Below are 57,671 nucleotides of genomic sequence, written 5' to 3'. Positions count from 1 at the left end.
GATGTTGGCTTAGAAGCAGCCACCATTTAAAGAGTGCGTAATAGCTCACTGGTCGAGTGGCGCTGCGCCGAAAATGTACCGGGGCTAAACGGATCACCGAAACTGCGGATTGACACCTTTGGTGTCAGTGGTAGGAGAGCGTTCCAAGGGCGTCGAAGCCAGATCGTAAGGACTGGTGGAGCGCTTGGAAGTGAGAATGCCGGTATGAGTAGCGAAAGAAGGGTGAGAATCCCTTCCACCGAATGCCTAAGGTTTCCTGAGGAAGGCTCGTCCGCTCAGGGTTAGTCGGGACCTAAGTCGAGGCCGAAAGGCGTAGACGATGGATAACAGGTTGATATTCCTGTACCACCTCCCCGCCGTTATCAGCAATGGGGGGACGCAGAAGGATAGGGTGAGCGCGCTGTTGGTCATGCGCGTCTAAGCAGTGAGGTGTGGAACGAGGCAAATCCCGTTCCTATAACATTGAGCTGTGATGGCAAGGGGAATTGTCCCCGGAGTCCCTGATTTCACACTGCCAAGAAAAGCCTCTAGCGAGGCGGGAGGTGCCCGTACCGCAAACCGACACAGGTAGGCGAGGAGAGAATCCTAAGGTGATCGAGAGAACTCTCGTTAAGGAACTCGGCAAAATGACCCCGTAACTTCGGGAGAAGGGGTGCTCTGGTAGGGTGTTAAAGCCCGAGAGAGCCGCAGTGAATAGGCCCAGGCGACTGTTTAGCAAAAACACAGGTCTCTGCAAAACCGTAAGGTGACGTATAGGGGCTGACGCCTGCCCGGTGCTGGAAGGTTAAGAGGAGAGGTCAGCGCAAGCGAAGCTTCGAATTGAAGCCCCAGTAAACGGCGGCCGTAACTATAACGGTCCTAAGGTAGCGAAATTCCTTGTCGGGTAAGTTCCGACCCGCACGAAAGGCGTAACGATCTGGGCACTGTCTCAACGAGAGACTCGGTGAAATTATAATATGCGTGAAGATGCGCATTACCCGCGACAGGACGGAAAGACCCCGTGGAGCTTTACTGTAGCCTGATATTGAATTCCGGTGCAGCCTGTACAGGATAGGTAGGAGCCTTGGAATCCGGAGCGCCAGCTTCGGAGGAGGCAATGGTGGGATACTACCCTGGCTGTATTGGACTTCTAACCCTTGCCCGTGATCCGGGCAGGAGACAGTGTCAGGTGGGCAGTTTGACTGGGGCGGTCGCCTCCTAAAGTGTAACGGAGGCGCCCAAAGGTTCCCTCAGAATGGTTGGACATCATTCGTAGAGTGCAAAGGCATAAGGGAGCTTGACTGCGAGACCTACAAGTCGAGCAGGGTCGAAAGACGGGCTTAGTGATCCGGTGGTTCCGCATGGAAGGGCCATCGCTCAACGGATAAAAGCTACCCCGGGGATAACAGGCTTATCTCCCCCAAGAGTCCACATCGACGGGGAGGTTTGGCACCTCGATGTCGGCTCATCGCATCCTGGGGCTGTAGTCGGTCCCAAGGGTTGGGCTGTTCGCCCATTAAAGCGGTACGCGAGCTGGGTTCAGAACGTCGTGAGACAGTTCGGTCCCTATCCGTCGCGGGCGCAGGAAATTTGAGAGGAGCTGTCCTTAGTACGAGAGGACCGGGATGGACACACCGCTGGTGTACCAGTTGTCTTGCCAAAGGCATCGCTGGGTAGCTATGTGTGGACGGGATAAATGCTGAAAGCATCTAAGCATGAAGCCCCCCTCAAGATGAGATTTCCCATTACATTTGTAAGTAAGATCCCTCAAAGAAGATGAGGTGGATAGGTCCGGGGTGGAAGCGTGGCGACACGTGCAGCTGACGGATACTAATCGATCGAGGACTTAACCTTATCAGTTAAGAAGTACGGTTGGACTTGAAGTTCAGCAACAATGTTGGTTTTATCCGGTTTTGAACGAACAAGCAACGTTCAATAGTCTGGTGACGACGGCGAAGAGGTCACACCCGTTCCCATACCGAACACGGAAGTTAAGCTCTTCAGCGCCGATGGTAGTAGGGGCTTCCCCTGTGTGAGAGGAGGACGTCGCCGGGCAAATGCCATCTCCATTTGGGGATGGTTTTTTTGTGTTTAAAAATTATTTCGTTCCAATTACAAGTTCTTAAAGTGTCAAAGGCATTCGACGCGAGGTGGCTTTCTTTTAGTCATTATGTGTATCCGCGGTAAGGATGATGTATTCCGCGGAAGGATAGTGTTTTTGAGATGAATGGAATTGCTGTGCTTAATTTTTTGTCAACTAAAAAACACGCGTCCAAAGCGAACCTCCGCGCGTCCAAAGCAAGTCTCCACGCGTCCAAAGCGAATCTCCACGCGTCCAAAACAAGTTGCTACGCGTCCAAAGCGAATCTCCACGCGTCCAAAACAAGTCGCTACGCGTCCAAAGCGAATCTCCACGCGTCCAAAACAAGTCGCTACGCGTCCAAAGCGAATCTCCACGCGTCCAAAACAAGTCGCTACGCGTCCAAAGCGAATCTCCACGCGTCCAAAAATCTCCACGCGTCCAAAACAAGTCGCTACGCGTCCAAAGCGAATCTCCACGCGTCCAAAACAAGTCGCGACGCGACCAAAGCGAATCTCCTCGCGTCCAAAACAAGTTGCCGCGCGTCCAAAGCGAATCTCCACGCGTTCAAAACAAGCCCACCGCGCTCAAACCGAGCCATATCGCGCCATATCGCGCTCAAACCGAGCCACTTACCGCTCAAAGCAATCCACTCCACACTCAAAGCAAACTCACCCGCGCCCAAAATCTCATACCTCTATATACCATCCCAAAAATATAAACAGACATCTTGGATCTTCCACTCATCTATAACATCAAATTCTTGTAATCGACAGCATTGCACGATACGATGGAGGTCAACCTAGTCTTGGGAGGTTTGCTGCGGAATGAAAATGGTATTGATCATATTTGTCATTAACATCGTATATGTCTCATTCTTTACGATCCGGATGATTTTAACTTTAAAGGGCTATCGTTATAGTGCCGCCTTCGTCAGTATGGTGGAGATTGTCATTTATATTGTAGGTCTTGGTTTAGTGTTGGATAATTTGAATGAAATACAAAATATTATTGCATATGCATTAGGATACGGCAGCGGGGTTATCGTCGGTACGAAAATTGAAGAGAAGATGGCGCTTGGCTATATTACGGTGAATGTCATTACGGCGGGCGTGGATTATGAGATGCCAAGATTATTGCGAGACAAAGGCTATGGAGTGACGGATTGGTCTGCGCATGGATTGGAAGGGAATCGCTCGGCGATGCAAATATTGACACCCCGAAAAGATGAATTGAAGCTATATGATACGATTAAACAGATTGATCCGAAGGCGTTTATTATTGCGTATGAGGCGAGAACGATCCATGGAGGATTCTGGGTGAAGTCTGTGAGGAGAGGGAAATTGTTTAAATGAGTGCGAAGAAGAAAACGGTATGGTTTGAAGTTGAGGAAGGCGAGTCGATTGAGGACTGTCTAAATCGATTGGCCGCAGCTGGTTATCGTGTGGCTGGCCGAATGGAGGAGCCGGTTTTCACAGAAAAAGATGGCGAATATGTCCCAATCCGCCAGTTGATTAAGTTTAAAGGAATCTTAGATGAATAAATTGACTGTTATACGAACAATGGACACAACTGAATGTCTATTGTTCGTATTTTTTATTGACGTATTCAATTTCAGTTGTTACACTGATTGTAGTTACATAACCCACATATATGCTGAAGGATTGGCTTCAGCGTCTCTACCAGGACACCGTAAATGTCCGGACTATGCGGGAAAGCGATTTTTAGGATTCAGCGAAGGGTGTGCCATGTCTTATGGATACGTTCACTTGCCGCTTATTGAATATCCTTGAATGAACTGCTTTCCATGCATTTGGAAGGCAGCTTATTCAAGGATTTTTTTATTGATTTTTTAAGCATTGTACAAAAGGAGCGGATATGTATGGAACCGAAAGTCGGCGTGATCATGGGAAGTAAAAGTGATTGGGAAACGATGAAGCATACTTGCGACATATTGGACGAGCTTGATGTTGATTATGAGAAGAAGGTCGTTTCAGCACATCGTACACCGGATTTCATGTTTGAATATGCGGAACAAGCTCAAGACCGTGGAATTGAAGTCATCGTTGCCGGTGCAGGCGGCGCCGCTCATCTTCCGGGCATGGTCGCAGCAAAGACGCTTTTGCCCGTCATTGGCGTTCCAGTGCAATCCAAAGCGTTGAATGGAATGGATTCATTGCTTTCTATCGTTCAAATGCCTGGAGGGGTTCCAGTTGCTACGGTATCGATCGGCAAGGCAGGCGCTACGAATGCCGGATTGCTTGCGGCACAGTTTTTAGCCGTGCATGATCAAGCGCTGCGAAGCCGTCTTGAAGAACGTCGAGAGAAAATGCGCGATACGGCACTAGAAAGCAGTGGTGAGTTGCTATGAAGACGATTTTACCTGGACAGACGATTGGCATTATCGGTGGAGGCCAGCTTGGGCGAATGATGGGACTGGCAGCAAAGGAAGCAGGTTTCAAAATAGCCGTACTCGATCCGACGATGGATTCACCATGTGGCCAAATTGCTGATATCCGGATTGTCGCTCCATATGACGATGAAGCGGCACTTGAAGAACTTGGTGAAGTAAGTGATGTTATCACGTATGAATTTGAAAACATCGATTTCGAAGGGCTTGAGCGTCTTAGCCAAATCGCTTATGTCCCACAAGGAGCGGAGCTAGTCCGGATCACTCAAAATCGAATAGCGGAAAAAGCTGAAATCAAAGCATCCGGTGCGCCGGTCGCAAATTATGTCGCAGCCGCTTCATTCAGTGAATTAATCCAGGAAATCGATCAGGTCGGCTTCCCATGCATCGTAAAAACCGCATTCGGCGGCTATGATGGAAAGGGGCAGGTGAAGCTCGATTCGGCAGACGATATCCAACTAGCAGAACCGCTATTTGCCCATTCGGCATGCATCGCGGAAGCATATGTCCCTTTCAAGACGGAAATATCCGTCATCATCCAACGCAACCCAGAAGGGGAGTCGTATTGTCTTCCAACCGCCGAAAATATTCATAAGAATCATATTTTACATGAGTCGATCGTTCCTGCAAGGGTTGCTCCGACTGTCGTTGCGAAAGCGGAAGAGGCGGCGAAAAAAATCGCAGATCACCTACATCTTGTAGGAACGCTTGCGGTCGAAATGTTTGTACTCGAAAATGATGAAATTGTCATCAATGAGCTTGCTCCTCGCCCTCATAATTCAGGACATTATTCAATCGAGGCGTGCAATGTATCACAATTTCACCAACATGTCCGTGCTATATGCGGCTGGCCGTTACGCAAGCCAAAGCTATGGGCTCCATCTATTATGGTGAATGTGCTCGGGGAGCATGTCGTGCCGTTGAAGAAAGTGATTATGAACTATCCTGATTGGTCCGTCCATCTGTACGGGAAGGCCGAAGCGAAAGAAAAACGGAAGATGGGACATGTGACCATCATGACCGATGATATAGAGAAGACATTGGAAGAAATCAATTCAACAGGCATTTGGGCTTGAAATTTCTACACAAATTCGAAACCAAACTTTATCCATTCGGGAGGAAATTGACATGACAAAAGTGAACGTTTACGTAACATTACGCGAAAGTGTTGTTGATCCACAAGGAATTGCTGCTCAGGAGGCGCTTCAATCAATGGGCTTCAATGAAGTCGAAAGCGTTCGTGTCGGAAAACTGATTGAGCTTGAGCTAGCGGGAACTGATAGTGAAATCGAAGCACGTGTGAAAGAAATGTGCGATAAGCTTCTTGTCAATAAAGTGATCGAGAACTATAGCTTTGAAATCGGGGAGGTCGCGGGCAAATGAGGTTCGCTATACTAAGTTTCCCTGGATCCAGCTGTGATGTGGACATGTATCACGCCCTTTTGGATATCGTCGGCGTTGGAGCCGAAATCGTCAACCATCAGGACGCCAATTTGGACAACTTCGATGCTGTTGTCATTCCGACGGGTGCATCCTACGGCGATTATTTACGCCCGGGTGCGCTTGCCCAAAGCTCTAAATCAATTAACAGTTTGAAAGCATTCGTCGCTTCCGGCAAGCCCGTGCTTGGCGTAGGAAACGGTTTTCAAATCCTAGTCGAGGCTGGTATCCTTCCAGGTGCCTTCTTGCGGAATAAAGGATTGAAATTCAGAAGCGGCAATGCACAGCTTACTGTTCAAAATTCGCAATCAACATTCACGAGCATTTATGAACAAGGCCAACGAATTACGCTTCCATTCGCCCATGAGTACGGTAATTACTACATCGATTTGGAAACTGCAACGAAATTGAAAGAGCAAGGTCGCATTGTTTTCACGTACGAAGACAGCAATCTTGATGGCAGTACGGAGAAAATCGCAGGCGTTTTGAATGAAGAGGGGAATGTCCTTGGCATGATGCCGCTTCCGGAACGGGCGGTAGAGGAAATCATCGGCGGAACGGACGGTTTGCCTTTATTCCGTTCAATTTTGAAGAACTGGAGTGAGAAGAATGTCAACCATGCATGAACCAACAGCTCAACAAATCAAAGATGAAAAATTGTATCGCCAAATGGGAATGACCGATGAGGAGTTCGATCGTGCAGTCGATATGATCGGACGTCTACCGAATTACACGGAAACAGGTTTGTTTTCGGCTATGTGGTCTGAACATTGTTCTTATAAAAGCTCAAAGCCGGTATTGCGTAAATTCCCTACGGAAGGTGCGCGCGTGCTGCAAGGTCCTGGGGAAGGAGCAGGAATCGTCGACATCGGGGACAATCAGGCGGCTGTTTTTAAATTGGAATCACATAACTCTCCATCTGCGATCGAGCCTTTCATTGGTGCAGCGACTGGAGCAGGTGGTATTATCCGTGATGTCTTTTCGATGGGAGCACGTCCAGTAGCGCTTGTGAATTCGATGCGTTTCGGTGATTTGACGGATGAGCGTGATCGGTATTTATTCGAAGAGGCGGTTGCAGGGATTGCAAGTTATGGAAATACGATCGGCATCCCAACAGTTGCCGGTGAAGTCCAGTTCGATAATAGCTATTCGAAACGTCCTCTCGTCAATGCGATGGCAGTCGGATTGCTGAATCATGAAGATATTCAGAAAGGCTTGGCATCCGGTGTCGGCAATACGGTATTATACGTCGGGGCGAAAACGGGCCGCGATGGTATTCACGGAGCAACGATGTCTTCTTCTGAAGTCGCGGTTGATAAAGAAGAAGAGCTGCCGGTCATGCAAGCAGGTGATCCGTATCTTGAGAAGCTACTTATGGAAGCGTGCCTTGAATTGGTGAAGTCCGACGCGTTGATCGGCATCCAAGATATGGGCGCAGCAGGGCTCACTTCGTCGTCAGCTGAAATGGCTTCGAAAGCCGGTTATGGTGTGGAGTTGAATTTGAACCTCGTTCCGCAGCGCGAAGAGGGAATGACAGCTTATGAAATGATGCTTTCCGAGTCGCAGGAGCGGATGCTCGTCGTCGTGAAGAAAGGCCGTGAGCAGGAAATCATCGACTTGTGCAAGAAATATGGACTGGAAGCAGTCGCAATCGGGAAAGTGACAGAGGATAAAATGCTTCGACTTATCCATAAAGGCGAGGTTGTTGCAGAAATTTTGGCGGATACACTTGCCGAAGATGCACCTGTTTATTATAAAAAGTCGGAAGAGCCTGCTTACTTCAAAGAATTTCAGGCGATGGACAATGAAGAACCGGCTGTTGGCGATTTGAAGGAGACATTGTCTGCTTTATTGCAACGTCCGACAATCGCGTCGAAAGAGTGGGTGTACAGCCAATTCGATTCGCAAGCAAGAACGAATACAGTCGTGGCGCCTGGTTCATCAGCAGGCGTCATCCGTGTCCGCGGTACGAATAAAGGTCTTGCGATGACAGCGGATTGCAACTCTCGTTATATTTACCTCGACCCGGAAACAGGCGGGAAGATTGCAGTTGCAGAAGCGGCTCGTAACTTAATCTGTTCTGGAGCAGAACCGATTGCGGCAACGGACTGCTTGAACTTCGGAAGTCCAGACAAGCCGGAAGTGTTCTGGCAAATCGAGAAGTCGGCAGATGGCATTGCAGCGGCGTGCCGCACGTTGAATGCACCAATCATCGGTGGAAACGTGTCAATGTCGAATGAAGTGAATGGAGTGCCGGTCTACCCGACTCCGACAATGGGCTTGGTAGGACTCGTTCATGACTTATCTCAAGTGACGACGACTTCATTTAAACAAGCAGGAGACGCAATTTATCTGATCGGAGAAGCGGCGATAGAATTCGGCGGCAGTGAGCTTCAGCAAATGGTTCATGGGAAAATTTTCGGTAAAGCGCCTGCGATTGATTTGGAAGTGGAAGCATCCCGTCAAAACGCTCTATTGAAAGCGATCCAAAGCAAGCTTGTCCAATCGGCGACTGATTTGTCGGAAGGCGGCTTTGCCGTGGCGCTTTGCGAGAAGGCATTCGATGCGAATGGCATTGGCGCAGAAGTGACTGTATCTGGTTCAGCTGTGACGGCTTTATTCAGTGAAACGCAATCGCGTTTCCTTGTAACAGTGAAAGAGGAGCTTATGACTGCTTTTGAAGCGATTGTGAACGATGCTACAAAAATCGGTACGGTTACCGATCAAAATAAAATCGTCATCAAAGGCGATAACGATGCAGTCTTAATTGACGGGACGGTGGAAGAATTCCGTTCTGCTTGGAAAGGGGCAATTCCATGCTTGCTGAACTCAGAGGCCTGAATGAAGAATGCGGAGTGTTCGGCATTTGGGGCCATGAAGATGCGGCGCAAATAAGCTATTACGGCTTGCATGCGCTGCAGCACCGCGGGCAGGAAGGCGCAGGGATTGTCACGAAGAACGGCAAAGGGCTTCATGTCGTCAAAGGCGAAGGCCTTGTGAATGATGTGTTTTCCGGTGATGCGCTGAAAGGCTTGACGGGACGTGCCGCTATCGGACAGGTCCGCTATACGACAGAGGAAGGAAGAGGAGCGGAAAATGTACAGCCGCTCGTCTTCCGTTCCATGACAGGCAGTTTGGCAATTGCGCATAACGGCAACTTAGTCAACGCAAAAGATTTGAAGGAAAGTCTTGAAAAGCAAGGCAGTATTTTTCAAACAACGTCTGATACGGAAGTGCTTGCCCATTTGATTAAACGAAGCAGCAGCGGTTCATTGACACAGCGTGATCGTGTGAAAAAAGCGCTGTCGATGTTGAAAGGGGCATTCGCATTCGTCGTCTTGACGGAGGAAGGCTTGCTCGTCGCCCAAGATCCGAATGGTTTGCGTCCGTTGTCTCTCGGGAAATTGGGAGATGCATGGGTTGTCGCATCTGAAACTTGCGCGTTCGATTTAATCGGCGCGGAAACGATCCGGTCGGTTGAGCCCGGTGAATTGATTGTCATTAATGAAAAAGGATTGCATTCCGATCGTTTCGCGGAACCGGCGGACCGGGCAATATGCTCGATGGAATACGTCTACTTTTCGAGACCGGATTCGGATATCGACGGTATTAATATCCATATGGCAAGGAAACGATGCGGCAAGCAGCTTGCAAGGGAAGTCAACATTGAAGCGGATGTTGTGACAGGGGTTCCGGATTCAAGCATTTCTGCGGCGATCGGATTTTCGGAAGAAAGCGGCATCCCGTATGAATTAGGATTGATTAAAAACAGATATGTCGGCAGGACGTTCATTCAACCGACGCAGGCGATGCGCGAAAGAGGCGTGAAAATGAAGCTTTCTCCGGTGCACCAAGTCGTCGAAGGGAAGCGGGTAGTCATGGTGGATGATTCGATTGTCCGCGGCACGACTTCGAGACGGATCGTCAAAATGCTGAGAGAAGCCGGTGCAAAAGAGGTTCATGTCGTCATCGCTGCGCCTCCGCTCGTCAGCCCTTGCTTCTATGGAGTCGACATTAGCACCGATTCCGAATTGATCGCGACAGGGCGTTCTGTAGATGAAGTGCGGGAATTGATCGGCGCGGATTCACTGACATTCCTATCGGCGGAAGGGATGCTGAAAGCGATCGGCAGACCGTCTGACATGAAAAATTGTGGACAATGTCTTGCTTGCTTCACGGGTGAATATCCGACAGAAATCTATGCGGATACAGTATTGCCGCACGAAAAAGAAATCAGGCGATAAGGAGGACTATCCATGTCAAAGGCGTATGAAAAAGCGGGAGTGAATATCGAGGCGGGCTATGAATCCGTTGAGCGAATGAAGTCTCATGTAGCACGTACTGCGCGCAAAGGTGTAGCAGGCGCATTCGGAGGCTTCGGAGGAATGTTCGATCTTTCCGAGCTGAATTATAAAGAACCTGTGCTCATTTCCGGAACGGACGGTGTCGGCACGAAATTGAAATTGGCGTTTCTTGCAGATAAGCATGATACGATCGGCATCGACTGTGTTGCGATGTGTGTGAATGATATCGTTGCGCAAGGCGCGGAGCCGCTTTATTTCTTGGATTATATCGCACTCGGGAAAGCGGTCCCTGAAAAGGTTGAGGCAATCGTCAAAGGAATTGCGGATGGCTGCGTTCAGTCAGGTGCAGCGTTGATCGGCGGAGAGACGGCTGAAATGCCTGGGCTCTACGATGTCGAGGAATATGATTTGGCCGGATTTGCAGTTGGCGCTTGCGAAAAGAGCAAAGTGGTTACAGGGGAAAAAGTCGCTGAAGGGGACGTTCTCGTCGGCATCGCTTCTAGCGGCATCCACTCGAACGGATTCTCACTCGTCCGTCAGATCGTTCTTGAAGAGCAAGGATATAAACTTGACGAGTATATCGCTGGATTCGAGGAGCTCGGCAAGGTTGGAGCGGCTTTGCTTGAGCCTACGAAAATCTATGCGAAGCCGGTTATGCAAATTCATAAGGAGCTCGACGTCCACTCGATGGGGCATATTACTGGCGGAGGATTTTATGAAAACCTTCCGAGAATGTTCGGAGAAGGATTCGGCGTCGAAATCGACCTTGGCTCATGGCCGGTATTGCCAGTATTCAAAATGCTGAAAGTAAAAGGCGAACTTCAAGATAAAGATCTGTATAGCGTCTTTAATATGGGAATCGGCTTCGTTATCGCACTCCCTGCTGAACAAGCGAAGCGGGCAATTCAAATTGCTGCTGAACACGGCGAAGAAGCATATGAAATTGGTCGTGTCGTAAGCGGATCAGGAGTCGTTTTCAAAGGAAGCCATGATGGGAGCTTGGCGGAATGAAGGAAAAAGCAAAAATCGCGGTATTCGCTTCAGGAAGCGGCAGCAACTTTGCAGCGCTGGAAACTGCATGCCGTGAAGGTGAGTTGGATGCGGAAATCGTCCTTGTGCTAACGGATAAGCCCGCATCGTTCGTCGTGGAGCGCGCAAGGCAGACAGATATCCGAGTCGTTGCGTTGGAGCCGAAAGCTTTTTCGACTAAGCAAGCGTATGAGGAAGCGGTGCTCGATATTTTACGCGAAGAAGGCGTGGAATGGATTGCGCTAGCAGGATATATGCGGCTAATTGGACAGACTTTATTAGCCGCTTATCCTTCACGCATCGTCAATATTCATCCTTCCTTGCTTCCTTCATTCCCTGGCAAGGACGCAATTGGGCAAGCGATCGCTCACGGTGTGAAACTGACAGGCGTCACTGTCCATCTTGTCGATGAAGGGATGGACACAGGACCGATCCTCGCGCAAGTTGCGGTGCCGGTCGTTGAAGGCGATGAGGAATTGACAGCACAAGCGATTCATACGGTTGAGCATGTCATTTATAAAGAAACATTGCAGAAATTAATTTTAACTAACGGAGGGGTTCATTCGTGAAAAAACGGGCATTGCTCAGTGTCTCAGACAAAAACGGAATTTTGGAATTTGCACAGGCGCTTGCAAAATTGGACTACGAAATTCTGTCAACAGGCGGGACAATGAAGCATTTGAAAGAAAACGGCGTCGCAGTGACGGCGGTTGACGAAGTAACGGGATTCCCTGAAATTATGGAAGGACGAGTCAAGACGCTTAATCCAATGATTCATGGAGGATTGCTTGCGAAGCAGGACAATCCAGCACACCAAGCACAAATGGAGGCGCATGGCATACAACCGATTCATATCGTCTGTGTTAACTTGTATCCTTTCAAAGAAACAATTTCAAAGTCTGACGTTACTGTTGAGGATGCGATTGAAAACATCGATATCGGCGGACCGGCAATGCTTCGCGCATCCGCGAAAAACCACGCCTATGTCACAGTTATCGTCGATGCCGCAGATTATGGTCAAGTGCTTGAAGAGTTGCAAATAGAAGGGCAAACGACTCCTGACACGCGCAGACGTCTAGCAGCGAAGGTTTTCCGTCATACTGCAGCATACGATGCACTCATTTCCGGATATTTGACCAATCTAGCAGGTGAAGAATTCCCTGAGCAAGTAACATTTACATACGAATTGAAACAGCCTCTCCGTTATGGAGAAAATCCGCACCAGCAAGCGGCTTTCTATAGCCGACCACTCGGTTCGGACTTTTCAATTGCGAGCGCGGAGCAATTGCACGGCAAAGAGCTTTCTTATAATAATATCCAAGATGCGAATGCGGCGATCCAAATCGTCAAGGAATTCAACCAACCAGCTGCAGTGGCAGTCAAACATATGAATCCGTGCGGTGTTGGTGTCGGCGAAACAATTGCCGAAGCGTTCAATAAAGCATATGAAGCTGACCCGGTTTCCATTTTTGGAGGCATCATTGCGTTGAATCGTGAAGTGGATGCGGAGACGGCGGAAAAACTTTCGGGAATCTTCCTCGAAATCATCATCGCACCTTCATTCACGGATGAAGCAATTGAGCTATTGACAAAGAAGAAAAATATTCGTCTGTTGACGATCCCGTTCGAACAACATACAAAAGATGCTTGGAATACGGTATCAGTTGAAGGCGGACTTCTCATGCAACAGCCGGATACTTTTGGATTTGCCGATGCAGACATCCGAATTGCAACAGACCGTGAGCCAACGGAATCGGAATGGGAAGCACTCAAGCTCGGTTGGGCAGTCGTCAAGCATGTGAAGTCAAACGCAATTGTCGTTTCGGATGCGCAAAGAACGCTCGGCGTCGGAGCTGGCCAAATGAATCGGGTAGGTGCAGCGAATATAGCTTTGACACAAGCAGGGGGCCGTGCGAAAGGTGCAGCGCTTGCTTCTGACGCATTCTTCCCGATGGACGATACAGTGGAAGCAGCTGCAAAAGCGGGCATTACTGCCATTATCCAGCCTGGAGGATCTGTTAAAGATGAAGATTCCATCAAGAAGGCTAATGAATACGGCATTGCGATGGTGTTCACAGGCGTACGTCATTTCAAACATTGATCGAAGGAGAAGATAAAGATGAAAGTACTCGTCATCGGCAGCGGCGGTCGGGAGCACGCGATTGCACGGCAATTCAACAATTCGCCGTCCGTTTCGAAAGTGTATGTTGCGCCTGGCAACGACGGCATGAGAAACGATGCGGAATGTATCGGAATCGATGTGACTGATTTCGATGCGCTTGCTTCATTTGCGATTGAACAACAGATTGATTTGACTTTTGTAGGACCGGAGCAACCGTTGGCGGAAGGCATCGTCGATTTTTTCACAGACAAAGGCTTGCGTATTTTCGGGCCGTCGAAGGATGCTGCTCAAATTGAAGGCAGCAAGTCTTTTGCGAAGGATTTGATGAAAAAATACGGAATTCCTACGGCTGCTTACGGGACGTTCACGGATGCTGAGGAAGCGAAGGCATTCATCCGACAGCAAGGCGCACCAATCGTCGTGAAAGCGGATGGGCTCGCTGCAGGTAAAGGGGTCATCGTCGCAATGACGATGGAGGAAGCGCTCGAAGCAGTTGACGATATGATCGGCAATCAACGATTCGGCGAATCTTCTTCCCGCGTCGTCATCGAGGAATTCCTTGATGGTGAAGAGTTCTCTTACATGTCATTCGTCCATGACGGGCAAATTTATCCGATGGTCATCGCGCAAGACCATAAGCGTGCGTACGACGGTGATAAAGGTCCGAACACGGGTGGAATGGGGGCCTATTCTCCAGTTCCGCATATTCCGGAGCACGTCATTGAAGAGGCATACAAGACAGTTGTCGTTCCGACAGTTCGCGCCATGACGGAGGAAGGGGCTCCATTCACGGGCATCCTTTATGCGGGTCTTATTTTGACGAATGAAGGGCCAAAGGTGATTGAGTTCAATGCTCGCTTCGGCGATCCGGAAACACAAGTTGTTCTCCCAAGAATGGCTTCCGATTTCGGGGAATTCATGATGGCGTTAATGAAGAAAGAGCCATTTGAATTGGAATGGAACGATGATGCTATGCTTGGCGTCGTCATCGCATCCGACGGCTATCCAGGAGATGTTGTGAAAGGGGTACAACTGCCGGATTTTGGGGAGTTGAATGGGCTCGACGTCTTTCATGCCGGTACGAAAGCAAATGGGAATCATTTTATCGGCAATGGCGGACGGGTTCTGCTTGCTGCTGCGAAAGCAAAAACATTGGAAGAAGCACGCGACCAAGTTTACGACCAGTTGAATCAAGTCGAATGGAACGGATTTTTCTACCGCACTGATATCGGTTGGCGGGCATTTCAAAATAAATAAAGAACAGACCACGCATGTAGAAATGTGTGGTCTGTTTTTTAAACAAGTAAGCAAACGCTTTCCGCTTTTGTATTATTCAACCGCCCCTGTACTTTTCAATTCAACACTCATGGTCACATTAAATTCAATCTCGGGATAGATGCGCTCCCATTCTTCCATAAGATTCTCACGTGACAATCTTGTTGCCCGATAACGCAGACCGAAACCGAAAGGATCGACATTGTTTTCTTGTAGCTTTTTCAATAAATCCTCTAATTTCTTTTTAATATCGTTTTCCGCAATTTTGTCGTACTTTTGTAAATGTGCGTTGTTCAGGAGCTTATTAGATTCGCCTATGACGCCAACTTTTGTTACCTTCATATCAATCCGCGGGGTACCTTCATCAAGGATGATATTATATCTCATCTTCACTTGATCGATATTCAATACCATGATTAATCCATCTTCCTCAATTTTATAGCTAAACCCCGATGCCTTGTTCACAATCGAATTGAAGTACTTCGTCTCGGTAGGTGTCAATTCGACTGGCTGTCCTGCTTTTTTAAGGATGATTGATTTATTAATGGCATATTCAGTGTTCTCTTTGTCGATTCCGATGATCGGCATAATTGTATTTATTCCTTTTCCTAACACTTCTCTTCTAAATTCAAATAAAAAAGTTGTCACGACGTATGGGCTTTCTGTGCCAGTTTCATCGAAATAGTTAAACAAAGGGGTTGAAGCTGGTGTTTCGGAATTCGGCTCGAAGGTAATCACTTCTTCTGCAGTTTTATCGGCTACGGCCATATATGCAATCATTTGAATATCGGCTCGCCTTGTAAAAAAATCCATGAATGTATCTAGATCTTTAGATAGTAATTCCTTATTCAGAATAATGATTCTGGCATGGCCAAAATCCAACGTTTTATCAACATGTGTTGCTAGAGCACGCACCGCTTCGGCAACTGACTCAGAGTCATGAGACAGATAGACATAGCCTGGCTCAGTGGCTTGTTTGATATTACCAACAGGCTTTGCCAATGTTAATGTCACTCTGAAACCATTATTCACTTTTTCAGAAGGATCGATGCCGACTCCTAAGACGAATATTCGCTTGTCGATGTCCTTGAAAGCACATCCGGTCTGTATCAATAAGGAGACTAAAAGGATGGCAGCAAGGCATACTTTACTAATTTTTTTGTTTCCCGCCATTTTGCTGCCTCCTATTCGCCAATAATAGACTACAGATCAGGGTAGCTAATACGATTGGCAGAATGTACTTATCAAATAATTTGACCGATTGAAAAAGCCCTTCCGTTGTAATCCGTTTAGTTGTCACTGTAGCAACGATCCAATAGATGATAATGAATAATGGGCGAGTTAAGTTCACTGATTTCCATTTGAAACGTTTGAAATGAATAACACTTGAAAGCAACTGCAGCGAAACATGCCAATGCATCACCATACTGACGACGCCAAGCGCCAAAAAGGCACCGGTGAAGAAAAAGAGGATCCTTTCAACAATCCCAAACTTCATACGTATCGAATCACTCGTCATAATCCACGGATAGAGCACATTATCGAGAGAGTCAAATCCGCCAAATCCAATTGGTAGGAAATAAGTTGTCGCGAGAATGTACGTACATAGAAAAGACAGTAGAGCCATCCCTTTACGAGTAGGATTTTTCAATTTCTTGAAAAATCGATTGAAAATGACTAAATTAGCTGCCCCTACGACGATGAAAAGTGAAGAAGCAAAAGATGTATATTGAGGTAGATGATTAATTTCCATAATAGCAACTCGGATATAATCCCAATTCAGATTAGAACTAAAATACCCTTTCATTTGGACAAAAAAGATAATAGGAACAGCAAGGATAAAAACCACTTCACCAAAATACATAATATTTCTGGTCGTCATAACCATTCCGTATGTGACGACGGTGACAAATGTTAAAATGACGATATAAATTGACATTTCAGGCGTCAGAAACCGGAGGATGATAAATGTGTAGATGGTTAAAGTTGTAAGACCGGCGAAAAACCATGTCATCGAGAAAAATAGAAGTACAGGTGATGCCACCCATTTCGAAATATTTGTTTGTAAAATTTCAGGCAAGCCTTGCCCCGGGAATTTACTGAACAACGAAATGATGATATAAGTCAAAGTCATGCCGATAATAAGTGCCGTAATCATGCCTGTAATTGTGCCGCGATCACTACCGGTGATGAGGATTCTTGGTGTGGTGGAAACCATATTAGTTAGCATATTTATCAATATTAAATAGACAAGGAAACGGTTCATTTATTGTCCATCTCCATCTCATCATTTTTACCCACCCATGGAATGCGCAAATAAGGAACGCCTAAGCTTTCTTTACTTACCAATAGCATGAGTAATCCTAAAAAGCCGACTAATAAACCGACTAATCCAAAGATGGAAGTGTACACAAGCAACAAAAGCCGAATCACTCGTATTGCGAAGCTCATTTCAGTAAGTGGAATAATAAAAGTGGAAATTGCGACAGCGGATATAATAATGATCATAATTGTTGAGGTGAGTGCTGCTTCTGTTGCAGCTGTGCCTAAAATGAGTCCGCCAACAGTAGTTGCGGTAGAACTGACAGCTTTCGGTAACCGCATACTCGCCTCGGTTAATAATTCCATGAAAAACAGCATGAAAAATACTTCAATAAATGAAGGATACGGCACACCGATCCTCCCACCCGCAACAGTGAGAGCGAGTTCTACTCTCAGTATTTCCGGGTTATAGGATGTCACCGCCACATACAGACTAGGAAGCAATAAACATGTGAAGAGACCAGCATATCGCAATATAATTGTAAATGTCGTCACACTAAAAACATGGTAATTGTCTTCCATCGATGACATGAAATCCAAAAAAATAACTGGTGCGACAAGTACTTCCGGACTTCCGTCAACTATGATAATTACTTTTCCATTATTTAAATTGTAGACAATGCGGTCTGGTCGTTCCGTTATGATAACGGATGGGAATAAAGTGAGTTTTCTTTTGTTCATGAAATGTTGAAGATCACCCGCTGATTGAATGAGAGGGATAGTGAGCTCGTTAAGCTGCCCCTTCACTTTTTTCACTATATCCGGATCGACTTTATCATTATCATAGAGTAACGTAATTGCTCGATTCGTATGCGTGTCCGTTTGGAGTGCTTCAACTTTTAAAGCAGATGTATGGTATCTTTGCCTAATTAGATTGATATTCGTTTCAATATCTTCGCTTAACCCTTTTTGTGGTCCATGGACAGTCGGTTCCACTAGGGTATCTTGAACTTCACTGTTTTTCACAAGGCGCAAATCTAATAAATATGACTTGTCGTCAACTGCAATCAACACAGTTCCAGCGCTTAATAAAATTAGCAATTTATCTTTAGAAGGAATGTCAATTCTGTTTGGCAAAGATTGAATATAGGATGCAAAGTCTTCTTCGCAGGCCATTTCAAAAAATGGTCGAATAACCGTCTGTTGCAACTTATCACCATCCACGACCGATTTCACATAAAATAGGAATGCAGTGTGGCCTTTAATTTGTAAAGGTGTTTGAACGATGTCTTCCGATGGCTTGAATCGATTTGCCATTTCATTCAATAAAGGAGGGGCTTGTTTTTCAGTCATTTGTAATTCTCCATTCATGGAAAAACGTAGATAACTATTTGTCTTTAGCGTTCCCGGATTAGATGTGAACATACATGAAATATGAGCCCAAGGAAATTGGTCTATTGAAAGTATTGTTTGGACAGTTGTACATGGAGCTTTCAATCTCATAAAGTATTTAAAATGTACTTTTCGTTTCAAACTATGTACCATTTGTTCTACATAAGGACACTTGGTTATAAAAACAGCCACGGTAATATTTCCCCAATTATAATGTGTTTGTATCCCAAATTGATTGCATTTATTTGGTCATATAATTCACATTTGGAGGGTTCATCGTGCGAAATACAGAGCAGCTGAATATAGAAAAGCAGCAGCCGGAAAAGAAAAAGAAGAAGTTTGAAATGCCGCATATTTATGTTATTTTATTTGTCTTTAGTGCGTTTGCGGCTTTGACAACATATTTCATTCCGTCAGGGGAGTTTGAACGTGTGCCAGGACCAGATGGCAGAACGACTATCGATCCAAATTCCTTTAATTATGTCGACCAGACCCCGGTTGGCATTATGGACTTTTTAACGGTTATTCCTCGAGGGTTGATTGATGCAGGAGAAGTTGTATTCTTCACGTTTATCATCGGTGGAATGTTTATGGTGCTTCGTCGCACTGGGATCATTGAAATTGCTGTTGATAAACTTGCAAGGAAATTTGCGCATAATAGTATTATGCTCATCCCTGTATTAACAACAGTATTCGCAGTGATAGCCACATTGATTGGAACGGCTGAATTATCGCTCGTTTATATTCCGGTAATCATGCCGCTCATTATTGCGCTTGGCTACGATTCAATAACAGCAGCAGCCATAGCACTTTGCGGGACTGTCGTCGGGTTTACAGCAGGCGTATTAAATCCGATTAACACAGGACTAGGACAGAAGTTATCGGGTCTTCCGGTTTTCTCTGGACTTGGATTGCGTTTAATAGTATTTATCGTGACTGTGGCGGCAGCAGTTTTATTCATTACCCGTTATGCTAAGAAAGTCAAAAAAAATCCAATGAACAGTCTTGTGTATGAAGATGATACGGAAAAACGTGCATTGTATAACAATGTAGGAAAAGCTGAAGCCATTCCTGCAACAGGACGGCAAAAGTGGGCAGCAATTGTAGCGCTTTTATTCTTCGTCATCCTTGTATACGGTGTTATTTCAAAAGGTTGGTTTATGGTTGAAATGGCGGGGCTCTTTATCATTATGGGAATCGCCGTCGGGATGATTGCCGGTCTTAAAGTCGGAGATATTTGTGAAGCATTCAATCAAGGTTTTAAAGACGTCTTAATGGGGGCATTTATCGTTGGACTCGCTCGAGCGGTGGCGGTTGTACTAGAGGATGGTAACATTATGGATACAATTGTCCATGCACTTGGTGCAGTCGTTGGCGATTTGCCGCCAGCATTGGCAGCAGTCGGTATGTATGTTGTGCAAGTTCTTATTAACTTTGTTATTTCGTCCGGCAGTGGACAAGCACTCGTTACAATGCCAATTATGGCTCCGCTTGCAGATATGGTTGGAGTGACAAGACAAACTGCAGTTCTTGCTTATCAGCTCGGTGATGGGTTTACACATATTTTCTACCCGACAAGCGGGTACTTCATGGCAGCATTAGCAATTGCAGGTGTGAAATGGCAAACGTGGATTCGTTTCTTCTATCCACTATTCCTCATTTGGGCTGCAATTTCTATTGTAGTACTTGTCGTCGCCCAACTCATTGGCTGGTCATAATAAGTGTAAGAAATAGCATCCATGCATATGGGTGCTATTTCTTAATGTCTGCAAGCGAAAGCAAAATTCGCTCATTTAAATCCTAATTTCTGCATCACGTTTTTTGCAAAGGAACGGCTGACGGGCACTTTTGATCCGTCTTTTAAAAATAAATTATATGCCCGGTTAAACCATGGTTCCATGGAAGAAACATGCTTGACATTGACAATGTATCCTCGGTGAACTTGGAGAAAGTCTTCACCAAGTTTTTCTATCAACTGATAAAGCAATAAATCCGACTCATATTTATGATGAGCGGTTTTAATATAAGATTGCCGGTTTTCTGTTCCGATATAGTAAATCTCATCTGCCTGGACAATAATCATTCTATCCCCGTCTTTTGCAGGGATTGTTTTTAATCCTTGCGGTTGTGAACTCATTTGCGTTTGCCGATGACCATGAAACTGAGCTTGTGTTAGCAATTTGTCTACGGTTTTGCGCAATCTTGCTTCATCGATCGGTTTCACAATGTAGTCAACGGCATCGAGATTGAATGCCTCAAGTGCATATTCATCGTAAGCTGTTGCAAATACAATCATTGGCTGCTTTTTCATATGCTTAAATTGTTTCGCCAGCTCCAGTCCATTTCCTTTGGCGAGCTCGATGTCCAGAAACACAACATCCGGTTGAAGATCATTAATATCCCATAGCGCCTCATGCATCGTTTCAGAATCACCGATGATTTCTATATCGCCTGTTTCTGTTAATAAATATTTTAATTCCTCTCGTGCAAATTGTTCGTCTTCTACGATAAAAGCTTGCAGCATATCCATCGATCTCCTATTAAAATTGTATCGGTAATGTTATAAAAATAGTTGTCCCTTGTCCTTCCGTACTCTCCATTTTGAAAGTAGCGTCTTGGCTAAATAATGCAGTTAAACGCTCTTTAATATTGAACAGCGCAGATCCGCTGCCATTTTTCGTTGAATTGACAACACGCTGACCTAAATCAGCTAGTCTTTCCGGCGGCACGCCAATCCCATTATCTGTAACGGTTAATTGCAGTTCCGCTTCATGCTGTTTTATATCGATGTGGATTTTCCCGATTCCTCCCAGGTCTTTTAGTTCTCCATGTGTAATGGCATTTTCAACAAGCGGTTGCAGTACGAACGGTGGTATGAGCGCTTGATTCAGATGTGAATCCATTTTAATAGTAAGTTCAAACCTATCAGGAAAGCGTGCGTTTTCCAATGCGAAATAGGCATGCACATTTTCCAGCTCTTTTTCAACACGTACAAGACGATCTGTAAGTCCCCTTAAATTATTTCTTAAAAAAGTCGATAAGTGAAGCAGCAATCGCCGTGCAAGCAAAGGATCCATACGGCATAGTGCAACAATTGTATTTAAAGCATTGAATAAAAAATGCGGGTGAATCTGGGCGTGAAGTGCTTTTACTTCAGCGTCCTGCAGCAATTGATTATAACGTTCCACCTCACCCAGTTCCAATTGACTGGAAAATAAATTGCTAAGCCCTTCTGCCATTTCCCGATCTACAGATGTTACGTGAAATGGCTGGTTATAGTAAAAAGTTATAGTCCCGATAGTTTTACTTTTTACAATTAACGGGAAAATAATAAACTCATACTCGGGGGAGTGAGCGTTTTCCATTTTTCCGGTTTTGAACACAAGCTCTCTATATTTCTTTTCAGATTGGCTGCTAATTCCGCTGGTATGTGCAAGCTCCCTAATGCCTCGAGCGATTGCCACATCGTCAACGTTTGTTAACTGCTGAATGATCTTTGCAGCTTTTGTCGCAGAAGATTCATTTAACCCTTGGCGAAAAAGTGACAGTGTCTGATTTGCAATCGAGAGCGCCTTTGCTGTTTGGCTGGCCCGTGTATGTTCCTCATCCTGAATGACACTATTAAAAACAATTGCGCAAATCCAGACTCCAATACTATTAATAACGATAATAGGTATCCCGGTATAACTGATTAAATGAAGTGCTGTACTGTGCTGGGAAGCAAACAAAGGGATAAGCAGGATTTGAATGATAAGAATCAAGAGGCCGCTTAAAAACATTGGCAAAGGACGGGTTAAGCCAAAGTCTCGCAATTTACGTCCAAACAGCCCTGCCAATCCTCCTCCGATAAGAGAAGCGATGAAAGTGGCATCGCTAATAAATCCACCCATAATGAAACGATGTCCACCTGCAATCAAAGCCGATCCAAGCCCGACGAATGGTCCGCCGACCAATCCGCCTATGATGATGCCGATATTGCGTGTATCTGCAATCGCATTATCCATTTGAAGGGCAGGATTCCAAAAGTTGGAGATCACATGTGCTTCCGGATCGACGACAATGGCAGTATAATTTCCTATCACCCCAAATAAACCAAAGAGTATAATCATTACAATGCCGTCCTTCAAATTTAGATCTCGATAAATCATCTGTCTAAACGTGCGAAGTCGTGTAATAAGGAAGGCAATTGTAATAATGAGCGTCATTCTTGATAGCATTTGTCCTAGTAAATCCCACACGTCGGAATCCCCCCTTTCTTTAGTCATTTGCAACTCTTAAGTCAAAGGAAAACGCAGTTAATAATTTATCTTTAGCTTTCTCGAATCGGATATGAAAGATACATGAACTATGATTCCAAGGAAATCAGTCTATTAATAGGTTTCTGTAGGCTGTCTTCTTTTCTCTACTTTCCGGGTCCAGCCGTGCAGAAGATGGATACAACATGCAGAGGCTATGCCGGCAGCAGCGCTGATTCCCCAATTAATAATCGGCATATGTTCATACATCCAGCCGCCTGCCCCTTGGCTGATTCCACCTCCCACCGCCATCGCCATCAAAGCAACCCCAAAATAGCTGGCAGAAAATTGCGGAGGTGCAATTTCCGCAGTATATTCATACGAAGTCGGTTCCACTAGCATTATACCTATAGCAAACATACAAAAGCCTGTCCAAAATAAAAGGATGCTCGTGGAGCTTCCAAGCAGTAGGATTCCGATCCCCATAATGGTCATCCCTGATTTAATCACAGTTAATCGATGGAAACGTTTCGTCAATTTCTGCAAAGGATACTGTAGAAACACAACGATCATTCCATATACAATGAATAAACTTGAAATGAATGTCGGGTTGTTGAATACATTGACAGCATGGAGAGGGATCGTTAAATAGAGTTGCATGAACATGAACCAAAATCCGGTCATGCTGATTGTAAAAAAGATAAACCGACGATCCGATTTGACTTTATCCCACGAGTCTGCCAAAGATTGCTTCGGAACTTGAACTCTTTCATTCGGCAAGTATAGAAATGTGACCAACCCGCTAAGAATAAAAATACCGCCGCACACGAAGGAAGCGTAGGAAAAGTCAAATTGAAGCAAGATGCCTCCCATGATTCCAGCAAAAATTATCCCCGAATGACGAACAATTTTGTCCAGTGCAAATATTTCTCCCCTTTTAGCAGGGGAAGTAAAAATGGAAAACGCCGCTTTACTAGTCGGTTCAAATAACGATCCACCAAGCGCAGTGATAATTGCCGCAACGATCAACTCAAGCGGTGTTCTGCAAAAAGCGAATAAGACAAAGCCGACTCCACGCAAAATCATGCCTAAACTAATCATAATCCGATAATCAAATCGATCGGCAAGTATGCCCGATAAAAAAGATGTTCCTTGTTGCACCAATTGCCGAAGCATAAGGACAACACCGGCAATCCCGGCAGAAAGCGCTAAATTCCCTGTAATATGCGCAGACAAAAAAGGAATAAAAGCAAAAAAACTGACATTCATTAAAAATGAGTTTACTAGTAATAATCGAACAGCATTCATCTGGTTCCCACCTTTGGTAAAGTAAAGATATAGAAGTTGAATTTATCTATTTATCATACTCATTATGACTTCTACACTTAGCTATTATATACCAAATTGCTCGCCCTTTCTTTTGCTTTCAGTGTAACTACATTCAGCAATTTCATCTGCACTAAAAGTGAAGCAGCGGCTACTTCTATAAGTGATGGGATGAATATTGTTTAGGAAAAGTCATAAGGGATACCCTCTTTTCTGTTGAAAAGAAACGAGGTACCTATGCCACCGTTGCTTTGCGTTCAAATTATTATTTTTTTAGTTTTCATATAACTCAGGCACTACCTTTCAGTTGTTTGCTATGCTACGATAAAATATATAGAATACTCTTCAAAAGGGGTTTATTGATATGTGGGACGAACGTGAAATTCAGCAGCAACTAGGCATTATCAATGGGAAAATAGCACCCGATCTCATTATTCAACACGCAACGTATCTTCATTCCATCTTTAAAAAATGGGTGACAGGAAATATATGGATTAAAGGAGACCGAATCGTCTATGCGGGTGAAAGAATGCCTGCGATGACAGATGGCGCAGAAATCATTGATGCAACGGGCAAAAAAATTGTTCCCGGCTATATCGAGCCGCATGTCCATCCTTTCCAACTGTACAATCCTGAAACTTTTGCCGACTACGCGGGAAAGCTTGGGACGACGACATTCCTATCAGACAACTTGACATTTTTCTTGCTTCTTGGAAATGAAAGGGCATTCAAATTGATTGACCAATTGAACGAGTTGCCGTTTTCATTTTATTGGTGGGCAAGATTTGATTCCCAAACGGTTTTGCAAGATGAAAAGGGAGTTTTCAATTTAGAGGCGATTCGTGAATGGCTAAAGCGTGACGATGTGTTGATGGGCGGAGAGCTGACAGGCTGGCCGCGTCTTATGAACGGCGATCCGGATATGACGGCGTCTGTTGTCGCAGCAAAAAAAGCTGGGAAAAAGATAGAAGGCCACTTCCCAGGGGCTTCCGAGCGGACGCTTGCGAGGATGAAATTGTTAGGCGTAGACGGCGATCACGAAGCGATGACAGTAGATGAAGTGGAAGCGCGCTTATTGCAAGGGTATGCAGTGACACTGCGCCACTCGTCGATACGACCAGATTTGCCTGGTCTGTTACAAGGTGTCATCGACAAGGAATTGGACGTTTTCGACCATCTCATGATGACGACGGACGGCTCGACACCTTCTTTCCATATTGATGGCGTCATGGACAAATGTATTCAAGTTGCGCTCGATGCGGGAGTGAAGCCGATCGATGCGTATTTAATGGCTTCTTATAATGTTGCGCGCTATTACGGCGTCGATGATGTGCATGGCGTCATTGCGACAGGAAGATATGCAACGCTTAACTTCCTAGAAGACGAAAAGAATCCGGTACCGACAGACGTCTTGTCAAAAGGGAAATGGTTGAAACGCGAAAATGCATCGACTGAACAGTTCAATCGCGTCGATTGGTCACTCGTTCCGGATTTCGAACCGGACTTCGATTTGGCCGAAAATGAATTTGAGTTTAATGATGCAGTCGGCATTGAAATGGTGAATGACGTCATTACGAAACCATATGAAGTGAAGCTCGATCTTTCAGTGGACAAGCTGTCAACTGATCATGACGAAAGCTTCCTCATGCTCATCGACAGAAATGGGAAGTGGCGCGTGAATACGTTCATTAAAGGCTTCGCAAATAATGTGCAAGGATTTGCGTCTTCCTACTCCAATACTGGCGACATCATCCTCATCGGGAAAGACAAAAAGGCGATGCTGCAAGCGTTCCGGGAAATGAAACGTTTGAAGGGTGGCATGGTGCTCGTTGAAGAAGGCGAAGTTATATTATCAATCCCGCTTGCAATCGGTGGGGGCTTATCGTCGGAGCGTATGGAAGTTTTGATCGAACAGGAAATTGCATTGAAGAAGACGCTAGCTGAGCGGGGGTACAAGCATGGCGATGCCGTCTACACATTCCTGTTCCTACAGTCAACCCATTTACCGTACATACGTGCAACACAAGTGGGGCTCTATCAAGTTATGAAAAATGAAGTAATCATTCCGGCGACGGAAAGATAGGAGGAAAGGATGAAAGGGAAAAAGAGAGGATGGCTGCTAGCGTTGGCCATCATGTTGTTGTTGCTGTCAGCGTGTTCAAAAAAAGAGAAAGCCGGCGCGGAAGAGATTGTTCCGGATCCGGAAGAGATAGAAGAAGTCGAAACTGAAGAAGAGCCGATCGAGGAGCCTGAGGAAGAAGGATCACTCCTTTACCGAGAGCCATTCACGGGCATGTTAAGCGAGGAAGAAAAATGGGCAAGACCAGTGCTTGCAACAATTAACAATCATCCCCATGCCAGACCACAATCGGGCATAAGCCAGGCGGACATCATTTATGAGTTCATGGCGGAAGGGAATGTTACGAGGTTTTTAGCGTTGTTCCAAAGTGAATTGCCAGAGACGGTCGGTCCGATTCGAAGTGCACGTGACTATTTCATTTATCTTGCAAAAGGGATGGATGCATTTTACGTTGCTCATGGCTATAGCCCCGATGCACAAAAGCTACTCGCAAACAGGTATGTCGAAAATGTAAACGGCATGCAATATGACGGAACTTTATTCAAAAGATCAACTGAACGCAAAGCTCCTCATAATTCGTATATAACAGGAGAAAACATAGTAGCTGCAATGGAAAAGGTCGGGGCATCAGACGAAATTGCAAAGACACCTCCATTTACTTTCCATGAATCGGTAGAGGATGCTAAAATAGGGGATAGTGCATCGATGATTGTCGTCCGCTTCAGCTCTAGTCAGGATTTCATCAATACGTTTTCATACGATCCAGGAACGGAAACGTACAACCGGATGGTGAATGGAATCCTTACGATGGATAAAGCGAACGGAGAACAAGTCGGACTTTCCAATATCATCGTCATGGAAGCGGACCATCGTACGATCGACAACGTCGGAAGACAGTCTGTCGATATTGAAAGCGGCGGAAAAGCGATCCTATTTCAAGCTGGCAACGTGAAAGAGCTGGAATGGAAAAACGTCGAAGGCTTCCTTGTACCGATGGAAAATGGAGTTCCCGCTAAACTAGTTCCAGGCAAGACGTGGATCCATATTATCCCTACGTATTCCGGAATTTCAAAATCTGTCACGTACACACCTTAAGCAGTGAAAGAGGGGGAAACATATGCAAATTGATAAAATCCGGAGTGAACAAACGGATCAGCTATTCAAAGCCATCTTGGAATTGAAAGATCTTGAGGAATGCTACAAGTTCTTCGATGATCTTGCGACGATGAGCGAGCTGCAATCATTAGCTCAGCGTTTGGAAGTTGCTCATGCTTTGAGGCAGAAAAAGACGTATGACCGGATTCAAAATGAAACGGGTGCGAGCACTGCGACAATCTCAAGGGTAAGGCGTTGCGTAGATTATGGATCCGGCGGCTATAACACAGTATTGGACCGCCTCTATCCAGAGCTTGCGGAGAATAACGATAAGTAGTAGGCTGAAAATCCTCGAATCAAAGTCAAAAAACGACTTTGTCTATACTCAGGACGGGCGGAGAAATCCGTCCGTTTTTTTGGTATACTGGTGAATAGCAGACGCTCCATGAGAATGGGGTGCATCCAATATGCAATTGAAAAATTAGGTGGTAGACAAAATGGACTATAAAACATGGCGCCACGCCTTTAAAGTGGATCCCGCCAAACAATTGGCGGACGAAGAGCTTGAGCGGCTTGCAGAATCCGGAACGGATGGCATAATCATCGGCGGCACCGATGGCGTTACGCTTGAAAATGTCCTCGACTTGCTAGCACGCATCCGACGCTTCTCAGTACCTGTCGCACTTGAAGTGTCAACTGTTGATTCGGTGACGATGGGATTCGATTATTATTTCATCCCGACAGTTCTGAATTCGACTGATACGAAGTGGGTGAACGGCATTCACCATGAGGCCTTGAAGGAATATGGCCATATGATGAATTGGGATGAAGTTATAGCGGAAGGCTATGTAATTGTAAATACCGAATGCAAGGCAGCGAATCTTACAGGCGTAAAAGAAGCTCCAGACGAAGAAGATGTCGTCGCCTATGCAAGGATGGCAGAGCATCTGTTCAATCTGCCGGTATTTTATTTGGAATATAGCGGAACGCTTGGGGATCCGGCAATTGTGAAAGCAGCCGCACGCGTCCTCGAACAGACGCGGTTATTTTACGGCGGCGGAATCCGAAATGTGGAAGACGCCAAAATGATGGCCGAATTAGCTGATACGGTTATCGTCGGCAATATTATTTACGAAGACTTTAAGGCTGCCCTTTCGACTGTTGAAGCAGTGAAATCGGTATCCCATTGACATAGTTTGAGGTATAATGAAGAACAAACGTTCTTTGAAAGGCGGGATTACGTATGAAAGAAATCGCGGAAAATCTGCTTGTCGGCATGAACCCCGAACAAGCCCGCGCAGTAAAAAAGACGGAAGGACCGCTGCTCATCATGGCAGGCGCAGGATCCGGGAAAACGAGGGTGTTGACACACCGGATCGCGTACTTAATCGTCGAAAAAGGCGTGTATCCTTCAAATGTATTAGCGATCACATTTACGAACAAGGCAGCCCGCGAAATGCGGGAAAGGATCGATGGATTGCTCGGCCCCGGCTCTGGCGAAAGGATGTGGGTTTCAACATTCCACTCGATGTGCGTCCGCATTTTACGGAGGGATATCGATCGCATCGGAATTTCTAAAAGCTTCACGATCCTCGATTCCTCCGACCAATTGACGGCTATCAAAAATGTATTGAAGGAGCGCAATATCGATCCGAAGCAATACGATCCGCGTGCAATGCTTGGTGCAATCAGTTCAGCGAAAAACGAATGCATCGATGCGGAGACGTATAAAGGACAGATCAATCCACATAACCCTTATGAGAAGACGATTGCAGATGTCTACGAAGGCTATACGAAAAAACTGAGACAAAACCAATCGCTCGATTTTGACGACCTCATCATGATGACTCTCAAGTTATTCGAACGCGTCCCTGAAGTCCTCGAATTTTATCAAAATAAATTCCAATATATCCATGTCGACGAATATCAGGATACGAACAATGCACAGTATCGCCTTGTCAACATGCTCGCTGCGAAATTCCGGAATCTTTGCGTCGTCGGCGATTCCGATCAATCGATCTACAGATGGCGCGGTGCTGATATCGGCAATATCCTTTCTTTCGAAAAGGATTATAAAGATGCAACCGTCATTTTACTCGAGCAAAATTACCGTTCGACAAAAACGATCTTGCAGGCGGCGAATGACGTTATCCAGAACAACAGAAGCCGCTACGACAAAAAACTTCGTACTGAAAATGCCGCGGGTGATTCGATTACAATATATAAGGCATCTGATGAAAAAGACGAATCCCAGTTCATCGTACAGCAAATCATCGAACTGAAAGAACTCGAAAACTTAAGGCTTGATCAGTTTGCGATTCTGTATAGGACGAATGCACAATCACGTGTCATCGAGGAATATCTTGTGAAATCCAATTTAGATTACACAATCGTCGGCGGCACGAAGTTCTATGATCGAAAAGAGATTAAAGACTTGCTCGCTTATTTGCGTTTGATTGCAAACAACGATGACGATTTGGCGCTTGCTCGGATTATCAACGAACCGAAACGGAGCATCGGCGCGACCTCTTTTGAAAGGATGGCGCAATTTGCGATTGAAAACGATAGATCGGTATTCGACGCATTGCAGGAAGTCCACTTCATGGGGCTGACAGCAAGAGCTGCGAACGAAGCTTCGAAGTTCAGAGATATGATTGCTGGATTTACGCAAATGCAGGAATACTTATCCGTTTCAGAGCTCGTGGAGCAAGTGTTGGAGAAAACGGGTTACCGGGATATGCTCATTCGTGAGAAGACGATTGAATCAGAAAGCCGATTAGAAAATATCGAGGAATTTCTTTCTGTTACGGAAGCTTTCGAAAAGAGGGCCGAAGAAGAGGAAGGAGACCGCTCGCTCGTCGCGTTCCTGACAGATCTTGCCCTGATTGCCGACATTGATTCGTTGGATAAAGAAGAGAACCAATCCTCGGAAAAAATCGTCCTTATGACGATGCATGCAGCAAAAGGACTCGAATTCCCGGTTGTCTTCGTCATTGGCATGGAAGAGAATATCTTCCCACATGCAAGATCGATCGGTGATGACGAAGAAATGGAAGAGGAACGTCGGCTTGCTTACGTTGCAATCACCCGTGCGGAGCGCCGTCTCTATTTAACTTGCGCTGCTAACCGGACATTGTTCGGCCGCTCGAGTTTTAATAATCCATCTCGTTTCCTTAACGAGATTTCAGATGAAATCATTGAAGTGACATCGAATAATAATCAAGGCTTTTCTTATGGCGGATATGCAAGACAGGAAGCACCGGTGCGACCTGCTGTAAAAAGGCCGCTCTATAAATCAAGCGGCGGAGAAAAGATGGGCTGGAAAGCTGGCGATAAGGCGACTCATAAATCTTGGGGGACAGGCATGGTCGTCAGTGTAAAAGGGAAAGAAGACGATTTGGAGCTCGATATCGCATTCCCGGAACCAGTTGGCATCAAACGGCTCCTTGCCAAATTCGCACCAATAGAAAAAGCGTAAGGAGAGGAAAGAATGGATCTAAAAATAGATCGAAATGCAGCCGAAAAACGAGTGCAGGAACTCAATGAGCTGCTTAAAGAGTACGGACACGCCTATTATGTGCTAGACCGGCCGATTGTGTCGGACTCCGTCTATGACAGTCTTATGCAGGAATTGCTCTCCATCGAGGCGGTGAATCCTGATCTGATCTTCCCTGATTCGCCCACACAGCGAGTTGGAGGGGAAATCCTCGAAGGTTTCAGCAAAGTCGTCCATGAGTATCCGATGTTGAGCCTTTCGAATGTTTTCAACGAAGAGGATATCCGTGACTTTGACAGACGGGTGCAAGCGGGGGCAGGTCAAGTCTCGTATATTTGTGAATTGAAGATTGACGGCCTTGCCGTTTCATTGAAATATGAAAATGGAACGTTCATCCAAGGGTCGACACGTGGAGATGGGACGGTAGGAGAGGACATTACTGCCAATTTGAAGACAATCCGGACCATACCGTTGAAGCTCACCGAACCGGTTACAATTGAAGTGCGCGGAGAGGCGTACATGCCGAAAAAATCATTTATGAGACTGAATGAAACACGGGATGAAAACGGAGAGGAGCCATTCGCGAATCCACGGAATGCCGCGGCTGGCTCGCTTCGCCAACTGGATCCGAAAATAGCCGCAAGCCGCAATCTTGCTGTATTCATATACGGCATTGGCGGAGACGGCGCTGCTTATGGGCAGGACAGCCATTCCGATTCGCTCGATTATCTAGCTTCAATCGGCTTTGAAACGAATAAGAAGAGCAAACGGTGCAAAACAATCGAAGACGTAATCGAATATATAGAATCCTGGCAGGATCAAAGGCAAGACCTTGATTATGAAATCGACGGAATCGTCATTAAAGTGGATAGCTATGAAGACCAAGAGCAACTGGGCTTTACGGCGAAAAGTCCGCGTTGGGCAACCGCCTATAAATTCCCTGCGGAAGAAGTGCATACAAAGCTTCTTGATATCGAGTTAAGTGTCGGGAGGACGGGTGTTGTCACACCGACCGCCATTTTGGAGCCGGTCCGAGTAGCCGGAACGACTGTCGCAAGGGCTTCCCTCCATAATGAAGATCTCATCCGAGAAAAGGATATCCGAATCGGCGACGCGGTTGTCATCCGTAAGGCGGGGGATATCATTCCAGAAGTCGTCACCGTATTGTTCGAGCAGCGGACAGGTCATGAAGAACCGTATTATATGCCCGACAATTGTCCTGTTTGTGATTCCGAACTTGTCAGGATTGAAGGGGAAGTGGCGCTCCGTTGCGTTAATCCGCAATGCCCCGCGCAGATGAAAGAAGCGCTCATCCATTTCGTTTCACGCAATGCGATGAATATCGAAGGTATCGGCGAGCGAGTCGTTGATCAATTGTATACATCAGGTCTCGTCCATGACGTTGCAGATCTTTACGGCTTGACAAAAGAACAGCTGTTATCTCTTGAGCGGATGGGAGAGAAGTCGGCGACGAATTTACTGACAGCAATAGATGCATCCAAATCCAATTCCTTGGAGAAGCTGCTGTTCGGCCTAGGCATCCGGCATGTCGGAGAAAAGGCGGCTCATATATTGTCTGAGGAATTCGGAACGATGGACGAAATCGCGAAGGCGGATGCGGAACGGCTTACGTCAATCCATGAAATCGGCGACAAAGTGGCGGATGCAGTCATTCAATTTTTCAATAATGAGGATGTACTTGAAGTGCTCGGCAAGTTGAAGTCATACGGCGTCAATATGGACTATAAAGGCAGAACGCGTCAGGAGCTTCCGACTGAAGGACCTTTCGCCGGAAAAACGGTAGTGTTGACGGGCAAGCTTTCGATACTGACACGTAACGAAGCGAAAGAGCGGATAGAAGCGCTCGGCGGGAAAGTGAGCGGGAGTGTCAGCAAAAAGACGGATCTCGTTATCGCGGGGGAAGAAGCCGGATCTAAGCTTGCGAAAGCGGAAGAACTCGGAATTACGGTTTGGAACGAAACAGAGTTGGTCGACGCGCTCGGCGAAAAGGAGTAATTTTGAATGAAAAGGCTATTTATACTACCCTCCATTGCTGCCGTCCTTTTGTTGGGCGGCTGTCTACCGTCAATTGGACCCAACAAAGAGGAAGTCATCCAGGAAAATGAGGAGAAGGTTGAAGAAACCGTCATGATTCCAAATGTCCAAGTGGATGATGAATATTACAAAGTGCTTACCCCGCTCAAGAAGAGCGCAAGCCGCGGCCTTGTCGTGAACAATATATATACGAAATACGATATTGGGGAAGCAGAGGAAGGATTATTACGCTTATCCGCCCAACATTTCGACACGAAAAACTATCTTTTCCAAGAAGGACAATATATCGATGCAGCGACAGCAAAGGCATGGCTTGCCAGAAGCTCGGTGAATGAACAAGGTTTGAATCCGCCCGAAGCAAAAGGCGAAGATGCTGAAGAGAAACCGATTTATTTGGCGCATATTATCGAACAAAACTATTTGACGATGACGGATGATAAGAAAGTTCGATTATCCGGTGTATCAATCGGACTTGCCTTGAATTCAGTCCACTATGATAAAAGCGGGAAAGAAACGAATATTACTGACAAGGAACTTGAAAAACAAGGCATCGCCATGGCAGACAAAATCGTCAGCAGGCTGCGTGCGAAAGAGGGATTCCAAGATATTCCGATCGTCATCGGACTGTTCAAACAGGAAAAGAGAAATGCGATTGTTCCGGGAACCTATTTCGCAACTGCTTTTGCTGATAAAGGAAAATCATCCGCTTCAGGGTGGAAAGAAGTGAATGAGCGGTATGTGGTGTTCCCTGCTCCCGCGGATATCGACAATTATATTGAAATCAATAGAACGTTCAGCAATTTCAAACAAGATATCGATGAATATTTCCCTAGCTTCGTAAATGTAATCGGGAAAGCTTTTTTCAAAGAAAATCGTATGGAATCCATTTCTATTGATATACCAATTCAATTTTTTGGGAAGAGTGAAGTCATCGGTTTCACACAGTTTTTAGCGGATCACATTATCAAGTATTTTCCGGATATCGATGTCGAAGTTAGTATCACTTCGGTAAATGGTCCGGAAGCGCTAATTGTCAAGGAAGCCGGGGATGATGAACCGTTCATCCACATTTACGATTATTGAATGTAGGATGACAAATGGCGCCAGCACCGAAGTGCCATGGATGCGCAGTTGCTTTTCAACATACCGCTAAGGTGGTATGATAAGTCGTACAATTGCAATTGGGGAGGAAATCAAATGACGAAATTTACGCCAGAAGACGTACAGTACTTCGCGAATTTTGCAAGAATCGCCTTTTCGGATCAAGAGGCGGAAGTGTTTTCTGAAATCATTTCCGATCTTGTAGAATTTGGAGATGTATTAAAAGAAGTTGATACAAATAATATAGAGCCGATGACTCATCCGTTGCAGCTATTCAACGTGCTTCGGGAAGACGTCCCACAAGATGTATTAGACCGGGATGAAATGTTAGCGGGCGTAAAAGAGCATGAAGCCGGAATGATTAAAGTTCCGAATATCCTGTGATAACGGTTTTTAGGAGGATGTAACATGACGTTAATGAAAAAGACGGCAGCAGAACTTCAAGCACTTTTACATAACCGGGAAGTCTCTGTCAAAGAAGTGACCGAAGATTCATTTAAGCAAATCGCTGCGTTGGATGGTCAAGTGAAAGCATTCCTAGCGTTGACGGAAGAAGAAGCATTAGCGAAAGCGGAAATGTTGGACAACTCATCGCTTGAAGCTAGAGGACCGCTTTTCGGATTGCCAATCGGAATTAAAGATAACATTATTACAAAAGGCACTACTACAACTTGTGCAAGCAAAATGCTGGAAAACTTCGTTCCTGTCTATGATGCAACAGTCGTTGAAAAAGTGAACGAAGCGGGCATGGTCAGTGTCGGTAAATTAAACATGGACGAGTTTGCAATGGGTTCTACAACTGAGCGTTCAGCTTTCCAAACGACTCATAATCCATGGAATTTAGACTATGTGCCGGGCGGCTCTTCAGGTGGTTCCGCGGCTGCAGTTGCTGCGGGCGAAGTACCATTCTCGCTCGGTACGGATACGGGCGGATCTGTTCGCCAGCCGGCTGCGTTTTGTGGAGTCGTCGGAATGAAACCGACATACGGAAGAGTATCCCGTAATGGTCTTGTCGCATTTGCATCCTCTTTGGATCAAATCGGCCCGATCACTCGGACTGTTGAGGACAATGCACTATTATTAAATGCCATTTCAGGTGTGGATTATAGAGACTCTTCTTCTTCACCACAACAAGTTCCTAATTTCAAAGACGCTTTAACTGGTGATATTAAAGGCTTGCGTATCGCAGTTCCTAAGGAATATTTAGGTGAGGGCATCGAAGAAGACGTGAAAGACAAAGTCCGCGCATCCTTGAAAGTCCTTGAATCCCTTGGCGCAACTGTAGGAGAAGTAACGTTGCCGCATTCTAAATACGCTTCACCTACGTACTACGCGATTGCTACTGCTGAAGCGTCTTCCAATCTTGCAAGATTTGATGGAATCCGTTACGGTTACCGTCCAGAAGGCGCGAAAAACTTGGAAGAGATCTATTTGCGCTCACGTGCAGAAGGATTCGGCACGGAAGTGAAAAAACGGATTCTTTATGGCACATATGCACTTAGCGCGGACCATCATGAAGACTTGTACGTCAAAGCGATGAAAGTTCGTACGTTAATCTCGCAAGACTTTACATCCGTTTTCGATAACTATGATGTAATCGTTGGACCGACGAGTGCGACTACGGCATATGAAATCGGCGGAGCCGTGAAAGACCAAGTGACTTTGTATGCAAACGACATTTTAACAGTGTCTGTCAACTTGGCTGGCGTGCCGGCAATTTCAATTCCATGCGGCTTTTCGAATGGATTGCCAGTCGGTCTCCAAATAATTGGAAAGCATTTCGATGAAGCGCTCATTTACAAAGTGGCGCATGCGTTTGAACAAGCGACAGATTTCCATAAACGCACTCCGACGCTTGGGGAGGGGAATGAATAATGAACTTTGAAACGATTGTCGGACTTGAAGTCCACGTTGAACTGAAAACTGATACGAAAATTTTCTCACCGGCTCCATCTCATTATGGTGCTGAACCGAATATGAATATCCATGTGAAGGACTTGGCATACCCGGGAACATTGCCAACGTTGAATAAACGCGCGGTCGACTTCGGAATGAAAGCTTCACTCGCATTGAACTGTGAAGTGGCAAGAGTTATGAACTTCGACCGGAAGCATTATTTCTATCCGGACAATCCTGCAGCATTTCAAATCTCTCAAGATGAGCGTCCTGTCGGCCAAAACGGCTGGATTGAAATCGAAGTCGATGGAAAGAAGAAAAAAATCCGCATCGAGCGTGTTCATCTTGAAGAGGACGCTGGTAAATTGACGCATTCTGAAAATGGTTATTCCCTCGTCGACTTGAACCGACAAGGCACACCATTAATTGAAATTGTCACGAAAGCGGATATCCGCTCACCGGAAGAGGCATATGCTTTCTTAGAGAAATTGAAAGCGATCATCCAATATACAGGCGTTTCTGATGTTCGTATGGAAGAAGGTTCCTTGCGTTGCGACGCTAATATTTCTTTACGTCCGTTAGGTCAAGAGGAATTCGGAACGAAAACCGAATTGAAAAACTTGAACTCCTTCAACTTTGTTCGCAGAGGGATTGCGAATGAAGTTGAGCGTCAAGAAAAGATCCTTCTTTCAGGCGGTAAAATCCAACAGGAAACGCGCCGCTATGACGAGGCGACGGGACAAACCGTGCTCATGCGTATAAAAGGCAGCGCGAATGATTATCGTTTCATCAATGATCCTGATTTGCCTGAAATCCATATCGACGAAGAATGGATTAATCGTGTCCGTGCAGAGATTCCGGAACTTCCGGACGCTCGTAAAGCAAGGTATGTCAATGAGCTTGACCTACCGGAATACGATGCGCACGTCTTGACGTTGACGAAAGAGATGTCCGATTTCTTCGATGCAACTATAGCTGCGGGGGCTGATGCGAAACTCGCTTCCAACTGGTTGATGGGTGAAGTATCCGCGTACTTGAATGCCGAACAAAAAGAGCTTCATGACACAGCGCTCACTCCTGAAGGTCTATCCAGCATGATCAAATTAATTACGGATGGTACGATCTCATCTAAAATCGCTAAAAAAGTCTTCAAAGAATTGATTGAAAACGGTGGAAACGCCGCTGACATCGTAAAAGAGAAAGGCCTCGTCCAAATTTCCGATGAAGGTACTCTCCGCACAATCGTAACGGAAATACTCGATGCGAACGAACAATCAATCGAGGACTTCAAAAACGGTAAGGATCGCGCAGTAGGCTTCCTCGTCGGACAAGTTATGAAAGCGACAAAAGGGCAAGCGAACCCGCCAATGGTTAATAAAATCCTACTTGAGGAAATTAAAAAGCGATAATCTTTATCTTCAATCGTCCTATACGGGTCTTGCGAAAGTCTCCGTATAGGGCGTTTTGATTTGCACACATCCATATCCAGCTACGGGCGCTAGAATGCTGCCTTAATTTCTGCAAAGGGCGCAGAAATTAAGGCAAATCGAACCCTCCGCAGTTCGATTCGCTCGGGTCATAAATCAAAGTTCCTGCGTGGCAAAGAACGCCACTCCGTATCTTTGCCTTATGCCTATCGCAGCTAAAGCTTTGACGGAGAACAGCTTTTGCGAGTAAAAGCGAAGCGGTACGAGCAGTGGTTTCGAGCGCCCTTCGCTTTTGTTTGGCATCCTATTTGATTCGCACAGCGAATAGCCTTACACTTAAGAAAAAGGAGCGTGTCAGCAATGAAAACTGAAAAGCAGTATTTTGACGAAGCAATCTCACTTGCAGACTATATGGACAAGATGGAGAAACATAAAGAAAACAGCTTTGACATTTACGAAAAATTCGACGTGCCTCAAGATGATGCGTTTATCGAAATAGCAAAAAAGGAAAAGCCCAATATACTAGTCATAACGGAAGATTGGTGCGGAGACGCAATGATGAACAATCCGATCTTGCGCCGATTTGCAGAAGCCGCAGACTTGGACGTGCGAGCTGTCTATCGCGATGAAGATACTGATTTGATCGACAGGTACCTGACAAATGGCGGAAGATCGATTCCCATCTACCTACTGCTCGATCAAGAAGGCGAAGTACTTGCAAAATGGGGTCCTCGCGCAGCGTCCATCCAAGAAGACGTACTGGAACGTCGCAAACAACTCCCTGCAAAAGAAGCGCCTGATTTTGATGAAAAGCAAAAAGAATTCATTGCTGAATTAATGAAGGAATATACAACACAGCCCGAATTATGGCTCGCTGTTTACGAAGATATTCGGAATACGTTCATGCCAGCATTGCAACAGACTAAATGATGCTGTAATGGGAACTTTTTAGCAGGACGGATAGTCCAAGTAAGCGACTAATTGTTGGTTTATTAACGCATACAAGCGCGTTGCAATTTGTATGAATTGAGAGGGAACATGTATGAAGCGTGCAAGAATCATTTATAACCCGACAGCAGGACGTGAAATATTCCGGAGGCATCTAGCTGAAGTTCTAGAAAAGTTGGAGAAGGCCGGCTATGAAACATCCGTACATGCGACCACGGGGGAAGGCGATGCGACAGAAGCAGCGAAAAAAGCTGTGGAACGTGGCTTCGATATCATCATTGCGTCAGGCGGGGATGGAACGTTGAACGAAGTCGTCGCCGGAGTGTCCCCATTTGAAAGAAGACCGACAATCGGGCTTATTCCGACCGGAACGACGAACGACTTTGCGCGGGCACTGAGGATTCCAAGAGATATTGACGAAGCAATTGACATCATTATCCGTGGAGAGACGATTCCTGTGGACGTCGGTTTGATGAACGACCGTCATTTTATCAATATTGCAGGCGGCGGAAGAATGACCGAGCTGACGTATGAGGTGCCGAGCAAGCTCAAGACCGTTCTTGGCCAGCTTGCTTATTACTTGAAAGGGATTGAAATGCTCCCATCCATCCACTCAAGTAACGTAAAAATTGAGTATGATGATGAAGTATTCGAAGGAGAGGTAATGCTCTTCCTCGTCGGCTTGACCAATTCCGTCGGTGGCCTTGAAAAATTGGCGCCCGATTCAAGCATTAATGACGGTAAATTCACATTGTTAGTTTTGAAAAAATGCAATATGGCCGAATTCATTAGAATCGTCACGTTAGCATTGCGCGGGGAGCATTTGGATGATCCGCTCGTTATTTCCGCCAAGCCTTCAAAAGTGACAATCACTTCGTCTGAAGAAGTGCTGCTGAATTTGGACGGAGAGTACGGAGGAACCCTTCCTGCCACGTTTGAAAACAGATACCGCCATATCGAAATGTTCGCTCCGCTTGACCAATTGCGAGAGCAGGATCGAATTGATAATGACCGTGAAGATGAAGAAGCTGCGTTGGATTAACATCCAACGCAGCTTTTACTTTTTGTTCAAATAATAAAATCTATCGCTTCATCTTGTTTTGCAGCGAGAGCGGGTAAGTCATGGACAGGAATCCAGCGACAGTGGAAAATCATGCCGTTGTCTTTGCCGTTGCTGTTGACACAAGTATCCCATTCGTTTTCATCCTCGCCGGTAAACGTAAGGTGAAAGATGTTCCTTTCATGAATGACATCTTTCCGGTTTTCAGGAAAATAATTGATCTTATTCACTTTGCCATTCAACTGAAGCTGTTCTCGCCGGATGCCGGTTTCCTCTTCAATTTCCCGGTAAAGTGCATCGATGAGAAGTTCGTCATCTTCAATTGTTCCGCCAGGCACTTGCAATCCTGCTTCCGGATGATCTTTATGCTCGAACACAAGGATTTTCCGTTCAGCATGTTCATCCTTTGTAATGTAGGCTAAAACTTTTCTTTTTATTTCCATTGTGTTCACCTCTCTTTATCCCACCATTATACACAAGATTCTAAATACTCTCAAGAGCAATACTCCGGTTGAAAACTTTTCACAATAACTGTGACAATCCTGTTATATCAATCGTAAAAAGGGAAAAGTATAAAACAGTATCTTATGATAGGGAAGAGGAATTCAAAGGACGGAGGGATCCCGTGTATAAGAAACAAGAGAGGTGGCTCATGTGGCTTGTCTTTGTCGTGGCGGGAATCATGTTGCTTTCTATTGTGGGGAGAATATTTGGAGGGTAAGGAGGAAGAATAGATGGGGAATGAAGAAGCCGTTTTTTATTCGCGTGTCTTAACGGAACTGACTTTATCTTTCCATATCATTTACGCGACGATTGGCGTCGGTGTCCCGCTCATGATCATGATTGCTCAATGGGTAGGAATCCGAAAAAACGATGAACATTATATTTTGCTTGCTAGACGGTGGGCACGAGGCTTTGTCATTACAGTCGCCGTCGGGGTCGTTACAGGGACTGCGATCGGTTTGCAACTGTCATTATTATGGCCGAATTTCATGGAGTTTGCAGGGAATGTTATCGCATTGCCGCTTTTCATGGAAACATTTGCTTTCTTTTTTGAAGCTATTTTCCTCGGGATTTATTTATACACGTGGGATCGGTTCGAAAATCAGAAAAAGCATTTGCTGCTACTAGTGCCGGTTGCGATCGGTGCTTCGTTTTCTGCTGTTTTCATTACGATGGTGAATGCGTTCATGAATGCTCCTCAAGGATTCGATATTGTAAATGGGGAACTCGTCAACATCAATCCGATTATCGCGATGTTCAACCCTGCGATGCCGACGAAGGTTGCTCATGTCGTCATTACGGCGTATATGACTGCGGCATTTGTGCTTGCGGCGATTGCAGCGTTCAGGTTAATAAAGGGCTCCGACCATATTTATCATAAAAAAGCACTTTATTTAACAATGAAATTGGGTTTTGTATTCTCTATAGCAACAGCATTGATCGGGGATTTCTCCGGTAAGTATTTGGCGGAGTACCAACCTGAAAAACTTGCTGCGGCAGAATGGCATTTTGAAACGCAGGAAAACGCACCGCTCGTCTTGCTCGGAGTCATGAGCGACGGGGAAGTGAAGTATGCTATTGAAATTCCATTCGGACTTTCCATGCTCGCACATAATAACCCGAAAGCGGAAGTGATTGGTCTGGATCAATTCCCAGAAGATGAAATTCCACCGCTGTATATCCATTATTTGTTTAATATAATGGTGTTCATTGGCATGTGGATGGCAATCCTCTCCGCATTGTACTGGATCGGCGTCAACCGTGGCTGGAAGCGTGTGTCGACAAAATGGTTCCGCTGGCTCATCGTCCTCGGAGCGCCGCTGACTATCATCGCCATTGAATCGGGTTGGTGGCTTGCGGAAGTCGGACGACAGCCATGGATTCTGCGTAAGATTATGCGTGTCGAAGATGCTGCAACAACGAGCGGGCATGTAGACTTGATGCTGATGCTGTTCGCATTGCTCTATGTGATCCTCGGCATCGGAAGCGTCGTCGTCTTGAGCCGGATGTTCCGCAAAAACCCGGTCGAACGTGAGCTAGAAGACCGGCATATGGAAAAGGGCGGTGATGTGCAATGAACTTGGAGATTTTAGGGATAACGGTTCTTTGGACGTTCCTTTTCGGTTATATTGTCGTCGGTGCCATTGATTTTGGCGCGGGGTTCTTTAATGCATACAGCTTGCTGACAGGGAAACAGCGGATTTTGACAAAGGTCATCCAGCGTTATTTATCCCCTGTCTGGGAAGTGACGAACGTATTTCTCGTGTTCTTTTTCGTAGGAATCATCGGCTTTTTCCCGAAAACCGCATTTTATTATGGAACGACGTTATTGGTGCCTGTCAGCATCGGTGTCATCCTGCTCGCAATTCGCGGTTCGTATTATGCGTTTGAAACGTACGGGGCAAGAGGTCACAAAGGCTATTCATTCATGTATGGGCTTGCGGGGCTGTTGATTCCCGCTTCGCTCTCAATCGTTCTGACGATTTCGGAAGGCGGCTTCATTGAAATGGTCGATGGAGCTCCAGTGCTCGATTACTGGGTGTTATTCACAAGTCCGTTGACGTGGTCGATCGTCGTCCTTAGTATTTCTGCGACGCTTTATATTTCGGCAGTATTCCTGACGTGGTATGCGAATAAAGCAGGGGATAAGGGAGCAACCGATCTGCTCCGAAAATATTCGCTCATCTGGTCATTGCCGACGATTGTAACAGCGGGCGGCATCATATTTGAGCTCCGCAAACATAATTTTGAGCATTACACGAACATCCAGGCATTCTGGCCGATGTTTCTAATTTCGTTCCTATTATTTGTCGGAACGGTTTGGCTTTTATGGAAACGCCGGAGTTATGGATGGGCATTCGGATTGCTGCTGGGTCAGTTCGCGTTCGCGTTTTTCGGATACGGAGCATCGCATTATCCCTATTTGCTCTACCCGCATTTGACGATATATGATAGCTTCACGAATCCAGCGATGGCGATCTCGCTCGTAGTCGCTTTCATTCTTGGACTTTGCCTGTTGATCCCGTCGCTCGTCTTGCTCATGCGTTTGTTCTTGTTTAATAAAAACTATGTTAGCGGAAAAGAGGATTTTCATGCGTAAAGGAGGCTTGTGGCATGACTGATTTCATAATTTTTTATGCTCCTTTTATCATTTTGATAGCGGCTATTGTCGTCGCATTTATCATCGCGCCGCTAGACGGTTCGGTGAATAAGAAAGACTAATGTGAAACAGACGTCATGATGGCGTCTGTTTTTTCGTCTCGTCGAGAAAAACATGCTACACTGTGTACATACGAAATTTGGAGGAAATATCATGTCTTTTATAGTAAATCAAAATGATCGTCTTACAGTCCATGTGGAGGATTTGACACATGACGGATCGGGCGTAGCAAAAGTGGAGGGCTATCCGTTATTCATCCCTGGTGCATTGCCTGGTGAGGAAGTTGAGGTCAAAGTTGGGAAAACGTTAAAGAACTATGGTTTTGCCCGTCTGTTGAACGTAACGAAGCCATCTGCCGATCGCATCGAACCTCCGTGCCATGTTTTCTGGGAATGCGGCGGTTGCCAGCTGCAGCATTTATCTTACGAAGCCCAGCTCATCCAAAAGCAAAAACAAGTCCGCGACGTCATCGACCGGATCGCGAAATTGCCGCACGTACCAGTCCATCCTGTCAAAGGGATGGAAGATCCGTGGCGCTATCGTAATAAATCCCAGATCCCCTTCTCTGAACGGGACGGCAAAGTCGTATCGGGTTTTTATAAGTCCCGTACCCATCATATCGTCGACACGGACGTCTGCATCATTCAAAGCGAAGAAGCGGATGAGCTTATGTCCACGTTGAAGCATGAAATGCATGCACTTGGATTAGAGGCGTACAACGAAAAGACTCACCTTGGCATGCTTCGGCATTTGATTGTTCGGAAAGGGAAGGCGACAGGGGAAATCATGGTTGTCCTTGTAACGCTAAAGAAAAAATTCCCGCAGAAAGAAGCAGTCGTCGAACTCATTAAACGAGTCGTGCCAGAAGTGACGTCGATCATGCAAAACGTCAATGGCGAGAAGACGAACGTCATCTTCGGGAATGAAACAATTCATTTATACGGCAAATCATTCATCATCGACACGATCGGCGACATCCAGTTTGAAATCTCGGCACGCTCCTTCTATCAAGTAAACCCGGCACAAACCGAAGTGCTTTATAGACAAGCTCTTGAATATGCACAGCTGACAGGTGACGAAATGGTCATCGATGCATATTGCGGAATTGGCACGATTTCATTGTTCCTTGCTCAAAAAGCTAAGGAAGTGTATGGAGTCGAAATCGTTCCTCAAGCAATTGAGGACGCCAAGCGAAACGCGGAATTGAACGGCATCACGAATGCCTATTTCGAAGCGGGCGCAGCGGAAGACGTCATCCCAAGATGGTATGCGGAAGGCAAACAGTTCGACGTCTTAGTCGTCGACCCTCCACGTAAGGGATGCGACGAAAAACTGTTACAAACAATATTAGAATATAAACCGAAAAAAGTCGTTTACGTTTCATGCAATCCAGGGACGTTAGCGCGCGACTTACGAATTTTAGAGGTCGGCGGCTACCGGACGAAAGAAGTCCAGCCCGTCGACATGTTCCCACAAAGCAGCCATGTGGAATGCGTGGCGTTGATAGAGTTGAAATAGCATGGTGGCAATAGGTATTGGGAATTTTAGTTGAATATTGAAGTGTGTTTTATGCTCCCTTGGACGAATAGTTCGAGGGTTTTTTGGCAGCCTCTGATATTACCCTGCATTTGCGTATTATGATGAGTAACTAGGTAAGAGATCGTTCGAAATGGGGTTGTTTCAGTTATCGCCGAAGAGGATACTTATAATCAACACCAAGCGAGTCATCAGTTTGAATGCGACAATCTTTTTAGCACGAGTTCTTAATGTTTCTTTTACGCGATTACTTGTGTTTTGCGATTCCTGTTCATACACCCATGAGTAAAGACTAAACATATTGTATTTACAGTCAGTGTATTAATCGCATTATCAAGTGTTGTTTGTCGTCTTTATTGTTCTGAGATAATAAAAAACCGCAGAAGTATATAACCGACTTTTAAAGTGGTTATGTACTTCTGCGGTTTTCGCTTATTTAGGGTTAGACTATTTGAGTGAATTTCAAAAATACATTATATCTCCGTATTTTTATATTCAAAGCGTTTTTCTTGTTTAGCGTTTCGGTTATTTGACCTTAATGGTATGATGAGTCACCCGATTGAGAAAAGAAAGTATAAAAAGTTGTACTCTATTTTGCTCTACATAGCTGGAGCGAAAGTCAAAGCGGTCTGTTTGTACTTTGAAAGGCAAAAGCAAACTGTATCGATTAAACAAATCTATTGTATTTACCTATGATAACCATAGGAGAATTGGTATTGTTTACCTTTTTCGTATTTTCTATAATAGAAATTAAGTAGCAATGCTACAAAAAAATGAAGGAGATGAAGAGGAAATGTCAAAAGCGATTTTTTATCATGCAGGTTGTCCAATTTGTGTAGAGGCGGAGCAAATGGTTCTTGATTATCTTGACAAATCAAGAATTACTACAGAAGTAGTCCATCTTGGTACAGACCGAAATCGTATTGATGAAGCAGAAAAGGTTGGGGTAAAATCTGTCCCAGCATTGGTGATCGATGAAAATGTATATCATATCAATTTTGGTGCAAGTTTAGCTGATGTTAAGGGATAGGTTCTAAAAGAAGGTGCTGATTGGGCACCTTCCTCTTTTTTAAAACAGGGTTTAGAAAGTATTGAAGTGCACAAAAATTTTTCAGGATAAAGCCTAGTTAAAGCGTTCGTCTTTTACTGTTGCAATCAATTGCTCCATAAAAACACGGCTAGCTGCACACAAATGTTTGTTCTTTCGATAAACGATGCCAATTTGTGTGGTGATTACTGGATCTTGAATAGGAATCGTTTTAATTTGAAGATTGTCAATATAATCTAAGTAAGCTTTTGGTAGTATCGTGACGCCAATGCCTTTGCTTACCATTTGGATGATAGAATCCATAGTCGTCATTTCAAGTACTGGTTTAGGTGCAAAATTCAATAAACGACATTGTTCATTAACGACTTGTCGCAGGAAATAGGTTTCAGGTAATAATATAGATGAAGTTTCTTTTAAAACTTGAAGTGATACAGATGCTTCTTTTGCAATGATATGATCTCTAGGTGCGGCAAAAGCAAGATTTTCTTGATAGAGGGGAATGGCTTCTAGGTCGACATGTTCTATGGGCAAAAACACGATACCTAAATCAAGTTCATTTTGCAAGAGCCCTTTGTAAATATCTCCAGTTCGTAACCCTTGTATAGAAAGTTCCACATTCGGATAAGCATTGTGAAAATTGATAACTGTTGGGGGAAGCAAGTAATTAACAACTGTGAGTAGGGAGCCTATTTTGAGCGAGCCCCTCTCTAATCCCTGAAGCTCGCTAATCGCCGCACGTGCCTGAGAAATTTCATGAAACACATTGTAACTGTGATGTAGCAATGTTTTCCCTGCATCAGTAAGTATGTTTTTTTTGCCAATGCGCTCAAACAAAGGTATGCCTACTTCATGCTCTAGTAAGCGGATTTGTTGACTTAAGGAAGGTTGAGCAATGCCTAGTTTCTCAGCCGCTCGTGTAAAGTGCAGCTCTTGACATAATACGATAAAGTATTCCAATTGTTTCAGTTCCATCGAATTCCCCCCCAAGTAACTACAACTAAAATCATAGGTTATATCTATTATATTATACCAATTCATTACGTATTTCCAATTGATGGAGTGAATAGAGGAAAAAAGTTTATATAGTAAAGGTTGTGCATTACTAGACCAAAATTATAAAAAGCTGGAATAGAATGAGGGAAATTTTAATAGGAGTCTGATGTCTTTGAATCAACCTTTTATAGATAAGATAATGGTAGGAAAACCGCGAACATTGGGAAATAAAGATGCAAAACATCCAATGGATCGTGAATGGACGACTGGTATTGTAAAATACCCTCTTCAAGGGAAAGTTTGGGTGGGAAAAACAAACCTTAAAGGAGATGGACAGGCGGATCTTAAGAATCATGGTGGACTGGAAAAAGCAATTTTTGTCTATTCCGTTTCACATTATGATTATTGGCAAAAAAAATTACAAAGACCAGATTTTTCCGTTGGTGCATTTGGTGAAAACTTAGCTGTTAAAAATATCGCTGAAGATGATTTATGTATCGGTGATATATTTCATATTGGTGAGGCTGTTGTTCAAGTTTCACAACCAAGGCAACCATGTTGGAGACCAGCAAGACACTGGAGGATAAAAGATTTAGCTTTACAAATACAACAAGAGGGCTTAACAGGATGGTATTTTCGTGTTCTTAAAGAGGGAGAGATTCAAGCAGGAGATTATCTCAAACTTCAAAAAAGATCATTCCCAGAATGGACTGTGGCTAACTGCAATGATGTTATGCACAATAAAAAACATGATTTAGAGTTAGCAGCTAGACTTGCTGCTTGTGAACTCCTAGCACCTAACTGGCGTAATACGTTATCTAAGCGTGCAGAGGGTAAGGGGGAATTGGACATTCGTAATCGTGTAATCGGCCCAAATGAATAATCATGATGGTGAAAGACTACATTGATTTGACTTGGAAAAGATAGTATTACTAAAAATCAATAAGAAGGTATCATTGCATCGGTTAGCTGTACGTTGGATGGAATCTACAGAGGGGTACATGGTGATGAGAATAACATGGTGAGTTAACCGCGGGCCAGTTCACGATGGTTGTGTGTGTTGTTTCTTGCTGTACCCATACTTTTAATCAGCTCAGTGACTACAGAGTTATATATTTATTTATAGGTGCCATTATATTTTTTGCTTTAAATATTTTTATTCACCCACTAGAGGCGCTTTTTCTTAGTAGATACGTTCCTGGATTATGGACAAGTATAGCCTTTATATTGCCTTACAACTTGATTCTTTTTAAATTGCTGTATCAAGAAGTTTTGCTGGATACTAGTATATTATTTTATCTCTAATTGTTGTCGCCTTGTTTGTCCCATTGCTGTTATTAAGCCATAAAATAGCTGATCTTTGGAAACAAAGATTTACTTAAACAGTAGTTTGACGAAACAATTTGAAATATTCCATGCCTATTCGTAAACAATAGGTGTTGAAATTAGTAGCATTACCCACCCATCGTTCATAAATTGGTAAGGAGTGTGTTTATGGACTATTTATTATTGGTTTCCCCTTTCATGTTCATAGCACATCTTGATAATTTATTTGGGGGTGGCAAGAATGAATGAGTTCTATAACGAACTCCAAGCGTTGAATGTTGGCGATTTCAATTCGACTGAGGCGGTTAATTGGGACCCGAACGGTAATCAAGTTGCGCAGATCGGTATTACCGGTGGCTTTGGCGGTAGCTGTGCCCGTTGCACTAGCTGCTTTAGTTGCTTTAGCTGCTTTAGCTGCTTCTTTAACTGTTTTAATTTTTTCCGTTGCTTTAATTGCTTCCGTTGCTCTAATTGTTTCCGTTGCTCTAATTGTTTTCGCTGCGGTGGCCGTTGCCACGGTTAATCTTTCTAGGTTTCAAACAAAAACTATGGTAGCCAAGGTCCCTGCAGTTGTTGCAGGGATTTTTCTATATAAGGTAAACATATGAAACAAGTTACGGTACATAGGATTATAGTGTTGGTCATAATTTCGGTTTAGAAGGAGGAGCGGAATGTCAAATTTGACCCCTATGATGCGTCTGAAAGTGAAAAGAGACACATTTTTTCTCCCCGATTCAAATAGCAGTGTGTATTTTAGGAATAATAAAAGCTCTTTTCGTGTGGAAGGAACTGGGATTGTTCAGTGGATTGAAAAACTGGTACCGATGTTCAACGGGAAGCATACGCTAGGGGATTTGACAGAAGGATTGCCAGTTCCATATCGAAATCGTGTCTATGAAATTGCGGAAGTGCTGTACCGAAATGAGTATGCTCGGGATGTGAGCCAAGATCTTCCACATCAATTGACCGATCAGGTCCTTAATAAGTATGCTTCCCAAATTGAATTTCTGGACAGTTTCGGTGACTCGAGTGCGTACCAATTTCAAACTTATCGTCAGGCAAGAGTGTTGGCGGTTGGTGCTGGTCCTTTTTTTGTTTCTTTGGTTTCTTCGTTACTTGAATCTGGATTGCCCAAGTTCCATATGCTCATCACTGACTCGGAGTCGACCAATAGACAGCGGTTAATGGAACTCGTGGCACATGCCCGTGAAACAGACACCGAGGTAGCGGTAGAAGAGGTCAGCTTCCAGAAGGAGGGGGAACGTTGTTGGCGGGAAATTGTTCAACCGTTTGATTCGATAATGTATGTGTCTCAGGAGGGCGATATTGAGGAACTCCGAGTTCTTCATCAGGTTTGTAGGGAAGAAAAGAAGGTGTTTCTCCCTGCTCTATGCCACCAGCATGTGGGCCTCGCGGGTCCGCTTGTGCATCCAGACTCTGAGAGGAGTTGGGAATCTGCGTGGAGGCGCATGCATCGAACTGTACTTTCCAAAGAGCAGCAGTTCAGCGCTTTCTCTGCCACAGCAGGGGCAATGTTAGCCAATGTAATCACATTTGAATTGTTTAAAGAGATTACGGGAGTGACCGAATCTGAACCGAGGAACCTATTCTATTTGCTTGATCTAGACACATTAGAAGGAAGTTGGCATTCGTTTTTGCCCCATCCGTTGGTGGATGGACACGTGTCTAGTGAATGGGTAACAGATTTGGAAATGCGTCTTGAACGAAGCGAAAGCAAAGATGAACCGAATAGATTGTTGCTTTACTTCAGCCAGTTGACATCGGAAGTATCAGGGATTTTTCATATTTGGGAGGAAGGAGATCTCAAGCAGCTGCCTTTAGCTCAGTGCCGCGTTCAGGCGGTTGATATGTTATCGAAGGGACCTGCTGACCTTTTACCAGACATTGTTTGTACAGATTTCACGCATGAGGAAGCGCGGAGAAAAGCGGGATTGGCTGGAATTGAATCGTATGTATCACGAGCGGTTGAGCTGCTCGTTGCGACCCTACCTGCAAGTCAGGAAAATGGGGAGAACGAGGCAGAAATAAATGAATTCATCGGAGTTGGAGCGGGAGAAACAGTTGCGGAAAGTATTTGCCGGGGATTGCAAAAGTGTTTGGACAATGAGCTAAGTTTGCAGATCAAAAACAAAAAGATCCATGTTGCTCCGTTACAAATGGATACGGTAGAAGATGAACACTGCCGGTTTTATTTGGATGCACTGACCACGATGCATGGTGCACCGACGATTGGCTTGGGAGAGGAAGTGAACGGGTTCCCTGTCATCTGGGTCGGAACGAATGACGACTGGTATAGTGCTGTAGATTTGAATAGTACATTGGCGTTGCGTAAAGCGCTACAACAGGCGCTTATGACTTCCCACCGGGTGCGAGTGCAGGAAATTGTTCAACTGGAAGAAAAAGTACCACTCAGCCTTGTTATCTCCGCTTGTGATGAGAAGAGACAGTCTGAGATTTTGCATTCCGCTATACAAATCTTAGAACAGAATCACAAACGGCTATCAGTAGTTGATCTAGCATTTGAACCATTTTTGAAAGAGGGGATCGCAGGGCTGTTTGGCGTATTCTTACGAGAGGAGGAAGGATTCCGGTGAGTGCCGTCATTATGGTTGTTGGAGAAGGATTATTGGCTGACCGTGTGTGCGGGGATCTTTCCACTCAATACGAAGTAATACGCCGCTTTGATTTCGAAGAAGGAGTACCGCACACGACTGATCTGGTTCTAGTATTGCACGATACCTTGAATCCTTCCATCCATAAAAGAGCAGAAGAAGTGTTGAGGCCAACCGGCATACCTTGGATGCGAGGCTTTGTCTCATATGGAGAAGGAGTGATTGGGCCACTAGTGCTTCCGGAAATACCAGGATGCTCCCAATGTGCAGACAAGCGACGTCTCATGGCCGGCCGAGACCGTAAAGAGATGTGGGAGATGGAGCAGAGACTTAAAGCTCACGGTGAAATTTCGCATGATGCTTGGGCAACGCGTACCGGATTATTGCAAATGGCGCACCTTCTCGAGTCAGAGGTACAGAGCATACTAGATGGAGAGCAGATTCGTTCTGAAGGTCGTTTATGTTTAATCAATCTGAAATCGCTAAAGAGTTCATGGCATTCGTTTCTTCCTGACCCGTTATGTCCGGTCTGTAATCGATTACCCGATGATTCACCAGCCGCGGCCCTAATTACACTACAATCTAGTCTGAAAATCAGTACCGACAGTTACCGCAGTCGTTCCATAGATGACCTGCAAAAGATTCTAAGCAAGGATTATCTAGATGATCGGACTGGTTTGGTAAATAGTAAAATGTATCACCTCATGCTGCCGTTTGCCGATGCAAGTGTTAATCTGCCGTTGTTTGCCGGAGACGAGGGGGTGGCAGGCCGGACTCATTCATACAAGGTTAGTGAGTCTACTGCTATTTTGGAGGGATTGGAGCGGTACTGTGGTTTATCTCCAAGTGGAAAACGAACAGTGGTTCATGACAGTTTCCGTAATCTGGAAGACCGAGCGCTTAATCCTCTAAGGGTAGGTGTGCATTCAAAGGAACAGTATGCGCTGCCTAATTTTCCGTTCGAACCGTTCAATCCTGATCGCTCCATCAATTGGGTTTGGGGTTATTCATTTTTGAAAGAGCGTCCTATTCTTATTCCAGAGTTGCTTGCATATTACAGCTTGGGCGGAGAGGGATTTGTCTATGAAACTTCCAATGGATGTGCGTTAGGCGGTAGTCTAGAGGAGGCCATTTTCTACGGTATTATGGAAGTTGTAGAGCGTGACTCGTTCTTAATGACTTGGTACGCGGAGATGGCACTACCACGTCTTGACCCTTGTTCAACTAATGATCAAGAATTACAGTTGATGATTGATCGTGTGCGGGCGGTTTGTGGTTATGATCTTCATTTTTATAATTCGACGATGGAGAACGGAATTCCAAGTGTTTTGATACTTGCGAAAAACAGGAAAAAAACGGGGTTGAATATTATTGCTGCGGCCGGCGCTCATCTGGATCCAATACGTGCGGCGAAAAGCGCGATTCATGAGTTGGCGGGCATGATGCTAATACTTGACGAGAATTTAGAGGCAAACCGGGAGGAGTATTTGCGAATGTTGAAAGACTCTTCCTTGGTACGGAAGATGGATGATCATGGGATGTTGTATGGGTTGCCGGAAGCGCAAGAACGCCTGCAGTTTTTGTTAGATGATAATCGGCCATTGCGAACGTTTGAGGAGGAATTCAAATGGGAGGCAGTGCATGCAGACCTCACGGATGATCTCCGGGATATTCTCCAGGTGTTTAGGAGATTGAACCTCGATGTGATCGTGGTGGACCAAACGGCACCGGAAATCAAACAAAACGGACTGTTCTGCGTAAAAGTCCTAATTCCGGGGATGCTGCCGATGACATTCGGTCAACATCTTACCCGAATAACAGGGCTTGAGAGGGTGCTTCGAGTGCCAATGGAACTCGGATATAAGGATGAACTGTTAACACTCGAACAGCTCAACCCATATCCGCATCCATTCCCATAACCGGTGATTAGGAGGTAGGAGGATGAATCTTGAGGCATTACTGCACAATCTCCATTTTGACATTGACAATGTAAGCCCGCCAGACTGGGAAGTGGATTGGGATGATGCCCCGCTTACGTATAAGCTCTATCGTGGCTTACCTGTGTTTACGCTTTCTTTAGAAGTACCACTGACGCTTAAAGGAATGGAACTACCTGCAAAGCTTGACCTTAGCAACATCGGTCATTTTCTCTGGTATGTATTTGGTCTAACTCAATTTAGCGAGTCAAAGATGGACGTGGATTCCAGCAATCCAGCCATGGACCTAATGCAGTCGAAGCGGCGATTTGTTCCTTCTGGTGGGGCGCTGTATCCAAACGAATTGTACGTGTATCTGAAGATAGAGAATTTGCCTGTCGGTGTTTACCATTATGATGTTGCACATCATCGCTTAGTGATGATGCGCGAAGGAAATTTCGATTCATATATATCCCGGGCACTTGGTAATCGCTGCGACATAATCGATTGTTTTGGTGTTGCATTTGTATCGACAATGTTTTGGAAGAATTTTTTTAAATACAATAATTTTTCCTATCGACTTCAAGGGTTGGATGCTGGTGTGCTGATAGGACAATTACTAGAAGTTGCAAAATGTTTTGGCTTCGCCTCTTCGGTATATTTCCAGTTCCTTGACCGGGCCATCAATCACCTGCTTGGCTTATCCGAACAAGAGGAGAGTGTGTATGCGGTAATTCCGCTATCGGCGGAATCAACAAGCTGCTTCAACAGAGGTAACATAGATGAGGATGACTCTGCTACTGAATTATGCCAAGAGTTGACAGCAATTCAATCTACTCATTATGTCCACTCACGAAAGGTTAAAGAGTTTCCGATGCTAACGAAGATGAATGAAGCATCTATGTTGGAATCAACTAGATCGTTTCGGCAGATCAAGGAGGAGCCAATCAATTGTGAAGGTCAAACAGTAACTCTGCCTCATGTGAAGCAATTGTCGTATGATTTGGCGTCGGTCTGCCGAATGCGATTTTCACCGGACATTGATTTCGTTTTGAGAAAGGTAAATCAAATACAACTTGCCACACTACTCAAGAGTGCCATGGATTCCTTCTCATATCAAAATGATTTGGATGGAGTTCAAAACAAACAGAAGTCCCGTGTCTCACTTTCCGGATGTTTGTATAACGTCGAGGGCATTCCGAATGGTGCATATCAGTATGACAGCGATGCTCATGCGTTACACCTGGTACAACTCGGAGATCAGCGATTACGGTTACAGCACGGTTTGTCCGGAGATAATGTAAATTTGTTCCAAGTGCCGCTTTGTCTACATGTAGTCGGGGACAAAAATCATTTCAAAACGGAATTGGGATACCGAGGATACCGCATCCAACAAATGGAAGCAGGTATGCTAGTGCAAAGACTGCTGCTAGTCGCGTCAGCCCTCGGATTCGGAGGGCACCCACTCCTCGGATTCGATGTGAATATATGTGATGATATTTACAAGCTGAGTCCACAAGAAAAAACCAGCCTCATACAAATCCCGACCGGTCCGTATCGACACCGTCCTTGGTTAAGTGGAGGTCTGCATAGTTAAGTAAGTGGTAATGCTTAACTTCCATTTATGAGTCTAGTCTTCAACCTCCAAAACAAAAAGTTAATGGTAGGCTGTTTTCAGATCAATAAGACGAAATATGAAAAGTGCCACATACCCTTTGTGTTCTAAATTCTTTGGGTATGGCACTTTTCATTGTGTTAGCAACTAATTCACTTTATCCGGTTTATTAACCTTAATCTGATCCATTAAATAATTGACAAAAGCGTCGTCCCGTACGAGCCAAGCTTCGTAGTTTCTTTTCAGGAAACATTCCGCTTCCTCGAAGCTTGTAAAACTCCGTTCCAACTTTGTGTTATTTTGTTTAATTGCCCATGTCTTGTCGTTTTCTGGATAGAGGAAAAAGCTTTCATCCATTGGGTTTTTATACAGGGAACCGAACGAAGAATGCTTCAAATTATAGCGATTTCGTCGTGCATCTTCTCTTAGTGGCTCCAAGTGGAATGTGTCCAATACAAACTGTTGAAAAGCATCCTTGTTCAACGAGCATCCAGAAGCTTTAGCATGTCCGCCTCCACCGAATTGCCCCGCAACTTCAGACACATCAATATGATCGTGGATCGTTCGAAAGCCGACCCGTTTACCACCGATATTTAGAATGGCGATGTAATCAAGATGCGGGTATTCCTTGCCAAGTTCATTGCCAAGCTCTGAATGGTAAGATTCCGCATATACGATTCCTGCAAAAAGGTCGCCTGCATGGCTTTGGACGAGTTCTCGCCTTTTACGACGAATGTATCGTTCGATTTTATCTTCTTCCATATCGAGAATTTTCTTTTCGAATTCATCGAAATGGAAATGTTCATCTGCAACAAGCCGACTGATCATCGTTTCTTCAAATTCTTCAATGGTCATTAAGAAAAAAAGTGCATTCAGACGTTGTGCATACTGATTATTATTTTTCTCCCATTCCCACGTATCATACTGCCTGACGAGCTCGACAAACTCGGCTATCGATTCGGATGGTTCCATTAGTTGATGTGTAATAAGGTATTCATAAAATAGGGAAGTCGCTGAAGTTAATTTTCCTTCGTCGTCCTCCACTACAACATGTCCCCACTCATAATCATTAAAGTGGAGCGCAGTTTTATGGTGATCGATCAATTCCACCTTTCCGCCATCTTCATAAAACGCCTCAAGTCTCTTCTCGTTTTCCTCGCTTACCGATAAATCCGTAATGAACAAAAATGTATCTAGGTCTTCATTTTCCAAAAACCATTCCACTTCACGGTCTAAACCTGAAACAGAGTTGTATCGTACTTTAACCTGCTTTCCAAAAGCGATCTTCGCTAAAATGCCGCAACCAACGCCATCCAAATCATTATGAGACAACAATTTATACATATCCTTCACTCCTCGAACGATAGTATAGTCAAATTGCATTCGCGACAGTCATACCAAGCAAAATTGGGACGTGCCTGTGCAACATCCGTATTAAAAACTTCAATAAGGGGAACTTGAGTTAACAGCATGCAATTATTTTTAAAACGCATATATCGCATAATTCAGAATGTGTAAATAGAATTTACGAAACCTTTACAATAAAACTTAATAGAATTTACAATTCGGCATTATTATTTACAAAGGGTCAATAAATCATTCCGGAGGTACAAATATGAAATTCATGAGGAATGCAATAAAAGGATTATTCGTTATCTCCTTAGCGGCTATACTGACTGCATGCGGCGACGATGCCGAAGGGGGTAGCAAATCGTCAAATGACAGTGCTGCTACGATTGCTATTTCAGGGTCTACTTCCGTAGGACCGTTAGCTGAAAAATTAGCTTTTAAATATGAAGAAAATAATGATGTGAAAATAGAAATCAACCAAATCGGATCTTCGGCAGGCATAACAAATGCTATAAACGGAGTATCTGAAATCGGTATGGCTTCCCGTGATTTAAAGCAGGAAGAGATCGACAGCGGATTAAACGAAATAGTCATTGCGTACGATGGCATCGTTGTCGTCACTCATCCGACGAACAAAGTAAAAGATCTTACATTGGAGCAAGTGAAGAAAATATTCACCGGTGAAGTGACAAACTGGAAAGAGGTTGGCGGCGACGATATGGAGATTGTCGTAGTATCCCGGGAGGATGGTTCAGGCTCACGTGATGCGTTCCAGGAAATCGTCGATTTCTCATCAGGGGAGCTAGTGAGAAATGCAATTATTGCAAGCGGCAACGGCAATATTAAAACGACTGTTGCTATGAATAAGCATGCAGTCGGTTTTATTTCCTTCGAATATGTAGATGAGTCCATTTCAACGGTTGACATTAATGGAGTGGAGGCGACGGCAGAAAATGTTCTGCAGCAAACATATAAATTATCACGTCCCTTCTTGTTCGTCGCGAAAGAAGAAAATCTGACTGACGCAGGTCAACAATTCATTGATTTCATTTTAAGTCCAGATGGACAAGATGTTGTTTCTGAAACTGGGGCTATCCCCGTTAACTAATCGTAAGTATTGTAAAAGCGATCTTGGAGGGATGCAGCTATGACAAGCCCACCTATTGAAAAGCAAAGTATAGGTAATGGTAAATCAAATAGAAGAAAATATATGCTAGAAAGCTTATCATCAAAGCTATTTTTATTTTGTGCACTTCTATCCGTGCTCAGCTTGTTGTTGATCGTCGGATTTGTATTTTATAGAGGATCCCATCCATTCATTGCGGAAGGTTACAGCTTTATCGACTTTATCTTTGGAGTGGACTGGGTGCCAAGTGAGGATAAATTCGGGATATTCCCGATGATTGTCGCTTCTATATATGCGACAATTGGAGCTTTGCTTATCGGGGTTCCCATTGGTTTATTTACAGCTATCTTCTTATCAGAAATTGCACCAAAACGATTTGCGAAAATCATTTCGCCGGCTGTTCAGTTGCTTGCCGGAATCCCGTCTGTTTTGTATGGCGTTTTTGGACTAGCGATTATCGTGCCGTTTTTGCAAAACAACTTAGGTTTAGTGAAGGGGCAGAGCTTATTGGCCGTTATTATCGTATTGGCGATCATGATGCTTCCGACGATTGTGACGGTAGCCGAAACGGCGATTCGTGCTGTGCCTAAAACGTATCGGGAAGGTTCTTTGGCGCTCGGTGCTTCTGAAATCGGCACGATCTTTAAAGTCGTTGTACCGGCAGCCAAGTCCGGTATTATGGCAGCCATCGTTCTAGGCTTAGGTAGAGCAATCGGAGAAACGATGGCGGTTATCTTAATTGCAGGAAACAGTTTAATCACGCCTACTAGCCTGACAGACAGTGTTCGTCCGTTAACTACTAATATCGCATTGGAAATGGGCTATGCTGCTGGAGTGCATCAGGAAATGTTATTTGCGACAGGTATCGTGTTGTTCTCCTTTATCTTGATTTTGAATTTTGTTTTGGCAAAAATCAGCGCAAAGGGGGCCAAATAAGATGAGGGCGTTTAAAGATAATGTATTGCGCGGGCTTCTATGGTTTTCCGCTTTCGTCACAGTTGGTATTCTTCTGCTAATTGTAGGGTTCATCTTTTATAAAGGATTCCGACTCATCAATTTCGAGTTCATCTTTGGCGATTATTCGCCAACAGGTGGCGGGGGCATTTGGCCGATGATTGTTACAACCGTTTATACAATCGTCATTTCACTTGTAATCGCAACACCGATCGGAATTTTGGCAGCTGTGTATCTTCAAGAATATGCGAAGCAAGGTCGGCTTGTAAAAACGATCCGTTTTGCGACGGAAAGCTTAACAGGGATTCCGTCCATCATCTACGGATTATTCGGTGCAGTTTTCTTTGTAACGACGTTAAAGCTAGGCATGTCGATCATCGCTGCGTCATTAACGTTAACGATTATCGTATTGCCTGTTGTCATCCGAACGACAGAAGAAGCGTTGAAAACGGTCCCTCAAACGTATCGTGAAGGTTCATTGGCTTTAGGAACAACGAAACTTCAAACGCTTATGAAAGTCATCTTGCCAAGTTCAATGCCTGGGATACTATCGGGAATCATCCTTTCCATGGGGCGGATTGTCGGCGAGTCGGCTGCGATATTTTTAACAGCTGGAACTGTGGCGGCAATGCCAGCAAGCATTTTCTCTTCTGCAAGAACATTGACGGTTCACTCTTATTTAGTGACACAGGAGGCAGGAGATATTGAACTTGCAGCTGCCATTGGAATCGTTTTAATTGTGATCATCTTGATTTTGAACTTCTCAGCTACGTTCATTTCCAAGAAATTAAATAAAGCAGATTATTAATTTGGCAATTGAAAAGAACGGGACATAGAAGTGAAGGAGGAGAATGTAGCGCTTATGAAGCAGTCAGAAGGAACAGCAAAGATTCGTGTAACAGATTTGAGTCTATTTTATGGAGATAAACAGGCACTTTACGATGTGTCGTTAAATATTGAAGAAAAGAAAGTGACGGCGTTAATCGGACCATCGGGTTG

50 protein-coding genes, 2 rRNA genes and 1 riboswitch (2 of these 53 only partly in view) are annotated in these 57,671 nt (G+C 44.9%); of the genes, 41 read left to right on the top strand and 11 right to left on the bottom strand.

What is annotated here, in order from left to right:
- Nucleotides 1–1,833 (top strand): 23S ribosomal RNA (locus AC0L13_RS15590) (it extends 1,101 nt beyond the left edge of the window).
- A gap of 85 nt (nt 1,834–1,918) precedes the next feature.
- Nucleotides 1,919–2,034: ribosomal RNA gene (gene rrf / locus AC0L13_RS15585) — 5S ribosomal RNA — on the top strand.
- 198 nt (nt 2,035–2,232) lie between these two features.
- On the opposite strand, the gene AC0L13_RS15580 is transcribed toward rrf, so the two are convergent.
- On the bottom strand, nt 2,233–2,622 hold the full coding sequence (locus tag AC0L13_RS15580; protein WP_473641175.1) for a hypothetical protein: 390 nt from the start codon (nt 2,620–2,622) through the stop codon (nt 2,233–2,235).
- A gap of 264 nt (nt 2,623–2,886) precedes the next feature.
- Here AC0L13_RS15580 and AC0L13_RS15575 point away from each other — a divergent pair, with 264 nt between their 5' ends.
- From AC0L13_RS15575 to purD, 12 genes are all read left to right on the top strand, one after another.
- Nucleotides 2,887–3,414 (top strand): DUF2179 domain-containing protein, encoded by a 528-nt coding sequence (locus AC0L13_RS15575; protein WP_473641173.1) that lies wholly within the window; start codon nt 2,887–2,889, stop codon nt 3,412–3,414.
- Entirely contained in the window at nt 3,411–3,602 is a 192-nt protein-coding gene (locus tag AC0L13_RS15570; RefSeq protein WP_473641172.1) for an NETI motif-containing protein, read from the top strand. The genes AC0L13_RS15575 and AC0L13_RS15570 overlap by 4 nt, the downstream gene beginning before the upstream one ends.
- A gap of 84 nt (nt 3,603–3,686) precedes the next feature.
- A riboswitch (purine riboswitch) is annotated at nt 3,687–3,787 on the top strand.
- A gap of 154 nt (nt 3,788–3,941) precedes the next feature.
- Nucleotides 3,942–4,430: a 5-(carboxyamino)imidazole ribonucleotide mutase gene (gene purE / locus AC0L13_RS15565; protein ID WP_473641170.1), complete on the top strand. Its 489-nt coding sequence runs from the start codon at nt 3,942–3,944 to the stop codon at nt 4,428–4,430.
- Nucleotides 4,427–5,545 carry a 5-(carboxyamino)imidazole ribonucleotide synthase gene (purK, locus tag AC0L13_RS15560; protein WP_473641168.1) on the top strand — a complete coding sequence of 373 codons (1,119 nt, stop codon included), beginning with the start codon at nt 4,427–4,429 and terminating at the stop codon, nt 5,543–5,545. Before purE ends, purK begins: the two co-directional genes overlap by 4 nt.
- A gap of 52 nt (nt 5,546–5,597) precedes the next feature.
- Nucleotides 5,598–5,852 carry a phosphoribosylformylglycinamidine synthase subunit PurS gene (gene purS, locus AC0L13_RS15555; protein ID WP_473641166.1) on the top strand — a complete coding sequence of 85 codons (255 nt, stop codon included), beginning with the start codon at nt 5,598–5,600 and terminating at the stop codon, nt 5,850–5,852.
- Nucleotides 5,849–6,535, top strand: a complete 687-nt coding sequence (purQ, locus tag AC0L13_RS15550) for a phosphoribosylformylglycinamidine synthase subunit PurQ (RefSeq protein WP_473641164.1) — start codon at nt 5,849–5,851, stop codon at nt 6,533–6,535. Before purS ends, purQ begins: the two co-directional genes overlap by 4 nt.
- Nucleotides 6,519–8,750 carry a phosphoribosylformylglycinamidine synthase subunit PurL gene (purL, locus tag AC0L13_RS15545; protein WP_473641162.1) on the top strand — a complete coding sequence of 744 codons (2,232 nt, stop codon included), beginning with the start codon at nt 6,519–6,521 and terminating at the stop codon, nt 8,748–8,750. Before purQ ends, purL begins: the two co-directional genes overlap by 17 nt.
- Entirely contained in the window at nt 8,726–10,153 is a 1,428-nt protein-coding gene (purF, locus tag AC0L13_RS15540) for an amidophosphoribosyltransferase (RefSeq protein ID WP_473641160.1), read from the top strand. Before purL ends, purF begins: the two co-directional genes overlap by 25 nt.
- 12 nt (nt 10,154–10,165) lie before the next feature.
- Nucleotides 10,166–11,224 (top strand): phosphoribosylformylglycinamidine cyclo-ligase, encoded by a 1,059-nt coding sequence (purM, locus tag AC0L13_RS15535; protein ID WP_473641158.1) that lies wholly within the window; start codon nt 10,166–10,168, stop codon nt 11,222–11,224.
- Entirely contained in the window at nt 11,221–11,811 is a 591-nt protein-coding gene (gene purN / locus AC0L13_RS15530; RefSeq protein WP_473641156.1) for a phosphoribosylglycinamide formyltransferase, read from the top strand. The genes purM and purN overlap by 4 nt, the downstream gene beginning before the upstream one ends.
- Nucleotides 11,808–13,343, top strand: a complete 1,536-nt coding sequence (purH, locus tag AC0L13_RS15525) for a bifunctional phosphoribosylaminoimidazolecarboxamide formyltransferase/IMP cyclohydrolase (RefSeq protein WP_473641154.1) — start codon at nt 11,808–11,810, stop codon at nt 13,341–13,343. The genes purN and purH overlap by 4 nt, the downstream gene beginning before the upstream one ends.
- A gap of 18 nt (nt 13,344–13,361) precedes the next feature.
- A complete protein-coding gene (gene purD, locus AC0L13_RS15520; RefSeq protein ID WP_473641152.1) occupies nt 13,362–14,621 on the top strand; it encodes a phosphoribosylamine--glycine ligase in 1,260 nt (419 codons plus the stop codon).
- A 72-nt stretch (nt 14,622–14,693) separates the two neighbouring features.
- Here purD and AC0L13_RS15515 read toward each other — a convergent pair whose 3' ends face one another.
- Genes AC0L13_RS15515 through AC0L13_RS15505 form a run of 3 tightly spaced genes read right to left on the bottom strand, consistent with a single transcriptional unit; the run spans nt 14,694 to nt 18,254 of the window.
- A complete protein-coding gene (locus tag AC0L13_RS15515) occupies nt 14,694–15,812 on the bottom strand; it encodes a Ger(x)C family spore germination protein (protein ID WP_473641150.1) in 1,119 nt (372 codons plus the stop codon).
- On the bottom strand, nt 15,790–16,905 hold the full coding sequence (locus tag AC0L13_RS15510; protein ID WP_473641148.1) for a GerAB/ArcD/ProY family transporter: 1,116 nt from the start codon (nt 16,903–16,905) through the stop codon (nt 15,790–15,792). Before AC0L13_RS15510 ends, AC0L13_RS15515 begins: the two co-directional genes overlap by 23 nt.
- Nucleotides 16,902–18,254, bottom strand: a complete 1,353-nt coding sequence (locus AC0L13_RS15505) for a spore germination protein (protein WP_473641146.1) — start codon at nt 18,252–18,254, stop codon at nt 16,902–16,904. Before AC0L13_RS15505 ends, AC0L13_RS15510 begins: the two co-directional genes overlap by 4 nt.
- Nucleotides 18,255–18,637: 383 nt before the next feature.
- Between AC0L13_RS15505 and AC0L13_RS15500 the strand changes: the two genes are divergently transcribed.
- The gene (locus AC0L13_RS15500) at nt 18,638–20,011 is read left to right on the top strand and encodes a YfcC family protein (protein WP_473647051.1); all 1,374 of its coding nucleotides are present in this window, start codon (nt 18,638–18,640) and stop codon (nt 20,009–20,011) included.
- A 71-nt stretch (nt 20,012–20,082) separates the two neighbouring features.
- Here the strand turns inward: AC0L13_RS15500 and AC0L13_RS15495 are convergent, their stop codons facing one another.
- The 3 genes from AC0L13_RS15495 to AC0L13_RS15485 form a co-directional block, all read right to left on the bottom strand.
- Nucleotides 20,083–20,817: a LytR/AlgR family response regulator transcription factor gene (locus AC0L13_RS15495; RefSeq protein WP_473641144.1), complete on the bottom strand. Its 735-nt coding sequence runs from the start codon at nt 20,815–20,817 to the stop codon at nt 20,083–20,085.
- Nucleotides 20,818–20,833: 16 nt separating this feature from the next.
- Nucleotides 20,834–22,531, bottom strand: coding sequence for a LytS/YhcK type 5TM receptor domain-containing protein (locus tag AC0L13_RS15490; protein ID WP_473641142.1), 1,698 nt, complete (start codon nt 22,529–22,531; stop codon nt 20,834–20,836).
- A gap of 132 nt (nt 22,532–22,663) precedes the next feature.
- Nucleotides 22,664–23,836, bottom strand: a complete 1,173-nt coding sequence (locus AC0L13_RS15485; RefSeq protein WP_473641139.1) for an MDR family MFS transporter — start codon at nt 23,834–23,836, stop codon at nt 22,664–22,666.
- A gap of 382 nt (nt 23,837–24,218) precedes the next feature.
- On the opposite strand from AC0L13_RS15485, the gene AC0L13_RS15480 reads away from it, so the two are divergent.
- The 12 genes from AC0L13_RS15480 (at nt 24,219) to AC0L13_RS15425 (ending at nt 38,994) form a co-directional block, all read left to right on the top strand.
- The gene (locus AC0L13_RS15480; protein WP_473641137.1) at nt 24,219–25,937 is read left to right on the top strand and encodes an adenine deaminase C-terminal domain-containing protein; all 1,719 of its coding nucleotides are present in this window, start codon (nt 24,219–24,221) and stop codon (nt 25,935–25,937) included.
- A 9-nt stretch (nt 25,938–25,946) separates the two neighbouring features.
- The gene (locus AC0L13_RS15475; RefSeq protein ID WP_473641135.1) at nt 25,947–27,029 is read left to right on the top strand and encodes a DUF3048 domain-containing protein; all 1,083 of its coding nucleotides are present in this window, start codon (nt 25,947–25,949) and stop codon (nt 27,027–27,029) included.
- 22 nt (nt 27,030–27,051) lie between these two features.
- On the top strand, nt 27,052–27,366 hold the full coding sequence (locus AC0L13_RS15470; protein WP_473641132.1) for a YerC/YecD family TrpR-related protein: 315 nt from the start codon (nt 27,052–27,054) through the stop codon (nt 27,364–27,366).
- Between the two features lie 160 nt (nt 27,367–27,526).
- Nucleotides 27,527–28,219, top strand: coding sequence for a heptaprenylglyceryl phosphate synthase (gene pcrB, locus AC0L13_RS15465; RefSeq protein ID WP_473641130.1), 693 nt, complete (start codon nt 27,527–27,529; stop codon nt 28,217–28,219).
- Between the two features lie 53 nt (nt 28,220–28,272).
- A complete protein-coding gene (pcrA, locus tag AC0L13_RS15460) occupies nt 28,273–30,507 on the top strand; it encodes a DNA helicase PcrA (protein WP_473641128.1) in 2,235 nt (744 codons plus the stop codon).
- Nucleotides 30,508–30,519: 12 nt separating this feature from the next.
- Nucleotides 30,520–32,541 (top strand): NAD-dependent DNA ligase LigA, encoded by a 2,022-nt coding sequence (gene ligA / locus AC0L13_RS15455; RefSeq protein WP_473641126.1) that lies wholly within the window; start codon nt 30,520–30,522, stop codon nt 32,539–32,541.
- Nucleotides 32,542–32,547: 6 nt separating this feature from the next.
- The gene (locus AC0L13_RS15450) at nt 32,548–33,663 is read left to right on the top strand and encodes a CamS family sex pheromone protein (RefSeq protein ID WP_473641123.1); all 1,116 of its coding nucleotides are present in this window, start codon (nt 32,548–32,550) and stop codon (nt 33,661–33,663) included.
- 114 nt (nt 33,664–33,777) lie between these two features.
- Nucleotides 33,778–34,065 (top strand): Asp-tRNA(Asn)/Glu-tRNA(Gln) amidotransferase subunit GatC, encoded by a 288-nt coding sequence (gatC, locus tag AC0L13_RS15445; protein ID WP_473641121.1) that lies wholly within the window; start codon nt 33,778–33,780, stop codon nt 34,063–34,065.
- Between the two features lie 24 nt (nt 34,066–34,089).
- On the top strand, nt 34,090–35,556 hold the full coding sequence (gene gatA / locus AC0L13_RS15440; protein WP_473641119.1) for an Asp-tRNA(Asn)/Glu-tRNA(Gln) amidotransferase subunit GatA: 1,467 nt from the start codon (nt 34,090–34,092) through the stop codon (nt 35,554–35,556).
- Nucleotides 35,556–36,986 (top strand): Asp-tRNA(Asn)/Glu-tRNA(Gln) amidotransferase subunit GatB, encoded by a 1,431-nt coding sequence (gene gatB / locus AC0L13_RS15435; protein WP_473641117.1) that lies wholly within the window; start codon nt 35,556–35,558, stop codon nt 36,984–36,986. The genes gatA and gatB overlap by 1 nt, the downstream gene beginning before the upstream one ends.
- Before the next feature lie 378 nt (nt 36,987–37,364).
- Nucleotides 37,365–37,934 (top strand): thioredoxin family protein, encoded by a 570-nt coding sequence (locus AC0L13_RS15430; RefSeq protein WP_473641115.1) that lies wholly within the window; start codon nt 37,365–37,367, stop codon nt 37,932–37,934.
- 112 nt (nt 37,935–38,046) lie between these two features.
- Entirely contained in the window at nt 38,047–38,994 is a 948-nt protein-coding gene (locus AC0L13_RS15425) for a diacylglycerol kinase (protein ID WP_473641113.1), read from the top strand.
- A gap of 26 nt (nt 38,995–39,020) precedes the next feature.
- On the opposite strand, the gene AC0L13_RS15420 is transcribed toward AC0L13_RS15425, so the two are convergent.
- On the bottom strand, nt 39,021–39,455 hold the full coding sequence (locus AC0L13_RS15420) for an NUDIX hydrolase (RefSeq protein ID WP_473641111.1): 435 nt from the start codon (nt 39,453–39,455) through the stop codon (nt 39,021–39,023).
- A 291-nt stretch (nt 39,456–39,746) separates the two neighbouring features.
- Here AC0L13_RS15420 and AC0L13_RS15415 point away from each other — a divergent pair, with 291 nt between their 5' ends.
- The 5 genes from AC0L13_RS15415 to AC0L13_RS15395 all read left to right on the top strand — a co-directional run bounded on the left by AC0L13_RS15415 (nt 39,747) and on the right by AC0L13_RS15395 (nt 44,741).
- Nucleotides 39,747–41,093 (top strand): cytochrome ubiquinol oxidase subunit I, encoded by a 1,347-nt coding sequence (locus AC0L13_RS15415; RefSeq protein ID WP_473641109.1) that lies wholly within the window; start codon nt 39,747–39,749, stop codon nt 41,091–41,093.
- Nucleotides 41,090–42,115 (top strand): cytochrome d ubiquinol oxidase subunit II, encoded by a 1,026-nt coding sequence (locus AC0L13_RS15410; RefSeq protein ID WP_473641106.1) that lies wholly within the window; start codon nt 41,090–41,092, stop codon nt 42,113–42,115. Before AC0L13_RS15415 ends, AC0L13_RS15410 begins: the two co-directional genes overlap by 4 nt.
- 14 nt (nt 42,116–42,129) lie before the next feature.
- Nucleotides 42,130–42,237 (top strand): cytochrome bd oxidase small subunit CydS family protein, encoded by a 108-nt coding sequence (gene cydS, locus AC0L13_RS15405; protein ID WP_473641104.1) that lies wholly within the window; start codon nt 42,130–42,132, stop codon nt 42,235–42,237.
- A gap of 91 nt (nt 42,238–42,328) precedes the next feature.
- A complete protein-coding gene (gene rlmD / locus AC0L13_RS15400; RefSeq protein ID WP_473641102.1) occupies nt 42,329–43,693 on the top strand; it encodes a 23S rRNA (uracil(1939)-C(5))-methyltransferase RlmD in 1,365 nt (454 codons plus the stop codon).
- A gap of 811 nt (nt 43,694–44,504) precedes the next feature.
- The gene (locus tag AC0L13_RS15395) at nt 44,505–44,741 is read left to right on the top strand and encodes a thioredoxin family protein (RefSeq protein WP_473641100.1); all 237 of its coding nucleotides are present in this window, start codon (nt 44,505–44,507) and stop codon (nt 44,739–44,741) included.
- A gap of 93 nt (nt 44,742–44,834) precedes the next feature.
- On the opposite strand, the gene AC0L13_RS15390 is transcribed toward AC0L13_RS15395, so the two are convergent.
- A complete protein-coding gene (locus AC0L13_RS15390) occupies nt 44,835–45,731 on the bottom strand; it encodes a LysR family transcriptional regulator (RefSeq protein WP_473641098.1) in 897 nt (298 codons plus the stop codon).
- A 187-nt stretch (nt 45,732–45,918) separates the two neighbouring features.
- Here AC0L13_RS15390 and AC0L13_RS15385 point away from each other — a divergent pair, with 187 nt between their 5' ends.
- Together AC0L13_RS15385 and AC0L13_RS15380 are read left to right on the top strand one after the other, a co-directional pair.
- Nucleotides 45,919–46,635 (top strand): MOSC domain-containing protein, encoded by a 717-nt coding sequence (locus tag AC0L13_RS15385; RefSeq protein ID WP_473641096.1) that lies wholly within the window; start codon nt 45,919–45,921, stop codon nt 46,633–46,635.
- A gap of 164 nt (nt 46,636–46,799) precedes the next feature.
- Entirely contained in the window at nt 46,800–47,057 is a 258-nt protein-coding gene (locus tag AC0L13_RS15380; RefSeq protein WP_473641094.1) for an HXXEE domain-containing protein, read from the top strand.
- A 223-nt stretch (nt 47,058–47,280) separates the two neighbouring features.
- Here the strand turns inward: AC0L13_RS15380 and AC0L13_RS15375 are convergent, their stop codons facing one another.
- A complete protein-coding gene (locus AC0L13_RS15375) occupies nt 47,281–47,595 on the bottom strand; it encodes a hypothetical protein (RefSeq protein ID WP_473641092.1) in 315 nt (104 codons plus the stop codon).
- A gap of 154 nt (nt 47,596–47,749) precedes the next feature.
- Here AC0L13_RS15375 and AC0L13_RS15370 point away from each other — a divergent pair, with 154 nt between their 5' ends.
- From AC0L13_RS15370 to AC0L13_RS15360, 3 genes are read left to right on the top strand one after another with little or no spacing between them, the layout of a single operon-like run.
- Nucleotides 47,750–49,693 carry a putative thiazole-containing bacteriocin maturation protein gene (locus AC0L13_RS15370; RefSeq protein ID WP_473641090.1) on the top strand — a complete coding sequence of 648 codons (1,944 nt, stop codon included), beginning with the start codon at nt 47,750–47,752 and terminating at the stop codon, nt 49,691–49,693.
- A gap of 11 nt (nt 49,694–49,704) precedes the next feature.
- On the top strand, nt 49,705–51,630 hold the full coding sequence (locus tag AC0L13_RS15365) for a TOMM precursor leader peptide-binding protein (protein WP_473647048.1): 1,926 nt from the start codon (nt 49,705–49,707) through the stop codon (nt 51,628–51,630).
- 22 nt (nt 51,631–51,652) lie between these two features.
- On the top strand, nt 51,653–53,224 hold the full coding sequence (locus AC0L13_RS15360) for a SagB family peptide dehydrogenase (protein WP_473641088.1): 1,572 nt from the start codon (nt 51,653–51,655) through the stop codon (nt 53,222–53,224).
- A gap of 165 nt (nt 53,225–53,389) precedes the next feature.
- On the opposite strand, the gene AC0L13_RS15355 is transcribed toward AC0L13_RS15360, so the two are convergent.
- Nucleotides 53,390–54,586, bottom strand: coding sequence for a DHH family phosphoesterase (locus AC0L13_RS15355; protein ID WP_473641086.1), 1,197 nt, complete (start codon nt 54,584–54,586; stop codon nt 53,390–53,392).
- A gap of 271 nt (nt 54,587–54,857) precedes the next feature.
- Here AC0L13_RS15355 and AC0L13_RS15350 point away from each other — a divergent pair, with 271 nt between their 5' ends.
- The 4 genes in view from AC0L13_RS15350 to pstB are tightly spaced (at most 54 nt apart) and all read left to right on the top strand, a layout consistent with a single transcriptional unit that may run on beyond the window.
- On the top strand, nt 54,858–55,700 hold the full coding sequence (locus AC0L13_RS15350; RefSeq protein WP_473641084.1) for a phosphate ABC transporter substrate-binding protein: 843 nt from the start codon (nt 54,858–54,860) through the stop codon (nt 55,698–55,700).
- Between the two features lie 39 nt (nt 55,701–55,739).
- The gene (gene pstC, locus AC0L13_RS15345; protein WP_473641082.1) at nt 55,740–56,654 is read left to right on the top strand and encodes a phosphate ABC transporter permease subunit PstC; all 915 of its coding nucleotides are present in this window, start codon (nt 55,740–55,742) and stop codon (nt 56,652–56,654) included.
- Nucleotide 56,655: 1 nt separating this feature from the next.
- Nucleotides 56,656–57,480: a phosphate ABC transporter permease PstA gene (gene pstA, locus AC0L13_RS15340; protein ID WP_473641080.1), complete on the top strand. Its 825-nt coding sequence runs from the start codon at nt 56,656–56,658 to the stop codon at nt 57,478–57,480.
- A 54-nt stretch (nt 57,481–57,534) separates the two neighbouring features.
- On the top strand, nt 57,535–57,671 hold the 5' end (the start) of the coding sequence (gene pstB / locus AC0L13_RS15335) for a phosphate ABC transporter ATP-binding protein PstB (RefSeq protein ID WP_473641077.1). Its footprint extends 631 nt past the window's final position; only the first 137 of its 768 coding nucleotides appear in the window; the start codon lies at nt 57,535–57,537; its stop codon lies beyond the right edge, outside the window.

The organism is Sporosarcina sp. QA0331 (assembly GCF_055808055.1).
The sequence above is the reverse complement of the archived record's forward strand: the minus strand, read 5'-3'. Positions and strand labels throughout refer to the sequence as shown.

Excerpts from the sequence above, each read along its gene's own strand:
- AC0L13_RS15360 (WP_473641088.1), top strand. The coding sequence starts at position 51,653 with ATGAATCTTGAGGCATTACTGCACAATCTCCATTTTGACATTGACAAT.
- AC0L13_RS15395 (WP_473641100.1), top strand. The coding sequence starts at position 44,505 with ATGTCAAAAGCGATTTTTTATCATGCAGGTTGTCCAATTTGTGTAGAG.
- AC0L13_RS15415 (WP_473641109.1), top strand. The coding sequence starts at position 39,747 with ATGGGGAATGAAGAAGCCGTTTTTTATTCGCGTGTCTTAACGGAACTG.
- pcrA (WP_473641128.1), top strand. The coding sequence starts at position 28,273 with ATGAAAGAAATCGCGGAAAATCTGCTTGTCGGCATGAACCCCGAACAA.
- gatA (WP_473641119.1), top strand. The coding sequence starts at position 34,090 with ATGACGTTAATGAAAAAGACGGCAGCAGAACTTCAAGCACTTTTACAT.
- gatB (WP_473641117.1), top strand. The coding sequence starts at position 35,556 with ATGAACTTTGAAACGATTGTCGGACTTGAAGTCCACGTTGAACTGAAA.
- pstA (WP_473641080.1), top strand. The coding sequence starts at position 56,656 with ATGAGGGCGTTTAAAGATAATGTATTGCGCGGGCTTCTATGGTTTTCC.
- AC0L13_RS15470 (WP_473641132.1), top strand. The coding sequence starts at position 27,052 with ATGCAAATTGATAAAATCCGGAGTGAACAAACGGATCAGCTATTCAAA.
- AC0L13_RS15575 (WP_473641173.1), top strand. The coding sequence starts at position 2,887 with ATGAAAATGGTATTGATCATATTTGTCATTAACATCGTATATGTCTCA.
- AC0L13_RS15430 (WP_473641115.1), top strand. The coding sequence starts at position 37,365 with ATGAAAACTGAAAAGCAGTATTTTGACGAAGCAATCTCACTTGCAGAC.
- AC0L13_RS15485 (WP_473641139.1), bottom strand. The coding sequence starts at position 23,836 with ATGAATGCTGTTCGATTATTACTAGTAAACTCATTTTTAATGAATGTC.
- rlmD (WP_473641102.1), top strand. The coding sequence starts at position 42,329 with ATGTCTTTTATAGTAAATCAAAATGATCGTCTTACAGTCCATGTGGAG.
- AC0L13_RS15410 (WP_473641106.1), top strand. The coding sequence starts at position 41,090 with ATGAACTTGGAGATTTTAGGGATAACGGTTCTTTGGACGTTCCTTTTC.
- purF (WP_473641160.1), top strand. The coding sequence starts at position 8,726 with ATGCTTGCTGAACTCAGAGGCCTGAATGAAGAATGCGGAGTGTTCGGC.
- AC0L13_RS15380 (WP_473641094.1), top strand. The coding sequence starts at position 46,800 with ATGGTTGTGTGTGTTGTTTCTTGCTGTACCCATACTTTTAATCAGCTC.
- ligA (WP_473641126.1), top strand. The coding sequence starts at position 30,520 with ATGGATCTAAAAATAGATCGAAATGCAGCCGAAAAACGAGTGCAGGAA.
- AC0L13_RS15385 (WP_473641096.1), top strand. The coding sequence starts at position 45,919 with ATGTCTTTGAATCAACCTTTTATAGATAAGATAATGGTAGGAAAACCG.
- AC0L13_RS15425 (WP_473641113.1), top strand. The coding sequence starts at position 38,047 with ATGAAGCGTGCAAGAATCATTTATAACCCGACAGCAGGACGTGAAATA.
- AC0L13_RS15475 (WP_473641135.1), top strand. The coding sequence starts at position 25,947 with ATGAAAGGGAAAAAGAGAGGATGGCTGCTAGCGTTGGCCATCATGTTG.
- AC0L13_RS15365 (WP_473647048.1), top strand. The coding sequence starts at position 49,705 with ATGGTTGTTGGAGAAGGATTATTGGCTGACCGTGTGTGCGGGGATCTT.
- AC0L13_RS15370 (WP_473641090.1), top strand. The coding sequence starts at position 47,750 with ATGTCAAATTTGACCCCTATGATGCGTCTGAAAGTGAAAAGAGACACA.
- purK (WP_473641168.1), top strand. The coding sequence starts at position 4,427 with ATGAAGACGATTTTACCTGGACAGACGATTGGCATTATCGGTGGAGGC.
- AC0L13_RS15505 (WP_473641146.1), bottom strand. The coding sequence starts at position 18,254 with ATGACTGAAAAACAAGCCCCTCCTTTATTGAATGAAATGGCAAATCGA.
- purD (WP_473641152.1), top strand. The coding sequence starts at position 13,362 with ATGAAAGTACTCGTCATCGGCAGCGGCGGTCGGGAGCACGCGATTGCA.
- AC0L13_RS15500 (WP_473647051.1), top strand. The coding sequence starts at position 18,638 with ATGCCGCATATTTATGTTATTTTATTTGTCTTTAGTGCGTTTGCGGCT.
- gatC (WP_473641121.1), top strand. The coding sequence starts at position 33,778 with ATGACGAAATTTACGCCAGAAGACGTACAGTACTTCGCGAATTTTGCA.
- AC0L13_RS15495 (WP_473641144.1), bottom strand. The coding sequence starts at position 20,817 with ATGCTGCAAGCTTTTATCGTAGAAGACGAACAATTTGCACGAGAGGAA.
- AC0L13_RS15450 (WP_473641123.1), top strand. The coding sequence starts at position 32,548 with ATGAAAAGGCTATTTATACTACCCTCCATTGCTGCCGTCCTTTTGTTG.
- purL (WP_473641162.1), top strand. The coding sequence starts at position 6,519 with ATGTCAACCATGCATGAACCAACAGCTCAACAAATCAAAGATGAAAAA.
- purQ (WP_473641164.1), top strand. The coding sequence starts at position 5,849 with ATGAGGTTCGCTATACTAAGTTTCCCTGGATCCAGCTGTGATGTGGAC.
- AC0L13_RS15350 (WP_473641084.1), top strand. The coding sequence starts at position 54,858 with ATGAAATTCATGAGGAATGCAATAAAAGGATTATTCGTTATCTCCTTA.
- AC0L13_RS15510 (WP_473641148.1), bottom strand. The coding sequence starts at position 16,905 with ATGAACCGTTTCCTTGTCTATTTAATATTGATAAATATGCTAACTAAT.
- AC0L13_RS15390 (WP_473641098.1), bottom strand. The coding sequence starts at position 45,731 with ATGGAACTGAAACAATTGGAATACTTTATCGTATTATGTCAAGAGCTG.
- pcrB (WP_473641130.1), top strand. The coding sequence starts at position 27,527 with ATGGACTATAAAACATGGCGCCACGCCTTTAAAGTGGATCCCGCCAAA.
- purM (WP_473641158.1), top strand. The coding sequence starts at position 10,166 with ATGTCAAAGGCGTATGAAAAAGCGGGAGTGAATATCGAGGCGGGCTAT.
- AC0L13_RS15420 (WP_473641111.1), bottom strand. The coding sequence starts at position 39,455 with ATGGAAATAAAAAGAAAAGTTTTAGCCTACATTACAAAGGATGAACAT.
- AC0L13_RS15570 (WP_473641172.1), top strand. The coding sequence starts at position 3,411 with ATGAGTGCGAAGAAGAAAACGGTATGGTTTGAAGTTGAGGAAGGCGAG.
- purS (WP_473641166.1), top strand. The coding sequence starts at position 5,598 with ATGACAAAAGTGAACGTTTACGTAACATTACGCGAAAGTGTTGTTGAT.
- AC0L13_RS15480 (WP_473641137.1), top strand. The coding sequence starts at position 24,219 with ATGTGGGACGAACGTGAAATTCAGCAGCAACTAGGCATTATCAATGGG.
- AC0L13_RS15515 (WP_473641150.1), bottom strand. The coding sequence starts at position 15,812 with ATGGCGGGAAACAAAAAAATTAGTAAAGTATGCCTTGCTGCCATCCTT.
- purN (WP_473641156.1), top strand. The coding sequence starts at position 11,221 with ATGAAGGAAAAAGCAAAAATCGCGGTATTCGCTTCAGGAAGCGGCAGC.
- AC0L13_RS15355 (WP_473641086.1), bottom strand. The coding sequence starts at position 54,586 with ATGTATAAATTGTTGTCTCATAATGATTTGGATGGCGTTGGTTGCGGC.
- purE (WP_473641170.1), top strand. The coding sequence starts at position 3,942 with ATGGAACCGAAAGTCGGCGTGATCATGGGAAGTAAAAGTGATTGGGAA.
- cydS (WP_473641104.1), top strand. The coding sequence starts at position 42,130 with ATGACTGATTTCATAATTTTTTATGCTCCTTTTATCATTTTGATAGCG.
- pstC (WP_473641082.1), top strand. The coding sequence starts at position 55,740 with ATGACAAGCCCACCTATTGAAAAGCAAAGTATAGGTAATGGTAAATCA.